This window comes from Variovorax sp. OV084, from assembly GCF_900111625.1.
In the GTDB taxonomy this organism is placed as follows: Bacteria; Pseudomonadota; Gammaproteobacteria; order Burkholderiales; family Burkholderiaceae_C; genus Variovorax.
This window is the reverse complement of the sequence record NZ_FOII01000021.1, coordinates 1-57,671: the sequence shown is the minus strand read 5'-3', so window position 1 is coordinate 57,671 and position 57,671 is coordinate 1. Positions and strand designations below refer to the sequence as shown.

The window sequence follows — 57,671 nt, the reverse complement described above, 5'->3', positions numbered from 1 at the left end:
CGGCACCACGATCACCAGCCGCACGAGCGAGTTGAACGCGAACATCAGCAGCAGCGCGCGGCGCACCAGCTCGCGGTCCAGCGGCTGGCGGTACATATGGAAGACGATGGGCGGCCCCGAACTCGAGAACAGCCCGCCCAGCACGCCCGACAACCCGCCGATGACGGCAAAGCTCGTGCGCCCCGACACCACCGGCAGCGGTTTGCCCTGCAGCACCAGCAGCACGGCGCAGCCCAGGATCGACACGCCCAGCAGCCCGCGCAGCCAGTTGACCGCCCCGCCGCTGAGCCATGTGAGCAGCATCAGGCCCACGATCACGCCTACCGTGCTGCCATTGAGCGCCGGCTTCATCAGCTGCCAGGGCACCACGCCGGGCCGGGCGCGGAAATACGTCCACGCATTGATCAGGCTCAGCACCGTGGCGGCGTTGGCGGTGTCGCTCACGCTGGCGATATGGAACACCGACACCAGCCCGAGCAGGATGAGGCTGAATGCAAAACCGGTCAGGTTCTGCGCATAGGTGGCGAGCGCCACGCAGGCCATGAAGACCAGCACGGGGCCGGCCTGGGAAAGAACTTCTTGCACCGGCTGCGTCTTCAGAGTGCGGGGGAAAGGGGAAGCAAAACGAACATTCGAAAGCAATCAGGGCAACGGGAGGCGCAGAGGCGGCGGCCACCCAAGAATAACCGCGCGCCAACTCACGAATTCACGGCTTCTCCGAGAAGAGCTCGACGATGACCTGCCTGAGCCACCGGTTCCCCGGATCGGCCTCGAAGCGCTTGCTCCAGTGCAGCGACACCGTGAAGTCGCGCAGCGGAAACGGCGGCTCGACGATGGCGTAGCCCCCCTCCTCAGCAAAGCCACGCGCAATGTTGCGCGGCATCACCACTGCCAGATCGGTAGCACGCACGATCGCCGGCAGCACCATGAAGTGCTCGGTAGTCAGCCGCAGCCGGTCTTCGAGGTTCAGCAGCTGCAGGATGCGCAGGGTGTCGGCATGCGTGCGCACTGCCACGTACTCGAGCTCTTGCAGGGCCTCGAGCAACGCCTGCCCGCTGCGCCGCCGCTTCACAAAGGGATGGTCCTTGCGCAACAGCACGATGTAGCGGTCCTTCAGCAGCTGGGTGCTCTGGGTGTCCTTCACGCGCGGCAGGAAGCCGAAGGCGAAATCGACCTTGCCGCCATCAAGGCCGGTGGCAATGTCGCCCGGCGCCAGCGGCATGGTCTCGACCCTCACCCCCGGCGACAACTCGCGCAGCCGCGCCATCAGCGCCGGCAGGAAGCGCCCTTCTCCGATGTCGCTCATGTGAATGCGGAAGGTCTTGCGCGACACCAGCGGTTCGAAGTGGTCGGACTCGTGCAGCGCCTCTTCCAGCACGCTCAGCGCCGCCTGCACGGCCACCGCCAGCCGGTCGGCGCGCGGCGTTGGCGCCACGCCGCCGGGGGCGCGGGTGAAGAGCGCATCGGCAAGCAGCAGCCGCAGGCGGCCCAGGCCATGGCTGGCCGCCGGCTGAGTGAGGCCCAGCGATTCGGCGGCGCGGCTCACGTTGCGCTCGCGGTAGACCGCGTCGAACAGCCGCAGCAGATTGAGGTCGAGCGTTTCCATATGCATGCCATTCATATTACTTAGCTCGATTATTTTATTGAACGCTGCAGCAGCGCCACGCACACTGGCGGGCGCTGTCCGGATCGCCCCCGCGACCGGACAGCCCCACGACAAGAAGGAGACAAGACATGGCCCCGATTCGTGCATTCGGCGCGTTCCGCGCGCATGCGGCGCTCGCCGCCCTTCTCTGCGCAGCCGTTACCGCATGGGCCCAGCAGCCGCCCACCGAAGAGCCGGGCTGGGCCAAGGGCAGGCCGAAGAACGAAGCCGCCACGCGCATGGCGCCGGTGCCCTCCTTCCCGATTCCGACCGCGGCCGACCAGTTGCCGACGGCCAAGTTCAAGCTGCCGCCCGGCTTCAAGGTCGAGACCTGGGCCTCGGGCGTGCTCGACGCGCGCGAGCTGCGCCAGGGCGCCAAGGGCACGGTGTTCGTGAGCACGCTCTTCGTGGGCAACAAGGTCTATGCAATTGCCGAGAAGGGCGACCACAAGCCCAAGACGATCATCGACAAGACCGAGTTCGCCACCGGCATCGAGTTCTACAAAGGAGCGCTCTACCTCGCGACCCACAAGCAGATCGTTCGCTACGACGGCATCGAGGACAAGCTGGACAACCCCGGCACGCCCGTGGTGCTCAACGACAAGCTGCCCGGCGGGCAGGACCACAGCTGGCGCTACCTGCGCATGCACGACGACAAGCTCTACTACGCGGTCGGCGCGCCCTGCAACCTGTGCGAGCCCGACGACGCGCACGCGCGCATCTTCCGCATGAACCCCGACGGCAGCGGCATCGAGACCGTGGCGCGCGGCGTGCGCAACACGGTGGGCTTCGACTTCGATCCCAAGACCGGCAACCTCTGGTTCACCGACAACGGCCGCGACTGGCTCAGCGAAGACCTGCCGAACGACGAGCTGAACGTGGTGACCAGGCCCGACCAGCACTTCGGCTACCCGTACTGCCACCAGGGCAACATCGCCGACTCCGAATTCGGCTGGGGCAAGAGCTGCAACGACTACGTGAAGCCCGCCGCGCTGCTCGGCCCGCACGCCGCCGCGCTGGGCCTCACCTTCTACAAGGGAAAGATGTTCCCGGCCAAATACCGCGGCGCCATGTTCATCGCACGCCACGGCCCGTGGAACCGCACCGTCAAGTACGCCGACATCGCGGTCGCCTGGCCCGACGGCAAGGGCGGCGCGAAGGTCGAGCCCTTCATGACCGGCTTCGTCGAGAACAACACCTACCTCGGCCGGCCGGTGGACTTCCTGGTGCTGAAGGACGGCTCGATGCTCGTGAGCGACGACCACGCCGGCGCGATCTACCGCATCAGCTACGGCGGCCGATGACACCAGCGGGCCTTCTCTTTCGACACGCGATGGCGGCAATGATCATGGCGGCGGCAGCATCGTCGGCCGGTGCACAGGGCACGCAGGCGGCAAAGGGCGGCTACGCCCAGCGCTACGCCGAGCTCTGCGCCTCATGCCACGGCGCCAATGGCCGCAGCGACATGGCAGGCACGCCGGTGCTCGCGGGGCAGCATTCGTTCTACGCGATCACGCAGCTGTATCTCTTCCGTGAAGGCCGGCGCGACAACCCCGCGATGACGGCGGTGGCGAAGACCATGAAGGACGAGGACCTGCGCGGCTTCTCCGATTTCATCGCCACCCTGCCTGCGGTGCCGCCCCCGCCGCCTGCCGCGCCGGCCGACGCGGCGCGCATGGCGCGCGGCCAGGCGCTGGCGCAGGAACATCGCTGCCTGCTCTGCCACGGCGCCGACCTGAGCGGCGGCCAGCAGGTGCCGCGCATCGCACAGCAGCACGAGGACTATCTGCAACTGTCCCTGCAAGGCTTCCGCACCGGCAAGCGCCCGGGCTACACGCAGGCCATGGGCGAAGCGGTGGGCCGCGTTCCGCCGGAAGACCTGGACACCCTCGCCTACTACGTGGCGCGCTTTCCCGGCGCGGCGCCCAAGCCGCCTCCCAAATAAACGCCCTCTTCCGGCGTGCAGCACCGGCGGATGCACGGTGCCGGCACTGCGCACCCCGAACCCTCCCCCCAACGAACATCGGAGCCGAATCTCTTGGAAGTCTCATTCAGCAAGGAAGTGGAAATGCTGCGTCTCGGCGCAGGCGACACCTTTCACGGCGAGGGCATCCTCGCGATCACCAAGGGCCTGCTGCAATCGGGCGTGGCCTACGTCGGAGGCTACCAGGGCGCGCCGGTGTCGCACCTGCTCGACGTGATGGTCCAGGGCAAGGCCTACATGGACGAGCTGGGCGTGCACGTGGAGGCCTGCTCCAACGAGGCCTCGGCCGCGGCGATGCTCGGCGCGTCCATTCACTACCCGCTGCGCGGCGCGGTCACGTGGAAGTCCATCGTCGGCACCAACGTGGCCGCCGATGCGCTGTCGAACCTGTCCTCGCCGGGCGTGACCGGCGGCGTGCTGATCGTGGTGGGCGAGGACTACGGCGAAGGCGCCAGCGTGATCCAGGAGCGCACGCATGCCTACGCGCTCAAGTCGAGCATGTGCCTGCTCGACCCGCGGCCCGATCTCGGCGTGATGGTGCGCATGGTGGAAGAAGGCTTCCGCCTCTCCGAAAGCTCGAACATGCCCTGCCTGATGGAGCTGCGCATCCGCACCTGCCACGTGCGCGGCAGCTTCGAATGCAAGGACAACATGGCGCCCGCCATTTCGACCCGCGCGCTGATGACGGAGCCGGCGGGCTTCGACTACATGCGGCTCGCACATCCACCCGTCACCTTCCGGCACGAGAAGCTCAAGGGCGACGAGCGCATTCCGGCCGCGCGGCGCTACATCGTCGAGCACGGCCTCAACGAGCTGATACCGGGCCAGCGCCACGCCGACCTTGGCATCGTTGTGCAGGGCGGGCTCTACAACGCGCTGATCCGCAGCCTGCAACAGCAGGGGCTGGCCGATGCCTTCGGCGAGACGGACATACCGATCCTCGTGCTCAACGTCACCTACCCGCTGGTACCTGAACAGGTCGCCGACTTCTGCGTAGGCAAGCGCGCGGTGCTTGTGGTGGAAGAAGGCCAGCCCGAGTACATCGAGCAGGACATCGCCACGCTGCTGCGCCGGCGCGACATCCAGACGCCGCTGCACGGCAAGGACATGCTGCCGTCGGCGGGCGAGTACGGCGTCGAGGTGCTGTCGGGCGGCATCGGAGCCTTTGCCGCGAAGTACATCGAGGCAAGCGAAGCCTCGTCTTCTGCGCAGGCCTGGCTGGCCGGCAACCGCGAGCGCCGCGAAGCCGTTGCGCGCAGCCTGAGCGCGCCGCTGCCCAACCGGCCGCCGAGCTTCTGCATCGGCTGCCCCGAGCGGCCTGTGTTCTCGGCGTTGAAGCTCGCGCAGCAGGAAACAGGGCCGGTGCACATCGCGGCCGACATCGGCTGCCACGCCTTCGGCACCTTCGAGCCCTTCTCGATGGGCCACTCCATCCTGGGCTACGGCATGAGCCTGGCGAGCCGCGCAGGCGTTGCGCCGATGATGAACCGCCGCACGCTGTCGATCATGGGCGACGGCGGCTTCTGGCACAACGGGCTGCTCACGGGCGTGCAGAGCGCGCTGTTCAACGGCGACGACGCGGTGCTGCTGATCTTCAAGAACGGCTACACCTCGGCCACCGGCACGCAGGACATCATCTCGACGCCCGACGACGAGATCAAGGAGCGCGCCGTCGACAAGCAGCAGAGCCTGGTCGACAAGAACCAGACCATCGAAGACACGCTCAAGGGCCTGGGCGTGAAGTGGATGCGCACCGTCACCACCTACGACGTGGAGCGCATGCGCAAGACGCTGACCGAGGCGCTCACCAGCGATTTCAACGGCCTGAAGGTGGTGATCGCCGAGGGCGAATGCCAGCTGGAGCGCCAGCGCCGCATCAAGCCGTGGATTGCCGGGTTGCTGAAGAAGGGCGAGCGCGTGGTGCGCGTGAAGTACGGCGTCGACGAAGACGTGTGCAACGGCGACCACGCCTGCATCCGCCTGTCGGGCTGCCCGACGCTCACGCTCAAGGACAACCCCGATCCGCTGAAGGTGGACCCAGTTGCCACCGTGATCGACGGCTGCGTGGGCTGCGGGCTGTGCGGCGCGAATGCGCATGCGGCCACGCTGTGCCCGAGCTTCTACCGGGCCGAGGTGGTGCAGAACCCGAAGTGGCATGAGCGACTGCTGCACGGGCTGCGCGGTGCGGTCGTTCGCGCGCTGCAACCGGCGTGAGGAGCGAAGGCATGGAACAGAACCGCCCTCTCACCCTGCTCGTTTGCGCCCTCGGCGGCGAAGGCGGCGGCGTGCTGACCGAATGGCTGGTCGACATCGCACGCCACGCCGGCTACGCGGCGCAGAGCACGTCGATTCCCGGCGTGGCACAGCGCACGGGCGCCACCACCTACTACCTCGAAGTGTTCCCGGCGCCGCTCGCGCAGCTCGGCGGCAAGCGCCCCGTGTTCAGCCTGAGCCCGGTGCCGGGCGCGCTCGACGCGATCGTCTCGTCGGAGCTGCTGGAAACCGCGCGGCAGATCGGCAACGGCATGAGCGCGCCGCTGCGCACGCTGGTCATCAGTTCGTCGGCGCGCATCTTCACGACGGCCGAGCGCATGGAGCCGGGCGACGGCCGCGCCGACGCGCAACGACTTCTCGACGTGGTGAAGGCCTTCAGCCGCGAGCACCATGTGTTCGACATGAACGCCATCGCGCGCGACAGCGGCACGGTGGTCAGCGCGGTGATGCTCGGCGCCATCGCGGGCAGCGGGCTGTTTCCGTTCCCACGCGAGGCCTACGAGCACGTTGTGCGCGGCGGCGACACGAGCGCGCCGGACAAGCTCGGCAAGATGGCCGCCGCCAGCCTGCGGGGCTTCGCGGCAGCCTTCGACGCGGTGAGCGCCCCGCGCGCACAAGCCGCCTTCGTCAGCAGCGTGCTGGCCGGCGACGCGAACGACGCACCACCGCCAGCCAGCGCCCTGCCCGGTGACCTCGCGCGGCGCTTTCCGCCGGCCGTGCACGATATGCTCACGCTCGGCCACGCCCGCGTGCTCGACTATCAGGACGCCGCCTACGCCGCGCTCTATGCCGAACGCCTGGGCCGCGTGCTGGACGCAGAGCGCGCCGCCGATCCGGCCGGTGCACATGGCTTTGCCATCACCCGCGAGGCCGCGCGCTGGCTCGCGCTGTGGATGGCCTTCGACGACATCGTGCGCGTGGCCGCGCTCAAGGGGCGCGCGAGCCGCGCACAGCGGGTGCGGCAGGAGGTGCGGGCCGGCGATGAAGACATCGTGAAGGTCTACGACCACTTCAAGCCAGGTGCCGCCGAGTTCGCGGCGCTGCTGCCTCCTTCGCTCTCGCGCCGCGTGACGGCATGGGACCGCGGCCGGCAGGCGCGCGGCCTCGCGCCGTGGGCGCTGCCGCTGAAGGTGGGCAGTCATTCGGTGTTCGGCATGGCCTCGCTGCGGCTGCTGGCCTCGCTGCGCTGGCTGCGCCGCCGCGGCAGCCGCTTCGCCGAAGAACAAGCGCTCATCGAACGCTGGCTCGCCGCCGTGGAAGCCGGCACGCGCGAAGCCTGGACGCTGGGCCACGAACTCGCGCTGTGCGGGCGGCTCATCAAGGGCTACGGCAGCACCAACGAACGCGGCAAGGACAACCTGCTGCACGTGACCGACCAGCTCGCCGCACAGCCCGGTGTGGCACCGGCCGAGCGCGCGCTGGCCGTGGCCGCCGCGCGCACGGCCGCACTGGCCGACGACGCGGGCAAGGCGCTCGATGCCGCACTGGTCGAACATGGCGCGCCCGCACGCCCCATCAAGGCCCAGCCCATCCGCTGGATGAAGCGCAAGCCGACCGGCGGCGCCTGAGACGGAAGGCGCCCACGATGACGCAGCTGCTCAACGTCGAGGACTACCGCCGCCGCGCACGGCGCGTGCTGCCGCGACTGGTGTTCGACTATGTCGACGGCGGCGCGGAAGACGAACGCTGCCTGCGGCGCAACCGCGATGCGCTCGAAGCATTGCCGCTGATTCCGGAGTGCCTGCGCGACACGCACGCGATGGACATCGGCATCGAACTCTTCGACCGACGCTGGCGTGCGCCTTTCGCGGTCGCGCCCATCGGGCTGGCCGGCCTCGTGCGCCCGCGCGCCGATGCCCTGCTGGCCAGCGCCGCGCAGGCCGCGCGCGTGCCCTTCATTCTCTCGACCGCATCGAACATCCGCATCGAGGACGTGCGCACTGCCGCCCCCGACGCCACGCTATGGATGCAGCTCTACGTGATGGGCGAGCGCGCCATCGCCGAGCGCATCGTTCGCCGCGCGCGCGCCGCCAACTTCGAGGCGCTGGTGCTCACGGTGGATGTGCCCGTCGGCGGCTTGCGCGAACGCGACCTGCGGCACGGCTTTCGCGTGCCGATGCGCCTCACGCCCGGCACGGTGTTCGACATGGCGCGGCACCCCGCATGGCTGCTGCGCCTGGCGCGCGGTGGCATGCCGCAGTTCGCGAATCTGCTGCCAGATGACGACGACGCACCGGTCTCAGCGCAGACGCAGGCCGCGCTGCTCTCGCGCACCATGGACCGCACGCTGACATGGGAAAGCCTCGCGTGGCTGCGCAAGCTCTGGGACGGCCCGCTGCTCGTGAAGGGCCTGCTCGGCGCGGAAGACGCGCGGCGCGCGGTGCGGCATGGCGCGGACGGCATCGTGGTCTCGAACCACGGCGGACGCCAGCTCGATGCGGCACCGGCCAGCATCGCAGCGCTGCCCGCCATCGCCGATGCGGTCGGCGGGCGCATCCCCGTGCTCATGGATGGAGGCATCCGGCGTGGAAGCGACGTTGTGAAGGCGCTGGCACTGGGCGCGCGTGCGGTCCTCGTCGGCCGCGCACCCGTCTACGGACTGGCCTGCGACGGCGAGCGAGGCGCACTGTCGGTGCTGCAACTGCTCGCGCAGGAAACCGAACGCACGATGACGCTGCTCGGCGCCGCGCATGCACGCGAGCTCGGGCCGCGCCATGTCGACCGGCCCACACCGCGTTCGCTCGACGAACAGAACGGCTCCCCACAACGACCTCCGGAAAGCACGCGCGGGAAACCCTCCATTTACCCCGCACGCGCGCCTGCCTAGGCTCACCGGACTCGACGATTTCACACGCTACCCATAACGAAGGAGACCATGCAAACCACGCACCGCCCCCGCCGCCTCGGCAAACCACGCCCGCAACGCGTCGCTCGCCGCATCCAGCCCCTTGCCCTGCTCGCAGCCTGCGCCGCGCTCGTCGCGGGCACGCCCGCCGTGCAGGCGCAGGACAAGCCCGTGCAGCTCAAGCTGTCGAGCTGGGTGCCCGCGCAGCACCCGCTCAACCCCGCGCTGCAGGCCTGGGCCGACGACATCAAGAAGGAATCGGGCGGCACCATCACCGCCATCCTGTTTCCGTCGGAACAGCTCGGCAAGGCCTTCGACCACTACGACATGGCGCGCGACGGCATCGCCGACTTCTCGTACGTGAACCCCGGCTACCAACCGGGGCGCTTCCCGGTGATGGCGGGCGCGTCGCTGCCCTTCCTGTTCGCCAACGGCAAGGAGGGCTCGGCTGCCATCGACGCCTGGTATCGCAACTACGCGGCCAAGGAAATGAAGGACGTGAAGTACTGCTTCGCGTTCGTGCATGACCCGGGCACCTTCCACTCGCGCAAGAAGATCACCGTGCCCACCGACGTCAAGGGCATGAAGGTGCGCCCGGCCACCAGCACCGTGGGCCAGCTCATCACGTCGCTGGGCGGCACCAACGTGCAGGCCTCGGCGCCCGAGTCGCGTGACATGCTGGAGCGCGGCGTGGCCGACGCCATCACCTTCCCGTGGGGATCGATCGGCCTGTTCGGCATCGACAAGGTGGTGAAGTACCACATGGACGCACCGCTCTACGTCACGCCCTTCGTGTGGGTGATGAACAAGGGCAAGTACGACGCCATGTCCACCGCGCAGAAGAAGGTGATCGACGACCACTGCACCAGCGAATGGGCGCAGAAGGTGGCCGGCCCGTGGGCCGACTTCGAGTTTGCGGGGCACGCCAAGATGGCGGCGCTGTCGGGGCATGAGATCTACAAGCTCACGCCCGAGCAGCTCGACGCATGGCGCAAGGCGGCAGCGCCTTCGGAGGCGCAGTGGGCCGAGAGCGTGAAGAAGGTGGGTGAAGACCCGAAGGCCATCATGGATGCACTGAAGGCCAGCCTCGTCAAATACAAATCGGCGCTCTGAGCGATGGCTACACGGTCCGCCAGCTATATGGACCGCGCGATCAACACGATCGAATGGCTCGCCGCCATCTTCGTGGGGATCGTCGCGCTCAACATCTTCGTGGCCGTGGTGCTGCGCAAGTTCTTCGACACCTCGATACCCGACGCATACGATTTCGGCCGCATGCTGCTGGGCATCCTGATCTTCTGGGGCATCGCGGCCACCAGCTACCGCGGCGGCCACATCACGGTCGACCTCGTGTGGACGGCGGCGGGCCCGCGCATGAAGCGCGTGATCGACGTGTTCGCCACGCTGGTGCTGTTGTTCGTGGTGGCGGTGCAGACCGCCATGCTGTTCGACAAGGTGCGCGGCACCTACGTCGACAACGTGCAGACCTACGACCTCAACATTCCGACCTGGCCCTTCTACGCGGTGGCCTGGGCCGGCGACGTGTGCGCGGTGCTGCTGATCGCCATCCGCACCTACAGGCTGATCTTCCACCCCGAGCAGCTCGAAGAAATCCACCCCGAACAGAAGGCTGATGAATGAGCCCCGATGCAGTTGCCATCCTGGGCTTCGTCGCCCTCTTCGTTTTGATGTTGTTGCGCGTGCCGGTCGGCATGGCGATGGGGCTGGTCGGCGTGGTGGGCTACAGCTACCTCGTCGGGCCCGGTCCCGCGCTGAAGCTGGTGGGCCAGACCTCCATGCGCACCGTGACCGACTACACCTTTGGCGTGATCCCCATGTTCATGCTGATGGGTGCGCTGGTATCGGTGTCGGGTGTGAGCCGTGAACTCTTCAAGGCTGCGAACTCGATGATCGGCCACCTGCGCGGCGGGCTCGGCGTGGCCACCGTGGTGGCGTGCGGCGGCTTCGCGGCGATCTGCGGCTCGTCGGTAGCCACGGCCGCCACGTTCTCAGCGGTGGCGTATCCGGAGATGCGGCGCTTCAACTATCCGCCGTCGTTTTCCACCGGCGTGATTGCCGCGGGCGGCACGCTGGGCGCGATCTTGCCGCCATCGACCGTGCTGGCGGTGTACGCCATCCTCACGCAGCAGGACATCGGCAAGCTCTTCATGGCGGGCATCGTGCCCGGCATCCTCGCGATGGCGATGTACGTGATGACCATCGCGATCATCGTGAAACTGCGGCCCGCCTGGCTGCCCGGCGGCGAGATCAAGCCGTGGTCGGAGCGCCTGAAGGATTTGAAGAACGTGTGGGCGCCGCTGGTGCTGTTCGTGTTCGTCATCGGCGGGCTCTACGGCGGCTTCTTCACGCCGACAGAGGCAGGCGGCGTGGGCGCGAGCGGCGCGTTCATCCTCGGGCTGGTGCGGCGCAAGCTCGACGGCCCGAAGATCCGCGAGGCACTGCTGTCGGCCACGCGCACGGCTGCGGCGGTGTTCACGGTGCTGATTGGCGCGCTGCTGTTCGGGTACTTCCTCACCATCACGCAAAGCCCGCAGAAGCTCACCGAATTTCTCACCGGCCTGGGCATCGGCCGCTACGGCGTGCTCGCGCTCATCATGCTGATGTACCTGGTGCTGGGCTGCCTGATGGATGCGATGGCGATGATCATCCTGACCGTGCCCATCATCTATCCGGTGATCGTGCACCTGGGCTTCGACCCCATCTGGTTCGGCGTGATCATCGTGATGACGGTGGAGCTGGGGCTCATCCATCCACCGGTGGGGATGAACGTGTTCGTCATCAAGAGCGTGGTGAAGGACGTGAGCTTCACCACCATCTTCAAGGGCGTGCTGCCGTTCATCGTGACCGACATCGTGCGGCTGGTGATCCTGATCGCCTTCCCCATCATTGCCTTGTGGCTGCCGACGAGAATGGGCTGATGAGCACCATCAACAAAGAAATCGTCTACACCGCACGCGTCGAATTCGGCGATTGCGACCCCGCCGGCATCGTCTGGTTTCCCAATTTCTTCCGCTGGATCGATGCGGCATCGCGGCACTTCTTTGCCGAGTGCGGCGTGCCGCGCTGGGAGGAAACAGCCAAGACGCTGGGCGTGATCGGCACGCCGCTGGTCGACACGCACACGCGCTTCGTGAAGGCCGCGAGCTATGGGGACACGCTGCAGATTGCGGTGCGCATCACCGAGTGGCGCGACAAGAGTTTCGTGCAGACCTACCGCGTGACGCGCGGCGAAGACCTGATCCTCGAATGCGAAGAGGTGCGGATCTTCGCCGCGAAACGCGAGGGCGGCGGCATCCGCGCGGTGCCGATTCCGCCGGACATTCGCGCACTCTGCGCGTAGCGCCGGCCAGCGCCGCCGGTTAATTCCTTGGACCTCATTCGCCGCGGCTTCGCGCTCCGTGAAGCCTTTCAGTACCCTTTCATTTCACACGCCTCGATACAAATAATCGCAGCCATTACAAGGCTGGAGGCGAGCCGTGAACCATGTCTACCGTGTCATCTTTGATCATCGGTCGGGGGAGTTCCGGGTCGCATCGGAACTGACGAAGCGCAGTGGCTCAGGAAGGACAAGAGGCAGCACCGGTGCTGTATGCCACAGCGTGCTCCCTGCCCTCGCGGTGCTGGCGGCGCTGCAGTTTCACAGCGGCGAAGCGGCGGCGGCATGCACACCCGCAGCCCCCATCGACAACGACACGGTGAGTTGCACCGGCGTGCCGATCACGCTGCCGCCGAACCCGAACAGTTTTCTCAGCAACGCGAACGGCCTCGCCGTGACGGTGCAGGCGGGCGGCATCATGAGCACGCTGCCCGGCGGCACCGCGATGGCCCTGAGCGGCAACAACATCACGCTCAACAACCTGGGCGCCATCGATGCGAATGCGGCGGGGTCCCTCGTGCTCGCGCGGGCCCTGACCATCGGCAACCTGATCGCGCCCACCAGCAGCAACGTCACGGTGAACAACTCGGGCTTGCTCGAAGGCACCTTCGACGGCACCTTCGGCCTGCTCGGCACGGCGGCAGTCATCGCCAACGCCGGAACCACGACGTTCAACAACAGCGGCTCGATCGGCGTGAGCGTGCTGGGCGCTTTCGATCCGGTCAACTCGATCGCGGTCGCCGTCTACGGCGGCGGCAACGTCAACTTCACGAACACCGGAACGATCACGGGCCGCGTAGCTTTCGAGAGCCCCACCACTGGCGGCAACACCTTCGTCAACGCGGGCACCATCAACGGCAGCGTCTCGCTGGGCACCACAGTCAGCAACGACACCTTCGTGGCGGTGACCGGGTCGTCGATCGGCAATCCACTGATACCGCTGCCTGCCGTGGCCATTCCCACGCTCACCCTCCCACCGGGCCTGCTCACATTCGCCGCCACGGGCACGGTCGATGCGGGCGTCGGCGGAAGCGACACGCTCGTGCTGCAGAACACCATCGCCGGGCCCGGCTCCGGCACGGGCGGCACCGGCAACATCTCGGGCCTGCAGTACCTCAACTTCGAGAACCTGACCGTCAACAGCGGCACGTGGACGCTCACCGGCGCGGTGGTGAGCGGCGCCACCACGCTCAACGGCGGCCTCTCGGTCTTCGACAACCCACTGGCCTTCGGCACCGGCGCGCTGACGGCCAACGGCGGCGCCATCGAGGCGTCGCTCCCGGGCCTGGCGCTGGCGCAGAACGTCAACCTGACAGGCGGCCTGATCGTGCAGGGCGCCAACGGCCTGACGCTCGGCGGCACGATCAGCGGCGCGGGCGGGCTGATCAAGAACGGGGCCGGCACCCTGACGCTGTCCGGCAGCAACAACTTCAGCGGCGGGCTGGCGCTCAATGCGGGCGGGCTCACGCTGGGCTCGGCCAGCTCGCTCGGCACCGGCCTGTTCCTGGTCGGTGGTCCGGCCACGCTGAACACCGCTTTCACGGGCACGCTCACCAACCCGGTGCAGCTCAATGGCGCCCTGTCGCTCAACGGCGCAGGCGCCCTGACTCTGGGCGGCAACATTGCCGGTGCCGGCAGCCTGACGCTCAATAGCGGCGCCCTGGCGCTGACGGGCAGCAACAACTACGGCGGCGGCACCGTGCTGCAGGCCGGCTCGATCGACCTCGGCAACAGTTCCGCGCTCGGCTCGGGCGCGCTGACCGTCAATGGCGCCGGTTCGCTGACCGGTGTGGCCGGCGTAACGATCGGCAACGCTGTCGTGCTCAACAACACACTGAACTTCGGCGCGGGTGGCGGAGGCGGTGCGCTGACGCTCAACGGCACGATCAGTGGCGCGGGCGGCATGAGCCTGGCCGGTGCGCCGGGACTCACGCTCAACGGCGCGAACAACTTCGCCGGCGGCTTCAACCTGGGCGGCGGCGCGCTCACCGTCGGCAACAACCTCGCGCTGGGCACGGGGGCGGTCACGGTCAGCGGTGCCGGCTCGCTCACGGCCGGCGCGGCCGTGAGCCTTGCCAACAACTTCAACCTCAATGCCGGCCTGACCATCGGCAGCGGCAGCGACCTGGCTCTCAACGGCGCCCTCGGCGGCCTCGGCGGCCTCATCAAGACCGGTGCCGCCAAGCTCTCGCTGGGCGGCGCGAGCACTTTCTCCGGCGGCGTGAACCTGCAGGCCGGCAGCCTGGGCATCGGCACGAACACGTCGCTGGGCCTGGGCGCGCTGACGGTCAACGGCGCCGCGACGCTCGATGCGAGTGCGAACGTGAGCGTGGGCAACGCGGTCGTTCTCAACGCGGGCCTGACAGTGGGCGGCGCCAACAACATCGCCCTCGGCGGGCTGGTGTCGGGCATCGGCGCGCTGGGCTACAACGGCACGGCGACGCTGGGCCTCAATGGCGCCAACGTCGGCCTTCTGGGCGGCGTCAACCTGGCCAGCGGCACGCTCAGCGTGGGCAACAACCTCGCGCTGGGCACAGGTGGGCTCGGTGTCAGCGGCAGCGCGAACCTGAACGCGGGCATACCCGGCATTACCCTGGGCAACAACGTCACGCTGAACGGCGGCGCCACGCTGGGCCTGGGTGGCGCGAATGCGCTCACGCTGGGCGGCGTCATCGGCGGTGCGGGCGCGCTCGCGGTCAACGGCACTGCCGCCGTCACGCTGGGGGGCGCCAACAACTTCGGCGGCGGCGTGACGCTGGCCGGCGGCCAGCTCGCGCTGGGCACCAGCACCTCGCTGGGCACCGGCACGCTCGGCGTGACGGGCAACGCCACGCTGTCGAGCACGGGCGGTGCACTCGCGCTGACCAACGCCGTCACGCTCGGAGCAGGCGCGGGGCTCACCGTGGGCGGTGCAGCAGACCTCACGCTCGACGGCACGGTGAGCGGTGCCGGCTCGCTCATCAAGAACGGCACCGGCACGCTGGCACTCAACAACGCCAACAATTTCGGCGGCGGCGTCACCCTGCAGGCGGGCACGCTCAGCGTCGGCAACAACACAGCCCTGGGTACCGGCGCGCTGACGGTGGCCAGCACCGCGATGCTCAGCGCCAGCACCGACGTGGCGCTGGCGAACGACGTCGTGCTCAACGACAACCTGGGTGTCGCGGGCGCCAGGAACATCACGCTCGGCGGCACGGTCAGCGGCGCCGGGGGAATCTCGATGGGCAGCACCGGCACGCTGGCGCTGAACAACGCCAACACCTACTCCGGGCCGACCGTGGTCGCCAGCGGCACGCTGCAGGTGGGCAACGCGACCGGCAGCGCCACCGGGAGCGGCGCGGTCACGATGCAGAACGGCTCCACGCTGTCGGGCAATGGCCGCATCGGTGGCGATGTCACGCTCAACAACACTGCCGTGCTGGCACCGGGCACCCCCGGCGCGATGGGCATGCTCACCATCGGCGGCAGCCTGTCGCTTGCCAACGGCAGCGTGTTCGACTACCAGTTCGGCACGCCCGGCGCCAACTTCGCCACGCCCGGCCAGAGCGACAGCGTGAGCGTGGGCGGCAACCTCCTCATCGCGGGCAACACCACCATCAACGTGACGGACACCGGCGGCTTCGGCCCCGGTGTGTACCGGCTCGTGGACTACGGCGGCGCGCTCACGGGCGGCGGCACGCTGACGCTGGGCGGTGTGCCCGGCGGCGCCACGGTGGTCCTGCAGAACCTCAGCGCCGACAAGCGCTTCACGCTCGTCAACAGCACGGGCATGACGCTGGACTTCTGGAATGCCAATGGCCTGGCCAGTCCGACGCAGTCGGGCGGCGGCACCGGCACTTGGTCGACCACTTCGCCGGTGTGGACCGATGCGGTAGGCAACATCTCGCTGCCGATGCAGCCGCAGCCGGGTTTCGCGATCTTCACCGGCGCGCCGGGCACCGTGACGGTGGACAACACCGGCGGCGCGGTACAGGCCACCGGCCTGCAGTTCGCGAGCAACGGCTACACGCTGACCGGCGACGCGCTGACGCTGCTGGGCGCAGGGGGCGGCGCGAAGGCAGAGATCCGCGTCGGCGACGGCGGCGCGGGCTCGGCCGGCTTCACCGCCACGCTGAACAACACGGTCGCGGGCACGGCCGGCATCGCCAAGACCGGCGACGGCACGCTGGTTCTCGGCGGCACCAACACCTACACCGGCGGCACCGCGGTGCAGGGCGGCACGCTGTCCGTTTCCGCCGATGTGAACCTCGGCGCGGCCGCCGGCAATGTGACGCTGGACGGCGGGCGCCTGCAGGTGACGGGCACCGCGTTCACCGGTACCGCGCGCAACCTGGACATCGACGCGGCGGGCGGCGGCATCGAGATCGTCGATCCGGGTCTGGACTTCACCGCCAGCGGCGCGCTCGGCGGCAGCGGCGGCCTGGTCAAGTCGGGCGCAGGCACGCTGACGCTCGCAGGCACCAGCACCCTCACGGGCGCCACCACCGTCGCGGCCGGCACGCTGCGCTTCGGCGCGCCGGACCTGCTGAATCCCACCGCGCCGATCGCACTGGCCAACACGGCGGGCGCAACGCTGGACCTGAACGGTTTCAACCAGACCATCGGCTCGCTGTCCGGCGGCGGCACGGCCGGCGGCGAACTCCAGCTCGGCAGCGCAACGCTCACGACCGGCGGCGACAACACCAGCACCACCTTCGGCGGCACGCTCAGCGGCAGCGGCGACCTGGTCAAGCAAGGCACGGGCACCTTCACGCTGACCGGCGCGAACAGCTATGCGGGCGGCACATCGCTCACACAGGGCCGCATCGACGTGGGCGCCAATGCGGCACTGGGCACGGGCGCGCTTGCGATGTCCGGCGGCACCACGCTCGGTCTTGCGGCCGATGGCCTGACGGTCGCCAACAACGTGACGCTCGCCGCCGGCGGCGGCGGCGCGGTGGTCGACACCGGTGCCTTCAACGGCACGCTCACGGGCGCCGTCAGCGGCGGCGGCGCGCTCGTCAAGGAGGGCAGCGGCACGCTGACGCTGGCCGGCACCGCTAACACCTACACCGGTGCAACGCAGGTGGACGCGGGCACGCTGCGCGCAGGCGCGGCCAATGCGTTGAGCCCTGCCTCCGCCACCAGCGTGTCCGCGGGTGCGACGCTCGACCTGGCCGGCTTCAGCCAGACGGTGGCCGCGCTGGCCAACAGCGGCACGGTCTCGCTGGCCGGCGCCGCGCCGGGCACCACGCTCACCGTCACTGGGCCCTACACGGGCAACAACGGCATCCTGCAACTGGGCGCGGTGCTCAATGCCACCGGCCCCTCGGACCGCCTGGTGCTCGACGGCGCCGGCGCGACCGCGAGCGGGCGCACCACGGTGCAGATCATCAACCTCGGCGGACTGGGCGCGCTGACGACGGGCAACGGCATCGAGGTGATCAGCGCCCTGAACGGCGCGACCACCACCGCACAGACCACCAGGGACGCCTTCTCGCTGGCCGGCGGCCACGTGGACGCTGGCGCCTACGAGTACCGGCTGTACCCGGCGGATGCCAGCGGCAGCGGCGAGAACTGGTACCTGCGCTCCACCACCGGCGGCCTTCCTGGAGCACCGGGCGGGCCGGGCGGGATCGGCGGGTTGCCTACCTACCGCATCGAAGTGCCGCTGTATGCCGCGCTGGCGCAACAGCTGCGCCAAGGCAACCTCGAGATGCTGGGCAACCTGCACCTGCGCGGCGGCGACGACACGCGGCTCGCCACCGACGGCGCCAGCGCTCGCGGTCGCCGCGCCTGGGGCCGCCTGATCAGCGCCGACATCGACGCGAGCCAGCGCGGCACTGCGAACGCGCAGAGCAAGGGTCGCCTCCACGGCTTCCAGGCCGGTACCGACCTGTGGGCCGACACCCGCTGGAACGTGGGCGTCTACGTCGGCCAGCTCGAAGGCAATATCCGCGTGAACGGCTTCGCGCGCGGCATCCAGGGGCTGGACGTGGGTTCCAACGACCTGCGCAGCCGCTACCTCGGCGCCTACGCCACCTGGCACGGCGACGAGGGCTGGTACGCCGATACCGTGCTGCAGGCCGGCCAGCACCGCTACAACGTGCAGCCGTTCGCGACCTTCGGCAGCTCGGGCAAGGGCAAGAGCCTGCTGGCCTCCATCGAGGTGGGCAAGGCCTTCGGCATCGGCAGCGGCTGGATCGTGGAACCGCAGCTGCAGCTCATTCACCAGCGCCTGCGCATGGACGACACGGGCATCTCCGGCGCCGCGGTGACACAGGACCCGCATGACGGCCTCATCGTGCGCGCAGGCGTGCGCATCAAGGGCGAGCTCGCCACCGGCGCCGGGACGCTGCAGCCATATGGGCGCATCAACGTGTTCCACGCCTCCGGCGGTGCCGACGTGACGCAGTTCCTGAACTTCGGCGGCGGCACGGCCATCCGCAGCGAAACGGGCTCGACCAGCACCGAAGTGGCCGGTGGCGTGACGCTCGCTCTCGGCGAGCGCGCCTCGCTCTACGGGGAGCTGGGCAAGCTGTGGGCCTCGGGCGGCACGGCGCGCTTGAAGAGCTCGATCAACGCGTCGCTGGGTGTGCGGGTGCGCTGGTAGCAAGCGCGGCCAGCCTCGTCAGCAGGCCATCGACGCCAAGATCGATCAGGTCGAAGACTTCGACAAAAGCCTGTTGCCCGCCATACCAGGGGTCGGGCACATCGCCTTCGACGCACTCGGCGAATTCGGTGAACAGGTGCACCTTGTGGGCCGTGCCTGCGGGCGCAAGCCGGCGCAGCGCGGCGCAGTGCTGGGCAGTCATGCCGATGATCAGGTCGAAACGTTCGAAGTCGGCCTTGCGGACCTGCCGCGCGGAATGGGCGTGCATCTCGATGCCGCGGCGTTTGGCCTCGGCCACGGAGCGTGGATCGGGCGGATTGCCGCTCTCTTCGTCGGAGACGGCTGCACTGTCGACTTCGACGTGGAAACCCACTGCGCGGGCCTTGTGCATCAACAGGACGTGGGCTGTGGGGGAGCGGCAGATGTTGCCGGTGCAAATAAACAGAATTGCCAGTTTCTTCATATGCGACAACGGCTGGATGATTTCGCGGGCTGATGGATGCGGTAGAGAGGCTACAATGCGACCTCGCTCAATGATCCTGAGCACTGCCTGGCCAGGCAAGCTGAATCTCACACCAGCGCGTCGAAGTCACTACGACGAGAAAAACAATAATGACTTCATGCAAAAGAATTTGCCGTAGCGTGGACCGCGTAAGAGTTCACGACCACATTCCCAAAGCCCGCTTCGAGCGGGCTTTTTCACGCCCGAGCGATCTGGTCTGATGGTCCTGCAGACCGTGAAAGGTGACAGCAGTCGGCATCGAGGCACTTCCCTGAGCGGTTTTATTCCTCCCTCGCCTCTACCAGCGCCGTCTGCTGTCGAAGCCAGTGTGCTCAAGCGAAGTGAATTCAGCATGAAGTCAGCGCGGGTGTTCTGTGAAGTGAGGGCGCGCAGTTTGCACGACCGTCTCAGGTGCCCGCACAAGCGGGACGTAACCGCAACAGTGAGGCGATAACTACCATGCTGGCATCGAGGGACATGGCCAAAAGGGTTGACGCTGTTCGTGCCGCAGTGCAACAATCCTGCATCTTCATTTCGGAGCCCCGTGCGTGGACAGTGCCAGTTGGATCAGTGACAAGACGCGTGCCTCGGCAGGCGTGACACACCCGGCTCTCTAGCGCAGGCTTCTCCCGCGCTGCGTGCCGGTGTGCACACAGCGTGGCCCTCTTGCCTCATCGGCAAGCGGTTCCCCTCCTCCCGATTCCCGTCGTTTCGTCGCTGACTTTTTCAGTCAGCTTGCGTGCGTCCGTGCACGAGGCCCTTCACTGCGAAGGAGCCTTGTCATGCGTCACTTTCATCTTCGTCGTCAGCCGCACGAACAGCAGCAGCGCGTTCGCCCGTCGGCGCACGCGCCTGTCCGCGACCCTGCGGCAGTTGACGCCGCGCCCGTCGTCGATGCCTCGCTCGACCAGGCCGCGGCGCTCTGGACAACGCGCCGAATCCGCAGCTTCCTGGTGCTCCAGCCCGCCTGCGCGCCTCGCCGCTGAGCCGCGCTCCGAGCCCTTCCTTCAACCTGCAAGCAACCCGGGAGCACACGATGGACCCAGCCTCTCATTTGCGCCGTAGCGCGCCCCCTTCGCTTCGATCGATTGCACCAACAACAACGCGGCCCGCCGCCGCGCTTCGCAAAGGGTTGCTCCTGGCTGATTGATGCCCGGAGGTTCTCCCTGGGCGGGCGGCGGCCGCCCCGAAGGAGAACCCCATGAAAAACGTCCTGAAGTCTTTCTTCGAAAGCTTCCTGCGCAGCCGCCACATGCTGCATCACTTCGAGCGCTGGCAGACGCTGCTGGGCTCGAAGCCCGTCGGCACCGGCTCCTCCGTCAGCATGCCGCCCGACATCGCGAAGGCACTGGGCGCCGCCTCGCGCACCGATGCCGGCGAGATGCTGCTCAAGCTCAACAGTTCGCCGCGCGGCCTCAGCGAAGGCCATGCGCAAGTGCTGCGCAAGCGCCTCGGCAGCAACGAGGTTCGCCACGAGCAGCCGCTGCCCTGGTGGCAGCACCTGTGGCAGTGCTACCGCAATCCGTTCAACCTGCTGCTGACGGTGCTGGCGCTGGTCTCCTATGTCACCGAGGACATGAAGGCCACGCTCGTGATCGGCAGCATGGTGGTGCTGTCGACGGTGCTGCGCTTCCTGCAGGAGTCGCGCTCCAACAAGGCGGCCGACCGGCTCAAGGCCATGGTGAGCAACACCTCCACCGTGCTGCGGCCCGCGCCGGGCTACAAGGCGGGTGCCGCTGGCGACGAGGGCTTCGACACCACGCACGCCGGTACGGTGCGCGTCGAAGTGCCGATGCGCGACCTGGTGCCGGGCGAGGTGATCGCGCTGTCGGCCGGCGACATGATCCCGGCCGATTGCCGACTGCTCACCGCCAAGGACCTGTTCATCAGCCAGTCCGCGCTGACGGGCGAGGCCATGCCGGTGGAAAAATTCGTCGTCGATCGCGGCGACCACGCGGCGGGCGTGCTCGAACGCGAGAACCTGCTCTTCATGGGCACCAACGTGATCAGCGGCACCGCCACCGCGCTCATCGTGCACACGGGCGATCGCACATTCTTCGGTGCGCTGGCGCAACGCGTGACAGCCACTGATCGCGGCACCAGCGCGTTCCAGGCGGGCATCAACCGCGTGAGCTGGGTGCTGATCCGTTTCATGCTGGTGATGGCGCCGCTGGTGCTGGTGATCAATGGCGTTGCCAAGGGCGACTGGTGGGAGGCGGCGCTGTTCGCGCTGTCTATCGCGGTCGGCCTCACGCCAGAGATGCTGCCGATGATCGTGACGGCCACGCTGGCGAAAGGCGCGGTCGTGATGTCGCGCCAGAAGGTGATCGTGAAGCGGCTCGAAGCCATCCACAACTTCGGCGCCATGGACGTGCTGTGCACCGACAAGACCGGCACCCTGACGCAGGATCGCATCGTGCTCGAGCGCCACACCAACGCCTGGGGCGAAGGCTCGGACCACGTGTTGCAGCTGGCCTACCTCAACAGCTTTCACCAGACGGGTCTGAAAAACCTGCTCGACAAAGCCGTGCTGAGCCATGCCGAGCTGCAACTCGAAACGCGTCTGCAGACGGCCTATCGCAAGATCGACGAAGTGCCCTTCGATTTCTCGCGCCGGCGCATGTCGGTGGTAGTGGCCAATGGCGGCAGCGAGCACCTGCTGATCTGCAAGGGTGCGCTGGAAGAGATTCTGTCGGTATGCACCTCGGTCGAGCGTGGCGCTGAAGTGCTGGCGCTCGATGCGGAGGTGTTGGCGCGCATCCATCGCGTGGCGTCGGAGCTCAATGCCCAGGGCCTGCGTGTGGTGGCCGTGGCCAGCCGTTCGCTGAAGACCGAGGCACGGAAGCCGGCCTACGGCGTGGCCGATGAGTCAGGGCTCACGCTGCTGGGCTACGTCGCCTTCCTGGACCCTCCGAAGGAATCCACCGCGCCCGCATTGCGCGCGCTGGCCGAGCACGGCGTGGCCGTGAAGGTGCTGACGGGCGACAACGAACTGGTCACGCGCAAGGTCTGCGCCGACGTGGGCCTGGAAGTCGGCCGCATCGTGCTCGGCCGAGAGATCGAGGACATGGCCGATGCCGACCTGCGCCTGGTGGTCGAAGCGCACCAGGTGTTCGCCAAGCTCACGCCTGCCCACAAGGAGCGCATCGTGCACGCGCTGCATGCCAATGGCCATGTGGTGGGCTTCATGGGCGACGGCATCAACGACGCGCCCGCGCTGCGCGCCGCGGACATCGGCATCTCGGTGGACGGCGCGGTGGACGTGGCCAAGGAGTCGGCCGACATCATCCTGCTGGAGAAGAGCCTGATGGTGCTGGAGCAAGGCGTGATCCAGGGGCGCCGCACTTTTGCGAACATGCTCAAGTACATCAAGCTCACTGCCAGTTCGAACTTCGGCAATGTGTTCTCGGTGCTGGTGGCGAGTGCGTTCCTTCCGTTCCTGCCGATGCTGCCGCTGCACCTGCTGGTGCAGAACCTGCTGTACGACGTGTCGCAGATCGCGATTCCGTTCGACAACGTGGACGAGGAGTTCCTCAAGAGCCCGCAGCGCTGGAACCCGGCGGACCTGGGGCGCTTCATGGTGTTCTTCGGCCCGCTGAGCTCGGTGTTCGACATCCTCACGTTCGCAGTGATGTGGTTCGTCTTCGCGGCCAACACGGTGGGCCACCAGACGCTGTTCCAGTCGGGATGGTTCGTCGAGGGCCTGCTGTCGCAGACGCTGATCGTGCATCTGATCCGCACGCGCAAGATTCCTTTCCTGCAAAGCCGCGCGGCATGGCCGCTGCTGATCATGGGTGCGGCGATTGCGGCGGTGGGCATCTGGCTGCCGATGGGGCCGCTGGCGCACTACTTCAAGCTGCAGGCGCTGCCGTTGATGTACTTCCCCTGGCTTGTCGCCATGCTGGTCGGCTATGCAGTGCTGACGCAGGCGGTGAAGGGGTGGTATGCGCGGCGGTATGGGTGGCAGTGAGATGAATGCTCGCCGATCAACTAGTGCCCCGAGCAACTCGCCAACAAGGTTTCATCCTGGCGACGTCAAATATGCCCTGGCTCCCGATGCGGGGCCTACCGACAAGAAAGAACCTTTCGATGCAAGCCATCCAGAACATCAACCTGCTCTCGCTGCTCGACACTTTCATCAGCGTCGCGGCCGCGTTCGTCCTCGGCTCGCTGATCGGCCTCGAGCGGCAGATACGGCAGCGCACCGCGGGCCTGCGCACCAACACGCTGGTGGCCGTGGGTGCGGCGGTGTTCGTCGATATGGCCAATCGGCTGCACGGCCAGGACGGGGCTGTGCACGTGGTGGCCTACGTGGTCTCGGGCATCGGGTTCCTGGGCGCGGGCGCGATCATGAAGGAAGGCGCCAACATCACGGGCCTGAACACGGCGGCCACGCTGTGGGGGTCGGCGGCGGTGGGCGCCTGCGCGGGTGCCGATCTGCTGGGCGAGGCGATGATCGCCGCGCTGTTCGTGCTGGCCAGCAACACGCTGCTGCGGCCGGTGGTCAATCGGATCAACCGCCGCCCGATCAGCGAAGAATCGAGCGAGGCGACCTATGCAGTGCGCGTGATCTGCTCGCGCGCGGCGCGGCCCGAGGTAATGGACCAGTTGCTGCTGCTCCTGGAAGCCGCGAACTACCCGGTGCGCGACGTCGACCAGCACGCCTTCGGGCCGGCCGACACGGAAATCGAAGCGACGCTGTACGCTACCGCAGTCGAGCCGCTGGAGCTCGACCAGGTGATTGCCGAGCTCGAAGCGCTCGACGGCGTACAGCAGGCGTTCTGGAACGCCTCCGCCGAAGACTAAGCGCCGATCAAACGCCGAGGATCGAAACGGCCTTGGTGTTCAGGTAGGCCTCGAGCGCTTCGGGGCCGCCTTCCGAACCGTAGCCCGAATCCTTCACACCGCCGAACGGCATTTCGGGCGACGGCGTGGCGGGCTGGTTGATCCACAGCATGCCCAGTTCAAGCTTCTGGCTCAGCAGGTGCGCGTTCTTGATCGACTTGGTGAAGGCATAGCCGGCCAGGCCGAAGGGCAGGCGGTTGGCTTCTGCAATCGCTTCTTCGAGCTTGTCGAAGCCGCGGATGGCGGCGATGGGGCCGAAGGGTTCGTTGTTGAACACGTCGGCGTCCAGCGGCACGTCGGTCAGCACGGTGGGGGCGAAAAAGTTGCCGGTGTCGCCCACGCGTTCGCCGCCGGCCGCCACGGTGGCGCCCTTCTTGCGCGCGTCTTCCAGCACATGGGCCATTGCGGTGAGGCGACGCGCGTTGGCCAGCGGGCCGATGGTCGTGCCTTCGGCGAGGCCATCGCCGAGCTTCAGGCCTTCGGTGTACTTGACCAGCGTGCGGGCGAATTCTTCGCGCAGGCTGTTGTGCACCAGGAAGCGGGTCGGCGAGATGCAGACCTGGCCCGCATTGCGGAACTTGGCCGCGCCCGCTGCCTTGACGGCCAGCGCCACGTCGGCGTCTTCGGCCACGATCACCGGAGCGTGACCGCCCAGTTCCATCGTCACGCGCTTCATGTGCGAACCGGCCAGCGCGGCAAGCTGCTTGCCGACCGGGGTCGAGCCGGTGAAGGTGACCTTGCGGATGATCGGGTGGGCGATCAGGTAGTTCGAGATTTCAGCGGGGTTGCCGAACACCAGGCCCACGGTGCCGGGCGGAATGCCTGCATCGACAAAAGCCTGCAGCAGCGCAGCGGGCGATGCCGGGGTTTCTTCAGGGGCCTTCACCAGGAACGAGCAGCCGGTGGCCAGTGCGGCGCCGAGCTTGCGCACGATCTGGTTGATCGGGAAGTTCCACGGCGTGAACGCGGCGACGGGGCCCAGCGGCTCCTTCAGCACGAGCTGCTGTGCGGCCAGGTTGCGCGAGGGCACGATGCGGCCGTAGACGCGGCGGCCTTCGTCGGCGAACCATTCGATGATGTCAGCGGCAGCCAGCGTTTCGCCCTTGGCTTCGGCCAGCGGCTTGCCCTGCTCTTGCGTCAGGAGCTTGGCGATTTCGGGGGCGCGTTCGCGGATGAGGCCGGCGGCGCGGCGCATGACGGCGGCGCGCTCGTTGGCAGGGGTATTGCGCCAGGTCTCGAAACCGCGTTGTGCGGCGGCCAGGGCGCGGTCGAGGTCGGCGATGCTGGCGTGAGCCACCTTGCCGATGGCCTTGCCGGTGGCGGGATTCACTACGTCCAGCGTCTTGCCGCCGGTGGCGTCGACCCATTCGTTGTCGATCAGCAGGCGGGTGTCGGTGTAGGTGGCGGTCATGGCGAACTTTCCTTCGGGGACTGGATGATGAAAAGAAGAATGGGGAATTCTGGAGGTGCTGTGCGGCTCTGCACCCGAAAGGATGCGCCGGCTTCAACGGCAGCCACAGGCCGCCGGGGGCATAGATTAACCCGAGTTCACAAACCTCGCCCGCCGGCGGTCACGGGCGAGGAACGGGGTCGTCATGCGCGCCGAACATAATCCCCGTCACACAAACACACAGAGGACGAGGGAAATCCATGCACGCAGCGCTGCGCAACAACCTGTTTTTCATCAAGGAACACGTCGGCATCTTCAAGGCCGCCAACAACTACGACATCTTCGACCCGAATTCGCAACAGAAAATTCTGGAGTGCCGTGAGCCGAACCTCGGCTTCTTCAGCAAGCTGCTGCGCTTCACCGACTACAAGCGCTTCACGCCATTCGACGTGGTGGTGTCGACGCCCGAAGGGCAGAAGGTGCTGTCGGTCAAGCGCGGCGTGTCCATCTTCCTTTCGAAGGTGCAGGTGCTCGACGGCAACGACCAGGTCGTCGGTTCGTTCAAGCAGAAGCTCTTTTCCATCGGCGGCAAGTTCGACGTGCTCGACGCACAGGAGCGGGTCGCCTGCACGCTCAAGGGCAAGTGGACCAGCTGGGATTTCCGCTTCGTACAGGGCAGCACCGAGTTCGCCGCCGTGTCCAAGAAATGGGCGGGGCTGGGCAAGGAGCTCTTCACCACCGCCGACAACTACATGCTGTCGATCGACCCGGGCGTGCCGGCCAACGATGCCCGCCGCCTGCTGATCGTGGCGGCGGTGATGTGCATCGACATGGTGCTGAAGGAGTAAAGCTCCTTACAGCACCAGCAGCGCGCGGAAGTCGTTGACGTTGGTGTGGGTCGGGCCGGTCACGAACAGATCGCCGATGGCGTCGAAGTAGCCATAGGCGTCATTGCGGTCGAGGTGGTCCGACAGCTTCTTCCCGGCAGCGGTGGCGCGCGCCAGCGTGTCGGGCGTGACGAAGGCGCCCGCGTTGTCTTCCACACCGTCGATGCCGTCGGTGTCGGCGGCCAGCGCCCACACCTGTGGCTGGCCCATGAGCGCACCGGCCAGCCCCATGCAGAACTCGCCGGCCCGCCCGCCGCGGCCTTTGGCCTGGCCCGGCTGGCGTGGGCGGATCGTCACCGTGGTCTCGCCGCCCGAAAGAATCACGCAGGGCCGCGCGAACGGCTCGCCGCGGTGCGCCACGGCGCGCGCCAGCGCAGCGTGCACCTTGCCGACTTCGCGCGATTCGCCTTCCATTTCGTCGCTGAGGATGTGCGCCTCGATGCCGGCCTCGCGCGCAGCCTTGGCCGCCGCTTCGAGCGACTGCTGCGGCGTGGCGATCATGTGCGTCTCGTGGCCCTTGAACACGGCGTCGTGCGGCTTGGGCGTTTCGAGTTCACCGCTTTCGAGTTGCGCGCGCACCGGCGCCGGCACTTCGATGCCATAGCGGTCGAGGATGGCGAGCGCATTGGCGCAGGTGGTGGCGTCGGGCACCGTCGGGCCGCTGGCGATGACGGCTGCGTCGTCGCCTGGCACGTCGCTGATCGTCAGCGTCACCACGCGGGCCGGCGCGCATGCCGCCGCCAGCCGGCCACCCTTGATGCGCGACAGGTGCTTGCGCACGCAGTTCATCTCGCCGATGCCTGCGCCGCTTTCGAGCAGTTGCTTGTTGATGCGCTGCTTGTCGGCCAACGTCAGGCCTTCAGCCGGCAACACCAGCAGCGACGAGCCACCACCCGAGATCAGGCACAGCACAAGGTCGTCGGCCGTGAGGCCCTGCGTCAGCGCGAGGATGCGCTCGGCGGCCTGCTGGCCTGCGGCGTCGGGCACGGGGTGTGCGGCCTCGACGATCTCGATGCGCTGCGGCACGCCTTCGGGCCGCGGCGGAATGTGGTCGTAACGCGTGACGACAAGCCCCGACAGCGGCGCATCGGCCGGCCACAGGGCCTCGAGCGCCTGCACCATCGAGCCGCCGGCCTTGCCTGCGCCCAGCACCAGCGTACGGCCCTTGGGCGGCGGCGGCAGATGGGCGCCCAGCGTGGACAGCGGCAGCGCGCGGTCCACCGCCACACGGTAGAGATGTTCGAGGAAGGCGCGCGGGGCTTCGCGCGGATCGGGAGCGGGGCCGAAGGCGGGGTTCGATGCGGTCATTGCTGCTTTGTCTCCAATCCGGCGATTGTGCTGCGGACCGTGACCCGCCCTCTTGCCGCCGGTCAACTTCTGTCTGTCTAGTTGGTCTTTGCGCCAGCCTGGAACCAGCGGCTGATGAGGGCCCGCTCTTCGTCGGTGATGCCCGTGGCGTTGTTCATCGGCATGATCTTCGTGACCACCACCTGCTGGTAGATCGCCTGTGAATGCGCGGCCACTTGCTCCGGCGAATCGACGCGCACGTTCTTCATCTGAACGGCCGCGCCGTGGCACATGAAGCAGCGCTGTTCGAGCACCTTCTGCACGTCCTTGAACGGCACGGCAGGCGCAGCGGCAGCCACCGCGGGCGCCGCCACGGGTTCAGGCTTCATCCAGACGATGGTCAGGCCCAGCACCACGATGCCGACCAGCGCATAGGGCAGCGGGTTGCCCGCATTGCCCAGCTTGAAGCGGTGCCGCACCACGAAGAACTGGCGAATGGCCGCACCGCCGAGCATGATCAGCAGCAGCACGATCCAGTTGTACTTGTGCGTGTACGTAAAGCTGTAGTGGTTGCTCAGCATCGCGAACAGCACCGGCAGCGTGAAGTAGGTGTTGTGCACGCTGCGCTGCTTGCCGCGCTGGCCGTGCACCGGGTCCACCGGCTTGCCTTCGCGCAGCGCCGCCACGTTCTTGCGCTGGCCGGGGATGATCCAGAAGAACACGTTGCCGCTCATGGTCGTGGCCATCATGGCGCCCACCAGCAAGAAGGCCGCGCGGCCCGCGAACCACTGGCAGGCCAGCCAGGTCGCGAAGGCGATGAAGATGGCGATCAGCACGCCGACGATGGTGTCGCCGTGCTTGCGCCGGCCGAAGATCTGGCAGATGCCGTCGTACACCATCCAGAACACCACGAAGAAGGCCAGCGCCACGGCAATGGCGGCGCCGGGCTGCCAGTCCATCTTCGACTTGTCGATGAGGTACGTGCTCGCGTTCCACAGGTACGACATGGTGAAGAGCGTGAAACCCGTGATCCAGGTCGAATAACTCTCCCAGTACGACCAGTGCAAGTGGTCCGGCAGCTTCTTGGGCGCCAGCGCGTACTTCTGCATGTTGTAGAAGCCGCCGCCGTGCACGGCCCATTGCTCGCCGCCCACGCCCTTGTCGAGCGATTCCTGGTCCTGCGGCTTCTCGAGGCTGTTGTCCAGCATCACGAAGTAGAAGGAGGCGCCGATCCAGGCGATGGCGGTGATGACGTGGACCCAGCGCAGCAGCAGGTTGGCCCAGTCGAGGTAATAACTTTCCATATGCTTCTCTCTCAACCCGATTGGCGCGTGGGGGCACCAAGGAGGGGTTTCAGCCTGCTCACCACCGCGGGCGCTGTAAGCAGAGAAAGTGCCGCGAACGCAGGCTCCATGAAAAAATGGGCCTCGCTCCGCTGCGGCTTGTTGTGGACCGAAAGTGTATACAGTTTTGGCAAGGGACGGGGCTGTTTTTTAGGGCGTGGCCGCCGGGAAAACCCTGTTCAACCCAGCGATTGCAACAACTGTGCCGCCACCGCCACGGCGATCACCTCGGGCTCCTTGCCCGTGATGCCGGGCACGCCGATCGGGCAGGTGATGCGGGCCAGTTCGTCGGCCGTGAAGCCCCGCGCCTCGAGCCGATGGCTGAAAGTGGCCCACTTGGTCTTGCTGCCGATCAGGCCGACATAGGGCAAGTCGTTGCGCTCGCGCAGGCGCTTCAGGCAGGCGATGACGATGTCCAGGTCTTCGGCATGGCTGAAGCTCATGATGAGCACGCGGCTGCCCGGCGCCAGCGCGGCCACGGCGTCCTGCACGGGTTCTGAATGTTCGGTGTCGATCTGTGCGGGCAATTCGTCGGGAAACACGCCGTCGCGGCTGTCGATCCAGCGCACCGCGAAGGGCAGCGCAGCCAGCAGCCTTGCCAGTGCGGCGCCCACGTGGCCGCCGCCGAACAGCGCCACGGGCTTGAGTTGCGCGACCAGTTCGCGCTGCAGCCTTGGCGCATCAGCGGCGGTGATGCGCTCGTACGACAGGAACATCACGCCGCCGCAGCATTGCCCCAGGCTCGGGCCCAGCGGGTATCGCTGGATGCCATCGAAGGGCTTGCGCGAGCCAGCCAGCATTTCGCGTGCTTCCTTCGTGGCCTGGAATTCGAGCTGCCCACCGCCGATGGTGGCCGTGAGCGCATCGGCCCACACCGCCATCCAGGTGCCGGCCTCGCGCGGCGCCGAGCCCTGCGTCGATTCGACGCGCACCAGCACCGCGTCTTCGTGGCGAAGACGTGCCAGCAGTTGATCGACCGCACCGCTCATCGTTGTCGATACCTTCGGTTGCCTGGCCCGTGAAGACTCACGGTATAAACCCGGCGATGAATCGCCAGCTTACGCCCCGCCGCCTTGCACTTGCTGCTTCCGTTCTTTCCGCCCTCTGGCTGGCCGGCTGCGGCAGCCCTGGTGCCGTGCCCGGCCAGTTGAGCAGCGCCTCTCCTTCCAGCGCATCCGGCCGGGTGCCTCGTGCATCGAACGCCGCCACGGCGCGCGACTACCGCCGCGATGCGGCGCGCCACATCTACGAGATCAACCGCTCGCGCATCTACGGCGGGCAATTGCCGCCGATGCTCTATGCGGTCGGTACGCTGCAGGTGAACCTGGATGCGGGTGGCAAGGTGGTGTCGATGCACTGGCTGCGCGCGCCCCAGCATGCGCCCGAAGTGATCGCCGAGATCGAGCGTGCCGTGCTGCAGGCCGCGCCCTTCCCCGCCGCCACGCGCCTCGGAGCGGTCACGTGGACCGACACCTGGCTGTGGGACAAGAGCGGGCGCTTCCAGCTCGACACCCTGACAGAAGGCCAGCAACAAGGCGACTGACCTCAGGAGCCCCGGTACGTGGAGTAGCTCCACGGACTGACGAGCAGGGGCACGTGATAGTGCTGGTCGGTGTGCGCCACGCCGAAGTCCAGCGACACCTTGTTCAGGAAGTTCGGCTCAGGCAGCTTGACGCCGCGAGCCTTGAAGTAACCCGCCACGTCGAACACCAGCCGGTAGGTGCCGGCCTTCAGCGAGTTGTTGTCGTACAGCGGGCCGTCGCTGCGGCCGTCCGAATTCAGCGTGAAGCGCTTCACCAGCGTCGCGGCGTCGCCGTCGGTGGTGAACAGCGCGACCTCCATGCCGGCTGCGGGACCGCCATGCATCGTGTCCAGTACGTGAGTGCTCAGGCCCATGGGGCGCTCCTTGAAATGGGTGCGGGAAATTCCGGTGGACAAAAGTGTATACAGTTACCGGCTTTGGGTCTATCATGAAAAACATGGAGTCCTCCACCACCCGTTCGATCGTCGATGCCCTCACGAAGGCCATCGTCGAGCACCGGCTTCAGCCCGGCACCAAGCTGGCCGAGCAGAAGCTGGCCGATCATTTCGGCGTCTCGCGCACGCTGGTGCGCCAGGCGCTGTTCCAGCTGTCGCAGAACAAGCTCATACGGCTCGAGCCCGCACGCGGCGCCTTCGTGGCCGCACCGGCCGTCGACGAGGCCAAGCAGGTGTTCGCCGTGCGCCGCATGCTCGAAGCCGAGATGACGCGCGAGTTCGTGCGCACCGTCACGCCCGCCAAGATCAAGGCGCTGAAGGAGCACGTTGCGCTCGAAAAATCAGCCGTGTCGGGCGAAGACATCTCGGGCCGCACCGAGCTGCTCGGCGACTTCCACGTGCGCATGGCCGAGCTCATGGGCAACCAGGTGCTGGCGCAGATCCTCGGCGAACTCATCTCGCGCTGCGCCCTCATCACGCTGATGTACCAGAGCGCCAGCGCGGCCGAGCACTCCAACGACGAGCACGCCGACATCGTGAAGGCGCTGGCCGCGCGCGACGAAGAGCGCGCCGTGCGCCTCATGACCGAACACCTGGAGCACGTCGAGGCCAATCTCACGTTCGACCGCAAGGTGCCCACCAACGACATCTCCCTCGCGCTGTCCTGATCCAAACCATGACCGTCTACGACACCACCCTGCCCTACCCGCGCGACCTCGTCGGCTACGGCCGCAACCCGCCCCACGCCCAATGGCCGGGCGGTGCGCGTGTCGCGGTGCAATTCGTCCTCAACTACGAAGAAGGCGGCGAGAACGCCACGCTGCACGGCGATGCGGGCTCCGAGCAGTTCCTCTCCGAGATGTTCAACCCGGCGAGCTTTCCCGACCGGCACATCAGCATGGAAGGCATCTACGAGTACGGCTCGCGTGCCGGCGTGTGGCGCATCCTGCGCGAGTTCGAAAAACGCGGCCTGCCGCTGACCGTGTTCGGCGTGGGCATGGCGCTTGAGCGCTGCCCCGAGCTGACCGCCGCCTTCAAGGAACTGGGACACGAGATCGCCTGCCACGGCTGGCGCTGGATCCACTACCAGAACCTCGACGAAGCCACCGAGCGCGAACACATGCGCCTGGGCATGGAAGCCATTGAAAAGCTCACCGGCGAACGCGCCCTGGGCTGGTACACCGGCCGCGACAGCCCGCGCACGCGCCGCCTCGTGGCCGACTACGGCGGCTTCGAATACGACAGCGACTACTACGGCGACGACCTGCCCTTCTGGATGAAGGTGCAAAAGACCGACGGCACCGTGGTGCCGCAGCTCATCGTGCCCTACACGCTCGATTGCAACGACATGCGCTTCGCGCTGCCGCAGGGCTATTCGCACGCCGACCCGTTCTTCCAGTACATGAAGGACACCTTCGACGCGCTGTATGCCGAAGGCGACCCGAACGGCGACAACAGCCCGAAGATGATGAGCATCGGCATGCACTGCCGCCTGCTCGGGCGGCCGGGCCGCATCACGGCACTGCAGCGTTTTCTCGATCACATCGCACAACACGACCGCGTGTGGGTCTGCCGGCGCATCGACATCGCGCGCCACTGGAAGCAGGCGCACCCCTTTGAAGCCGGAGCCGCATCATGAGCCTCACCATCGCCCAACTCAACGCCGCGGTGCCGGCCGCAGCCGTCGCGCTGCTCGACGGCATCTACGAGCACTCGCCCTGGATCGCTCAGCGCGCGCTGGCCGCTCGCCCGTTCCGCTCGCTCGCGCACCTCAAGCATGCGCTGGTGCAGGCGCTGGCCGCTTCGTCGGCCGACGAGCAGATCGGCCTGATCCGCGCCCACCCCGAACTCGCCGGCAAGGCCATGGTCAGCAAGACGCTGACGGCCGAATCGACCAACGAGCAGAGCAAGGCCGGCCTGACCGACTGCACGCCCGAGGAGTTCGCAAAGATCCAGCAGCTCAACGCCGACTACAACGCGAAGTTCGGCTTTCCGTTCATCCTCGCGGTGCGCGGCCCGCGCGGCACGGGGCTGGCCAAGCGCGAGATCATCGACACCTTCGCGCGCCGGCTCTACAACCACCCCGACTTCGAACTCGGCGAGGCGCTGCGCAACATCCATCGCATTGCGGAGATTCGCCTCGACGACAAGTTCGCTGCCGACGTCACGCTCGGCAACGATGTGTGGGACTGGCAGGAACAGCTCTCGGTGCACACCGACCCGGGCTATGCCGAGAAAGGCCAGCTCACCGTCACCTACCTGACCGATGCGCACCGCGCCTGCGCCGCGCAGATCAGCGCGCTGATGCGCGACGTGGGCTTCGACTCGGTGCACATCGACGCGGTCGGCAACGTGGTGGGCCGCTATGAAGGCTCGACGCCCGGCGCCAAGACCCTGCTCACAGGCTCGCACTACGACACCGTGCGCAACGGCGGCAAGTACGACGGCCGCCTGGGCATCTTCGTGCCGATGGCCTGCGTGCGCGAGCTCAAGCGTCAGAACAAGCGCCTGCCCTTCGCCTTCGAGGTGGTGGGCTTCGCCGAAGAGGAAGGCCAGCGCTACAAGGCGACCTTCCTGGGCTCGGGCGCGCTCATCGGCCACTTCGACCAGCGCTGGCTCGACCAGAAGGATGCCGACGGCATCACCATGCGCGAGGCCATGCAGCAGGCAGGCCTGAAGGAAGAAGACATCCCGAAGATCCAGCGCGACCCGGCGCGCTACCTCGGCTTCGTCGAAGTGCACATCGAGCAGGGCCCGGTGCTCACCGAGCTCGACCTGCCGCTGGGCATCGTCACCTCCATCAACGGCAGCGTGCGCTACGTGGGCGAAGTGATCGGCATGGCCAGCCACGCCGGCACCACGCCCATGGACCGCCGCCGCGACGCCGCGGCCGCCGTGGCCGAGCTGATTCTCTACACCGAGCAGCGCGCCGCCAAAGACGGTGACTCGGTCGGCACCGTCGGCATGCTCGAAGTGCCCAGCGGTTCCATCAACGTGGTGCCGGGCCGCTGCAAGTTCAGCCTCGACCTGCGCGCGCCCAACAACGCGCAGCGCGACGCGCTGGCCACCGACGTGGTCAACGCACTGAAGGACATCTGCGAGCGCCGCGGCGTGCGCTACGAGCTCGAAGAAACCATGCGCGCCTCCGCCGCGCCCAGCGCACCCGCCTGGCAGCAGCGCTGGGAAAAGGCCGTCGACGCGCTGGGCATTCCGCTCTTTCGCATGCCCAGCGGCGCCGGCCACGACGCGATGAAGCTGCACGAGGTGATGCCGCAGGCCATGCTGTTCGTGCGCGGCATCAACTCGGGCATCAGCCACAACCCGCTCGAATCGAGCACCAACGACGACATCCAGCTCGCTGTACAGGCCTTCCAGCTGCTTCTGGAAAACCTCACCGCCGAACAAGCCCACTGATTCACAGAAGAACAACCATGACCGACTACGCCAAGCTCGACGCCTGGATCGACGCCCACTTCGACGAGGAAGTGCAATTCCTGCAGCAACTCGTGCAGGTGCCCACAGACACGCCACCGGGCAACAACGCGCCGCACGCCGAGCGCACCGCCGAGCTGCTGAAAGACTTCGGCCTCGACGCCGAAAAACACGCCGTGCCCGCGCAGGAAGTGAAGGACTACGGCCTCGAATCGATCACCAACCTGATCGTGCGCCGCAAGTACGGCAACGAAGGCCGCACCGTGGCGCTGAACGCCCACGGCGACGTGGTGCCCCCCGGCGAAGGCTGGACGCACGACCCGTATGGCGGCGAGATCGCTGACGGCAGTCTCTACGGCCGTGCTGCAGCGGTCAGCAAGAGCGACTTCGCCAGCTTCACCTTCGCACTGCGCGCGCTCGAAGCAGTGGCCAAGCCGACCAAGGGCAGCGTCGAGCTGCACTTCACCTACGACGAAGAGTTCGGCGGCATCCTCGGCCCGGGCTGGCTGCTCGACAAGGGCCTGACCAAGCCCGACCTGATGATCGCGGCCGGCTTCAGCTACGAAGTGGTCACCGCGCACAACGGCTGCCTGCAGATGGAAGTGACGGTGCACGGCAAGATGGCCCACGCCGCCGTGCCGGCCACCGGCATCGACGCGCTGCAAGGCGCCGTGAAGATCCTCAACGCGCTGTATGCGCAGAACACGCTCTACCAGCAGGTCACGTCGAAGGTCGAGGGCATCACGCACCCGTATCTCAACGTCGGCCGCATCGAGGGCGGCACCAACACCAACGTGGTGCCCGGCAAGGTCGTGTTCAAGCTCGACCGCCGCATGATTCCCGAAGAGAACCCGGTCGAAGTCGAAGCCGCCATCCGCAAGGTGATTGCCGATGCCGCCGCCGAGAGCGCGGGCATCACGGTCGAGATCAAGCGCCTGCTGCTCGCCAATTCGATGAAGCCGCTGGCCGGCAACAAGCCGCTGGTCGATGCGATCCAGAAGCACGGCGGCGAACTGTTCGGCGAGCCCATCAAGGCCATGGGCACGCCGCTGTACACCGATGTGCGCCTGTACGTCGAAGCCGGCATTCCCGGCGTGATCTACGGCGCCGGCCCGCGCACGGTGCTCGAATCGCACGCCAAGCGCAGCGACGAGCGCGTGGTGCTCGAAGACCTGCGCCGCGCCACCAAGGTGATCGCGCGCACGCTCAGCGACTTGCTGGCCTGATCCTGATCCGGCTCAGATGACCTTGACGGCCGCGGGCGCCAGGCGCGCCGCGGCCCACGCCATCACATCGGGCAGCGGCGCGGGCCGCGCCAGGTGATAGCCCTGCACCAGCCGGCAACCTATCGCGTGCAGGGCATCGAGCTCGTCCTGCGTTTCCACGCCTTCGGCAACCACCTGGATGTTCAGCGAGCGGCCGAGCTGGACGATGGCGTCCACCAGCACCACGTTGCCCGGCGAGGACGACAGGTCGAGAATGAAACTGCGGTCGATCTTCACCTGGCGCACGTACTCGCTGCGCAGCGACGCCAGCGACGAATAACCCACGCCGAAGTCGTCGACCACGATTGCCACGCCCGCGGCCGACAGCGCGCTCAGCCGGCTGCGCGTGGCATGCGTGTCGAGCGCCACCTCTTCCGTGATCTCGATCTGCAGCCGGCGCGGTGCCACGCCGCGCGCCTTCAGCATGCCGAGCACGATGTCGTCGACCGCCAGCTGCGCCATCTCGCGCGGCGAGACATTGATGGCAACCGGCACGGCGGCCAGGCTGGAGCCTACGGCCTCCAGCTGGCGCATGCCCAGGCAGACCTCGTCGACCAGATGCCGCAGCAGCGGCTCGGCCACGCCGGTGCTCGCTGCCGCGTAGATCACCTCTTCAGGGGCAATGTGGCCGTGGCGCGGATGGTTCCAGCGCATCAATGCCTCGAGGCTGTGAACTTCCCGGCCGTCGCTGTTCATGATCGGCTGGTACCACACGCCGATGTCGCGCGCCTCGATGGCATGGAGCAGGTCGCGCTCCACGTCCCGGCGCGTGGCAAGCCGCTGGTTGAGCGCCTTGTCGAAGACCTGGTAGCGGTTGCGCCCGGTGCGCTTGGCCTCGTAGACGGCCTCGTCGGCAAAGCTGATCATGTCGGCAATCTCGGCCTCGCCCGAGACTGAGATGCCGATGCTCACGCCCAGGTGGCCGCCGTAGTGCGCAGTGGCGAATGAGATCGAACGGATCAGCGCCTGCGCAATCGCCGTGGGCGCCTGCCGCTCGTCCTGCAGGCTGTAGAGCACCGCGAACTCGTCGCCGCCCCAGCGGCCGAGCACGGCCTGCATGTCGGCGGTCTCCCGCTGCAGCCAGCGGGCCACGTCCTGCAGCACGCGGTCGCCGACCTTGTGGCCGAAGGCGTCGTTCACCGCCTTGAAGCCGTCGAGGTCCAGCAGCAGCAGGCCGTGCTGGCGGCCGCCGGGTGCGGCGATGTGCAGCGTCGCCGCCTCGGTGAAGCCTTCGCGGTTGAGCAGGCCCGTGAGCGAATCGTGCGAGGCCCGGAAGGCCAGCTGCTGCGTGGCGTCCAGCGACAGCGCGTGCACCAGCCGCAGCTGCGCGGCCATGGCTGTGGCTTCGTTGCGCAGGCGGCTTCCTTCGCGGAAGGTCCTGTCGCTGTGCAGCGCACCGCGCACCAGTGCCGCGAGGTACAGCAGCACCATCGCCGCCAGGCTCAGATTGTCGAAGCCGCCTGCATAAACAAGGCAACCGACCACCGACAGCAGCGCCGGCGTGATGAAGCTGATGGGCACGAGCGCATAGGCAATGCCATAGGTGACAGCCCCCGCGCAGATGCCGCACACCACCGTGAGATAGAACACCGCTTGCGGCGATGAGTAGCCGTCGCACAGAAACGGAATGAGGGCCCACACACAGCCCGACACCGCAGCCAGGACCGCAGCAATGCGCAGGTGCCATTCGACCGGGCGGCCGTCAGGCGAGGTCAGGACATCACTGCCGGGCTCGGCACCGGGCGAAGGCGCGAACGGCCAGCGGCAGATGTAGCTGCGCATCCCGTTCACCATGAGCGACAGCAGCAGCCAGCTCATTCCTTCGAACGCGCGGCCGGCATTGAGGGCGACCAGCGCCGCGGTGAAGCTCAGCACCACGCTGATCGGAATGGCCGAGAGAACGCTGCGGCGCACCGTCACGAGCTGGTCGGTGCGCACCATGCGCGACAGCACCCCATCGTCGATGGATGCGGTGGGCAGGGGGACGGGCGCGCTGGGGATCATGGAAGGGGCACAGTTTATAGAGGGCAAGCCCTCCGGCGGCCCGGTTGCTGGCGCGAAAACAACGAACTTTCGTTCTGCTTTCATCGAAGCGTCATCGCGCCATTCGAGACTCGGCGACTTCCTTCGACACGCGCACTTCAGGTGCGCGTCATTTTTTCAGACCGCCATGTTCATTCTTCCGATTGCCCTTCCGGCTCCCCTTCCGTTCCGCCGCACGCTGTTCTCCACCCTCGCCATCGGCACGCTCATGCTGGCCGGCTGCGGCGGCGGAGACTCCAGCGGCCCGGCTTTCTTCCCCGTGGCGCCCAGCACCCCGGCGGCCGTCGCGCCCGCTCCCGCTCCCGCGGCCGATCCAGGCCCGTCGGTGCCGCCAGGCCGCTGGACCGTGGGCGACCTGCACATCCACACGATCCAGTCGGACGACACGCAGCAGATTTCCACGCTCGACCAGGTGCTGGCCAAGGCCTTCGACCAGTTCGGGCTCGACTGGGCGGCGCTGTCCGACCACCTGCGCCTGTCCTCCTACGACAACAACGGCACCAAGCTGCCGGCGCAGATTCCGTTCTCGGAAGGCATGGCCAAGTACCAGGTGCCGCGCATCAAGGCGCTGCAGGCCGGCGGCAAATATGCCGACAAGACGATCTTCGCGTCCTTCGAATGGGACATGCCCTCGCACGACCACGGCAACGTCGGCATCCTGACCGACAACCCCATGTCGGATGCCGCGCTCAAGGCCGCGAGCCAGTTCGAATACCTCTTCACCAACCGGGCCGCCGCACTCTTCCCGGCCGGCGACGTCACCGCCTGGGGCCCGAAGGCCGGCGTCAACTACGACACGCACGCCGAGACGCTCGCCGCTATCGCCTGGCTCAAGAAGAACTACCCCGACACCAGCTACCTGCAGATCAACCATCCTTCGCGCAACCCCGGCAAGTACACGATCGCCCAGCTGCGCGAGATGAACGATCTCGCGCCGAACATCGTGTTCTCGCTCGAAGGCATGGTCGGCAACCAGATGGAGCCCGACCGCGGCGGCTACAACAGCGCCTACATTCCGGCCAACCTGCCCTCGCGCACCTACGGCGGCGTCGACTACCTCGTCGCCAAGCTCGGCGGCACCTGGGACGCGCTGCTGTCCGAAGGTCGCCACGTCTGGAACGTGGCCGACTCCGACTACCACTTCACCACCTCGCAAGGCCAGTACAGCAGCGGCTACGCGCCGGGCGAATACGCCAGGAACCACCTGTGGGGCGACGTCAAGGATCCGAAGTCGCTGCTCTCGGCCCTGCGCTCAGGCAAGCTCTTCGCTGTGAACGGCGGCCTGATCGACGCGCTCGACTTCAAGGTGCAAAGCGCCAAAGGTGCTGGTGAGATGGGTTCGGACGTGACGGCCAAGGCCGGTGAAGACCTGAAGATCACCATCCGCTTCAAGAGCCCCGAGCGCAACAACTTCGAATACCAGCTCGGCAGCGGCAACTTCGCCAACGTGAAGCCGGTGGTCGACCACATCGACCTGATCGGCGGCGACGTGACCGGGCCCGAGCTGGCAGGCACGCCGGGCTATGCGCGCGACACCAACCCGTCGACGCGCGTGCTCAAGCGCTTCACCCGCAACGACTGGAAGCTCGATGCCGACGGCTACTTCTCTGTGAGCTACACGGTGAAGGCCGGCAACAACCAGTACTTCCGCCTGCGAGGCACCAACCTTGGCACCGACGTGCCCAACGAAACCGCCGCCGGTGAGCCGCTGCCCGATGCGCAGACCACCGGCACCGACAACGTGGCGCGCTTCAATGCGATCAACGTGCGCAACTACAGCGACCTGTGGTTCTACTCGAACCCGGTGTTCGTGAAGGTCGCGGCGCTGTAGCGAGCGAGCCGGAGCCCGCCCGCATCGATCAGTTCTTCGCGGCGCGCGCCTCCGGCATCGCCGACGAGTGGTGATGCGCGATCAGCCACTGCCCGTTCACCCATTCGTAGACATAGGTGTAGCGGGCATGCACCGTGCCGCCATCCTTGAAGCGGAAGGTGTAGGTGCCGACGTCCTGCGCCACGTTGCAGCCGATCTTGACGATGCGCTTGTCGATCGTGCCTTGCGGCTCGCTCTTGAGGAACTTGACGAAGTAGTCGCGGATCTCCGCCGGGTTGGTGCGCGGCTGGTTCGACACGGTCGCCAGCAGCACGCCGTCGGGTGCGTAGTTGGCGACCACCTTGTCGGGGTCCAGCGTGCGCAGCGAGTTGTTCCAGCGGTCGAACAGCGCGCCGATCTGCGCTTCATTGGTCGGCGCGCAGGCAACGGCGCCCGAACCCTGGGCCAGCGCACCGGTGGCGAGAGTGAAAGAAAGAACGCCGAGGGCGGCACTGGTGACGAGACTTTTCTTCACGGAGATTCCTTGTTGTGAAAGTGTTGAAGCACCGGTGTCTGCCGGCGCTGCACCGCATTCGCGAGGCAGGAATCAAGTCTCTGGCGCAGAGATGAACACGACCCGTGCCGGGCCATGAACGCAGGTTGAAGCGCAGATGAACAACGGATGAACGCGCGCCCGGGCGTCCAGTTGTTCAGGCCTCCTGCGCGTCGAGCCGGTAGCCGAAGCCGCGCACGGTCTTGAGCAGCGCGAGCGGGTGGCCCTCGTCGATCTTGGCCCTGAGGCGGCGCACGTAGACGTCGACCACATTGGTCAGCGGATCCTCGTTGGTGCCCCACACGTTCGAGAGGATGCGCTCGCGGCTGTAGACGCGGCCGGGCGCGCTCATCAGCAGCTCCAGGAAGGCCAGCTCCTTCGCCGTCAGCGCAATCGGCTGTCCGGCCCGCGTGACCTGCATGCGTTCGCGGTCCAGCACGAGGTCGGCCACCTGCAGGCTGCTCGCTTTCACGCGCTGTTCGCGTCCGCGCCGCAGCAGCGCCTCGATGCGCGCGAGCAGCTCCTCGAAGGCAAAGGGCTTGGTCAGATAGTCGTCCGCGCCCAGCCGCAGGCCGTTGACTTTGTCCTCCAGCGAGCTCATGGCCGTGAGCATCAGCACCGGCACATGATGGCCTTCGGCGCGCATCGTCTGGCAGAGCTCCAGGCCGCTGATGCCGGGCAGCATCAGGTCGAGGATGAGCAGCGCCGGCTCACCGCCGCGCGCCAATGCCAGGCCCTCGGTGCCGGTGCGCGCCAGCTGCACGCCATAGCCTTCGGCGCGCAGGCCGCGCTGCAGAAAGTCGGCCACGCGCGGATCGTCTTCGACCACGAGGATGTTGTTCATGCGGCCTCCGGCGTTGTGGGGCTGGCTGCGCCATCAAAGCGCGGCAGCCGGATGCGAACCGTCGTGCCCACGAACGGTTCGCTGTCTATGTCGATGCGGCCTTCGTGCGCGACAACGATGGCCTGCGCGATCGACAGGCCGATGCCGGTGCCGTCGACCCGATGAGCCCGCGCGCGCTGGCCGCGCGTGAAGCGCTGGAACACCGTGGGCAGCTCGTCGGCGTCGATGCCGATGCCCTTGTCGCGCACCGCGATCTCCGCGCATCCGTCGACTTCACGCCAGCCGATGCGGACCTCGCCGCCCGAGCGCGAATAGCGCACCGCGTTGTCGAGCACGATCACCAAGGCCTGGCGCAGCCGGTCGGCATCGGCATGCACGTAGAGCAGCCCTGGCTGTGCGTCGTGCGAGGCATCGAGGCGAACCCCAACGCCGTGCAGCGCACCCAGCGCCTCGGCCTGCTCGGTGGCATCGCCGACCAGCAGGCCGAGGTCCACCTGGTCCTGCCGCATGACGAGCTGATCGGCCTCGGCGCGCGCGATCAGCATCAGGTCGTCGATCACCCGCGCGAGCTGCTCCACGCCGCCGACGATGCGCGACAGCGTTTCCTTGTATTCGGCCAGTGGCTTGTCGGTGCCGCGCAGCGCAATCTCGGCCTCGCCGCGGATGGCGGTGGCCGGCGTGCGCAGCTCGTGGCTCAGGTCGGCAAACAACTGGCGGCGGCGCTGGTCGATGTTCTGCAGCGTGACGTGCGCGGTCTGCAACTCGGCCGTGCGCGCATCCACTGCTTCTTCGAGCTTGTGCCGCGCAGCTTCGGCATCGCTTCGGCGCTGCTGCAGTTCGGCGGCCATGGCGTTGAAGTTCTCGGCCACCTGGCCGAATTCGTCACCCGAGCCGACTGCCATGCGATGGTCCATCTGGCCCGCCTGCAAGGCCTGCGTGCCGGTCAGCAGGCTGGCGATGGGTGCCTGCAGCCGCCGGTTCAGGCGAATGGCGAGCAGCACCGCCGCTGCCAGGGTCAACACAGCGAGGCCGATGGCCTGCAGGCGCAGCACCTCGATGGCGTGCTCGGTGGCCAGGCGCGCGGCCGGCACCGCCTGCTTCTGGCGCTCGATTGCGCCGTTGACGAGTTCGCGCAGGTCGCGCCCGCGCGTCACGTCGAACACCTGGTTGATCTGCTGCCACACCGATGAAAACTCCGCTCCCGGCTGCAGTGGCGTGAGCTGCAGCAGGCGATCCTGGACCGCGGCGATGTTGGCATCGAGCAGGTCGATGCTGGCCGCCAGCTGGGTCACCGCTTCGGGCACCTGTGTGCCCCGCGCCGAGGTCACGGTGGTCCACCAGGCCAGGTCGCGCTGTGTCAGGTCCCGCAGGCTGGCTGCGCTGGAGCGCATGCCGGCCAGCCAGCGGTCGCGCGACTCGATGGGTGCGTCGCCATTCATCAGCCGCTGCGAGGCCCAGACCCGCAGCCGCTGCTTGTTGGCGGACAGCTCCAGCAGGTCGGACTGGATGTCGCTCGCCAGCCGGCTGTGCTGCGCATAAAAGGTGACGCGCTCGGAGCCCAGGTAGATGAAGGCTGCCTGCACGCAGACCAGCGCAACGAGCGCTGCAAAGGCCAGCGAGAGCCGCGAGCGGAATTTGATGGAAGGCATCGATCGGTGCGAGGCGGATACCTGCTTGGAAGGGTGCGAAGAATAGCCCATGCCCGTTGGACGGCCAGACATCCATCACTTCTGTTGAAGCTCGATTGACCCGAGCATCGATGTTTGCGATGCTCCAGGCGTGATAAACGAACTCAAGACCTTCATTGCGGTGTGCAAGCTCGGCACCTTCGCGGCAGCCGGCGACCGCATCGGCCTCACACAATCGGCAGTGAGCAGCCAGATGAAACGGCTCGAAGAGGCCCTGGGCTTCGAGCTCTTCGACCGGACGGGCCGATCGGCCACCTTGAACGTCGCGGGCCAGACGACCTTGCCGCGGGCGGAAGAAATCTGCGCCCTGTTCGCCAAGCTCGGCGAACTTCCTCACGACGACGCCACCCGGGGGATCCTTCGCATCGGCTCGATTGCCTCGGCGCAGCCTACGCTGCTCGCGCGTGCGCTCGAGCAGCTGCGCAAATCATTCCCCCTTGTGCGCGTCCATGTGTCGCCCGGCGTCTCGATGCGCCTGATGGACGACCTGGACGCCGGCAAGATCGATGCGGCCGTGATCATCCGCCCGCCCTTCGGAATGCCTCCCGACCTGACGTGGCAGGCATTGGTGCAGGAGCCCTTTGTGCTGGTCGTGCCCAAGGCCGTTCCCGCAACGAAGAACTGGCGGGCGCTGATCCAGGAACAGCCGTTCCTTCGCTACGACAGGGCTTCGTTCGGAGGGCGGATGGTCGAGGCGTTTCTGCGCCGGGAAGGCCTTGCGGTCAACGACGCCATCGAGATCGACGAGATTCCCGGATTGATCCATCTGGCCTCCAGGGGGCTGGGCGTGGCGCTTGTCCCGCTGGTCGAGGCGCATCTTCCGATGCCTGCGGGGGTGCGCATCGTCTCGCTGGGCGAGTTCACTTTCCATCGCGAAATCGGCTTGCTTCATCGCAAGCCCCGGGCCAGTCCGCCCGTGGTGGCGCACTTCGCCCAATGCCTGCGCGATGCGGTCGACGCGACGGCACCGACTCGCCGACGTTCGGCGTAGTGCCGACTTGACCGGCTCGGCCCCTCAATCGCCCGGTATGTGGGGCGGATTCAGCACCACGGGCTTCGCCGACTTCTTGCGCATGCGGATGTTGAGCATTTCCACGCTCAGCGAGAAAGCCATTGCGAAGTACACATACCCCTTGGGCACGTGATGCTCGAAGCCTTCGGCGACCAGCACGACACCCACCACCACCAGGAAGGACAGCGCCAGCATCTTGATGGTGGGATGGTTGGAGACGAAGCGGCCGATCGGCCCGGCGAACAGCATCATGAGCAGCACCGAGGCGATCACCGCCGCGATCATGACGCGCACGTCGTCCACCATGCCGACCGCGGTGATGATCGAATCGAGCGAGAACACCAGGTCGATAAGCATGATCTGCAGGATCACCGAGGCGAAGGTCGCCTTGGCCGTGCTCTGCTTGTGCTCGTGTTCGCCTTCCAGCGACTGGTGAACCTCGCTCGTGCTCTTCCAGATCAGGAACAGCCCACCCAGTATCAGGATCAGGTCGCGGCCCGAGATCTCCTGGCCGAACACCACGAAGAGCGGCTTCACCAGCCCGACGATCCATGCCAGCACCAGCAGCAGGCCGATGCGCATGAACATGGCCATGAAAAGGCCGATGCGCCGTGCGAATTCGCGCTGGGCCAGCGGCAGCTTGTCGACCAGGATCGAGATGAAGATGATGTTGTCGATCCCGAGGACCAGCTCAAGCGCGGTCAGGGTGGCGAAGGCGATCCAGACCTGGGGATCGGAGAGAAGTTGGAGCATGGGCGAGACTCTGTTGCGTCAACGCGCGGTCGGCGACCGCGGCGGGCGAGCGCATCTTAAAGGCGCGCACGCACAGGGCGCCAGCGCCCCCGCGACCCATGGGCCATTGCCCGTTCAGCGGGCGAAAAGCGAGCTCAGGTCCGCGAACGACTTCATCTCGATGGCGTTCCCGGAGGGGTCCAGGAAGAACATCGTCGCCTGCTCGCCGGGCTCGCCCTTGAACCGGATATAGGGCTCGATGACGAACTTGGTCTGGCGGGCGATGAGTTTGTCGGCCATGGCCTGCCATTGGTCCATGGGAACGATCGCGCCGAAGTGACGCACCGGCACGTCGTGACCGTCGACCGAACTGCTCTGGTGGTGGCCGCATTCGTCTGGCGCCAGGTGCGCCACGATCTGATGGCCGTAGAAATCGAAGTCGACCCATTCGGGCGCGCTGCGGCCTTCGGGGCATCCCAGCAGGTCGCCGTAGAAGGCGCGCGCTTCGGCGATGTCGCGCACCGGAAACGCGAGATGAAAGGGGATGCGGGTGGTTGTGTTGCTCATGGTTCTTGCCATCGAAAGTGGGGGATGGACGGGACTCTAAGCAGCGCGTCTCACAACTGAAAGCGATATATTTTTTCTCTGAGCCACACGGATTTCGATCAGTCAATGAGATCGAGAGCGACAGAAACGGCCGGCTCCCCCGATGCAATCCGCGCGACCGTCGGGATGTGAAAACCTCATGGCGACGGGCTGAGCGAGGGCGCCTGGTCCGACCTGCAGTTTGTCGGCCAACCTGCGCCGGTCCAGTTCACCGTGCAATTCGCGCCACGGTCAACCACCTGGCATAGGCCTTCTGTCCTTTCGGCGCCCGTTACCGAATAGGCTCCATCTCGCTCGCTGATAACCGCTTCAGCCTGCTCCTTCGTGAAGCCAAATGCACCGGGAGCTCCATTCGCGACGCGAGCCGTCAAGTTGCACGCGAGCAAAGTAATGGAGTGCAGGGCCACGCCAGCGCTCAGACGCCCCGACACCTTGGAGATTTTCAGCACGTCGCGGCTCGAAGGGAAATCCAGCGCCACGTCGGTGCGGCCTGTACGGCGCACTGTCGAGTTCGCCGCGTTGGAGAACACCCGGATGAACCCCAGAGCCTCATCGTCCTGCATGACCCTGATGATCGGGGGATCCTTTCTCGGCATCACGACTTCTCCCGGGTTTTCGCTCTGCTGCTTGCGCAACCACGTCCAGCCGCTCACCGGCGACGTGTTGAAGGCGTAGGCGATCTTCACGTCCTCACTCATGTATGCGGCCAGTTGCGCCATGCTGCCCCCCAAGGAATGCCCGGCTGTGTAGATCTCGACATTCGGGGCGTCTTTCTTCAATTTTCTGACGATCTCTTTCAATCCGATCCGGACCTGCACGAACTGCTGTGGTTCGAGATTCAGCGCCATCGCCAGATTCGCTTCCCAATCGGGCAACAACTGGCCGCTGTAGTTCTCCGTACCGCGAAAGACAATGAACGCTTGTGCGATCGGCCCGTGGGGCAGGCGATAAACGAAGGTCTCGTAGTACAGGCCTCCCACGGCTTTGCAGCCGACCCCCGAGTGCTCCCATGACTCCCATTTGCCGGCACCGGCGGACGGGACCCTCTTCAGCCGCTCCAGCGGATGCAGATCCGGCCTGTAGGCGCAGTCGCCCCGGCTTGCCTCAGGCGCATACCGTCGGTAGACCACTTTGCTCAGCACTGCAGGCCACGCCATCTGGCCGAGCACTTCGGCCGCGGAGGTTGCCTGGGCCACTTCCTGGGGCGTCCACGGCTTGCGTATTGCAACGGCGGACGGCGAACTGCCTATCGTCGGTTTCTGAATCCTATCGACCCTCGCTCCCTCGAGCGAGCGGCTGGCAGCGGAGATCACCGCGCTGTAGCAGTCGGACGCGTCGGTATCCCGGTAGCGATGGTCCAGAACGTGCCGCTTTTCCGGTGAGGAGCCATTGCGGCACTCTTCCACCTCACGCCTCATCTCCTCGGCCATCTCGGCGCGGTACAGCTTCGCCTCGCGGTTGACGGAATAGAGACCACAGCCTCCCAACGCGGCACAGCAAAGCAGCACCGCCATGCACCGGGCGGCACGCCCCCAGTTTTCTCTTTGCATCTCCACCTCCAAATGTTTGCCGCAGCATAGCGGCGCGCTACGCACGCCTCGGGGTTCACCCCGCAACGTCTACAGCGCATCAGGGAATCTACGGATATATGATTCCCCGAATGGTCTTGATTGAGTGCATTTTTTGTATACAAATAACGCATCCGAAAAGCAGGCACTCAATCCACCCCACTCGCACGAGGAAAGACCATGAGCACAGTCGTCAGCCAGGCCCCCGCGGGGGCAAGCGAAGCCGGCCTTGCGCCGCACGCGGAATCGAACGCCCTCATCAAGCCCGGCTACCACCCGCGCCTGACCAACGAAGACCTCGCTCCGCTGAAGAAGCAGACCTGGGGCCAATACAACATCTTTGCCTTCTGGATGTCCGACGTGCACAGCGTGGGCGGCTACATCACGGCCGGCAGCCTGTTCGCGCTGGGCCTGTCGAGTTGGCAGGTGCTGGTGTCGCTGCTGGTGGGCATCGTGATCGTGCAGTTCTTCTGCAACCTGGTGGCCAAGCCCAGCCAGGTGACGGGTGTGCCCTACCCCGTGGTGTGCCGCGCGCCCTTCGGCGTGCTGGGCGCGAACATTCCGGCCATCATCCGCGGGCTGATCGCGGTGGCCTGGTACGGCGTGCAGACGTATCTCGCGTCGGCGGCGTTCATGGTGCTGGCGCTGCACATGGCCCCGGGCCTCGCGCCGTATGCCGATGTCGCGCAGTACGGCTTCGTCGGTCTCTCGGCGCTTGGCTGGGTCGCGTTCATGGTCATGTGGGTGCTGCAGGCCTTCGTGTTCTGGCGCGGCATGGACGCCATCCGCAAGTTCATCGACTGGGCCGGCCCGGCGGTGTACGTGGTGATGGCCGTGCTCTGCGGCTGGCTGGTGTGGAAGGCCGGTTGGAGCAACATCGACCTGAACCTGGGCGGCATCAAGTTCCAGGGCTGGGACGCGCTGCCGGTGATGCTCTCGGCCATTGCGCTGGTGGTGAGCTACTTCAGCGGCCCGATGCTCAACTTCGGCGATTTCTCGCGCTACGGCAAGAGCTTCGACGCGGTGAAGAAGGGCAACTTCTGGGGCCTGCCGGTGAACTTCGTGTTCTTCTCGCTGCTGACCGTCATCACCACCGCCGCCACGCTGCCCGTGTTTGGTGAACTCATCACCGATCCGGTGCACACCGTGGGCAAGATCGACAGCACCACCGCCGTGGTGCTGGGCGCGCTGACCTTCATGATCGCCACCATCGGCATCAACATCGTGGCCAACTTCGTCTCGCCAGCCTTCGACTTCTCGAACGTGGCGCCGCAGCACATCAGCTGGCGCACGGGCGGCATGATCGCCGCGGTGGGCTCGGTGTTTCTTACGCCGTGGAACCTCTACAACAGCCCCGAGGTCATTCACTACACACTGGACGTACTGGGTTCGTTCATCGGCCCGCTGTTCGGCATCCTGATTGCCGACTACTACATCGTGCGCAAGCAGCGCATCGACGTGGACGCGCTCTACACGATGAGCCCCAAGGGCGAATACTGGTACAGCGGCGGCTACAACCCGAAGGCGATCCAGGCGCTGGTGCCGTCGGCCCTCGTACCGATCCTGTGCGTGATGGTGCCTGCGCTGCGCGGTGGCGCCAACTATGCTTGGTTCATCGGCATGGGCCTGGGCTTCGTCCTCTATGCCCTGCTGAACCGCAACAGCAAGACTTGAACTGAAAGAGAAAGAAAGGGACCGCGCCGTGCGCATCAAGATCATCAATCCCAACACCACCTGGAGCATGACCGAGAAGATCGGCGCCTGCGCCCGCGCGGTGGCGCATGCCGGCACCGAGATCGTGGCCGTGAGCCCGGCCATGGGGCCGGTCTCCATCGAAAGCCACTACGACGAGGCGCTGGCCGTGCCGGGCTTGCTGCAGGAGATCGCTTCGGGCGAGCGCGACGGCATCGACGGCTACGTGATCGCCTGCTTCGGCGACCCGGGCCTGAAGGCCGCGCGCGAGCTGGCACGCGGCCCGGTGGTGGGCATCGCCGAGGCGGCGATGCACCTGGCCAGCATGATCGGCAGCCGTTTCAGCGTGGTGACCACGCTGGGCCGCACCATGGGCCAGGCCTGGCACCTGGCCGAGATCTACGGCATGGAGCGCTTCTGCGCCAACGTGCGCGCCTGCGAACTGCCCGTGCTCGAACTGGAAGAGCCGGGCTCGGGCGCGCGGGAACGCATCGTCGACGAATGCCGGCGCGCGCTCGAAGAAGACGGCTCCGACTGCATCGTGCTCGGTTGCGCCGGCATGACCGACCTGTGCGCGCACATCGAGCAGGTGCTCGGCGTGCCCGTGATCGACGGCGTGGCCGCGGGCACCAAGCTGATCGAATCGCTCGTTGCCCTGAAGCTGCGCACCAGCAAGCGCGGCGAATTGGCAAAGCCCCTGCCCAAGCCCATCATTGGTGCGCTCGAGGGCTTCACTCTCCCGCGCTAGGCCACAATCCGCGCATGCCCCGCGCCAGTTCCAAACCCTCCGCTTCCCCTGCCACCGCCGTTCCGGACGAGAACGGCGTGGCTGCAGCCGACAAGAACAGCTCCATCGAAAGCATCGCCAACGACATCGCCACCGCGATCGTCGAGAAGCGCCTGCCGCCCGGCACCTGGCTGCGCGAAGAAGCGCTGGGTCGGGTGTATTCGGTAAGCCGCACCAAGGTGCGCGCCGCATTGCTGATGCTGTCGAAGGACAAGCTCATCGAGATGATTCCCGACAAGGGCGCCTTCGTCTGCCAGCCCTCGGTGGAAGAGGCCCGCGAGGTGTTCGCGGTGCGCCGCATCCTCGAAAGCGAAGTGGTGCGCCTGTTCATCGCCGCCGCGCGGCCGCGCGACTACCAGGTGCTGGAGCAGCACATCAAGTTCGAGCGCACCGCACTGCGCCAGACCACCACCACGGGCACTGTGCGCGAGAAGCTGCTGGGCGACTTCCACGTGGCGCTGGCCGAGGCCACCGGCAACCGCACGCTCGCCGAGCTGGTGCGTGAACTGGTCGCACGCAGCTCGCTGATTGCGATGCTCTACCACTCGTCGAACGACCCGCATTGCTCGTCGGACGAGCACGCCGATTTCTTGCGCCTGTGCCGCAAGGGCGATGTGGAGGCCGCGGTGACGAGCATGATCGACCACCTGGAGCGCATCGAGTCCAGCCTCGAACTCGGCACCGACAAGCCCGACCGCCAGCTCGACCTGGTCAAGGCGCTGCTCGCCTGACCCCACGGCCGGCAGGGCCGGTGCGGCTGTCACACAACCGCGTCATGCTGTAGCCCGAATGGCTTACGCGTTTTTCCCGTGCGCAAGCGCCGCCGACGAACAACTTCCACAGCATGCCCCGGCAAACCCGGCCCAACGCCACCCCTGCCTCGCCTCCTGCGATCTCGCCCTTCTTCCAGCCCATCGTGGATCTGCGCAAGGGCACGGTCTTCGGCCATGAAGCCCTCATTCGCGGACCGACCGGCACCCCGCTCCACAGCCCGCAGGCGCTGCTTGCACTTGCCGCGGCCGAGTCGCGGCTGACCGAGTTCGAGCTGCTGTGCGTGGAAGTCATCCTCGCCCAGTGGGGCCGCCTGCCCGATGCGGGCCGGCTGTTCGTGAACATGAGCGCCGACGCGCTGGTCGCGGCCATGGGCGGCGCGGGCACGGCGTGCTGGCTCGAACGCATGCTCGCGCACCACAACGTCAGTGCCCGCGACGTGACAGTGGAGCTCACCGAGCAGCGGGCCACCGGCAGCCCCGAGGCGCTTGGGCGTGCGGTCGAGGCGCTGCATGCGCTGGGCGCACGTGTTGCGCTCGACGACTTCGGCGAAGGCCATTCCAACCTGCGGCGCTGGAAAGACCTGCAGCCAGACTTCGTGAAGATCGACAAGCTGCTGACCCAGGGCATCGCCAGCAGCCCGCAGAGCGTGGCGCTGGTGCGCGCCATCGTCGGCTTCGGCAACGCGCTGGGCACCGAGCTCATTGCCGAGGGCGTGGAAGACGCGAAGGACCTGCATGTGCTGCGCGACCTCGGCATTGCCCATGGCCAGGGCTACCTGTTCGGCCGGCCGGCGCCGGCGTTGCAGCCGGCGCTGCCCGAGCCCATGGCGGCCACCATCCGCGACACCCGCATCGCCGTGATGCCGCACGCGTCGCAACCGTCGCAGCCCAACGTGCTGCGCAGCCTGTCGGTCATCCAGGCGCCTGCGCTCAGCCCGCAGACGCCGATCGACGAGGTCTCCGCAATCTTCCAGAAGCACCCCGAGCTGCATGCGCTCGCCGTGGTCGACAAGGGCACCCCCGTCTCGCTGATCAACCGGCAGTCGTTCATGAACGACTACGCGCGGATGTACTTCCGCGAGGTCCATGGCCGCCGCCCCTGCCTGGCCTACGGCAGCAGCACCCCGCGCATCGTGGAGCGTGAGGAGAACGTCGAGAGCCTGCTCGGCATCCTGATGTCTGAAGACCAGCGCTACCTGAGCGAAGGTTTCATCGTCACGGAGAAGAAGCGCTACGTTGGCCTGGGCACGGGCGACCAGCTCGTGCGCGCCGTGACCGAGGCGCGCATCGAGGCCGCGCGGCACGCCAATCCGCTGACCTCGTTGCCGGGCAACATACCCATCAACATCCACATTGCGCGCCTGCTGGACAGCGGCGCCGACTTTGCTGCCTGCTATGCCGACCTGAACAACTTCAAGGTGTTCAACGACCACTACGGCTACTGGCGCGGCGACGAAATGATTTTGCTGCTCGCGCGACTGGCAACGCAGCACGCAGACGCCCATCGCGACTTCGTCGGTCACATCGGCGGCGACGACTTCCTGGTGCTGTTCCAGAGCCCCGATTGGCACCGGCGCTGCACCGCGCTGATCGACGACTTCAACCGGCAGGCGCCCGGCCTCTACGACGAAGCGGAAAGACAGTCCGGTGGCATCGAAGGCGAGGACCGGCATGGCGTGGTCCGGTTCACGCCCTTCTCCACGCTGTCCATCGGCGCGGTGCGCATTCCGCCGGGAATGTTCAGCCATGCCGAGGATGTGGCGAGCGAAGCGGCCATTGCGAAGCACGATGCCAAGCAGGCGGCCTCGGGCCTCACTGTGCGCGAGGCCCGGCCGCGCGCATAGCGCAGGGATTCATGCGTCGATGGTCCCGGCGGCCGGCGACAGTCTTGCGGCCTTGACCACCCGGCGAGGCCCCTGCGCGGATGCGGGTTTTCCAGAGTCTGGATTGTTGCATAAGTTGTATACAGTTTGGCGTACACAACGGGGTGTGCGCATGCCAAGCCGTGTCGCCCACCTTCCTTCTCGCCGCAGCAGGAGCCCAACGATGACGGCCGACAGTTCTCTCTCAACAGTCCATCCCGTGGACCAGCGCCTGCCTTCGGGCAAGCTCGCGGCCCTCGGCCTGCAGCACGTGCTGGTGATGTATGCGGGCGCCGTCGCGGTGCCGCTGATCGTCGGGCGCGCGCTCAAGCTCACGCCCGACGAGGTCGCGCTGCTGATCTCGGCCGACCTCTTCTGCTGCGGCATCGCCACGCTGATCCAGGCGCTGGGCGCCACGCAGTTCTTCGGCATCAAGCTGCCGGTGATGATGGGCGTGACTTTCGCGTCGGTCGCGCCGATGGTCGCCATCGCCAATGCCAACCCCGGCCAGAACGGCGCGCAGCTGCTGTTCGGCGCCATCATCGGCGCGGGTGTGGTGTCGATACTGATCGCGCCGCTGGTGAGCCGAATGCTGCGCTTCTTTCCGCCAGTGGTCACCGGCACCATCATCGCGGTCATCGGCATCAGCCTGATGCGCGTAGGCATCAACTGGATCTTCGGCAACCCCGTGGGCCCGACGGCGCCCGCGCTGGTCGACCCGGTCTACGCGAAGTGGCTGGCCGAAGTGACCTCGCCCGGCAGCTCCATTCCCGCCGTGCCCAAGGGCTTCGCGATCATGCCCACCGTTCCCAACCCCAAGTACGCAGACCTGTCGGGCTTCGGCGTGGCCGCGCTGGTGCTGGTGTCGATCCTGCTGATCGTCAAGTACGCCAAGGGCTTCATCGCCAACATCTCGGTGCTGCTCGGCATCGTGATCGGCGCCGTGGTGGCCTCGATCACCGGGCTCATGACCTACGAGAAGGTGGGCAAGGCCGCGTGGGTCGACATCGTGCTGCCCTTTCACTTCGGCATGCCGCAGTTCGACCCGATCCTGATCTTGACGATGACCCTCATCATGATCGTGGTGATGATCGAATCGACCGGCATGTTCCTCGCGCTCGGTGAAATGACCGACCGCAAGATCAGCCAGAAGGACCTGGCCCGCGGCCTGCGCACCGACGGCCTGGGCACGCTGATCGGCGGCATCTTCAACACCTTTCCGTACACCAGCTTCTCGCAGAACGTGGGCCTCGTGGCCGTCACCGGCATCAAGAGCCGCTATGTGTGCGTGGCCGGCGGCGCGATCCTGATCGTGCTGGGCCTGCTGCCGAAGATGGCCGCGCTGGTCGAGTCGCTGCCCACGGTGGTGCTCGGCGGTGCGGGCCTCGTGATGTTCGGCATGGTCGCGGCCACCGGCATCCGCATTTTGTCGGGCGTGGACTTCAAGACCAATCGCCACAACGCGATGATCGTCGCGGTGTCGATCGGCGTCGGCATGATTCCGCTGATCGCGCCCAACTTCAAGCAGTGGATGCCGCATGCCATTCACTCGCTGATCGAGTCGGGCATCTTGCTAGCGTCGATTGCGGCTGTGCTGCTGAACCTGTTCCTCAATGGTGCAAAGCACGACGAGCAGGCCGTGATTGCTGCGGCCAAGCAGGCCGAAGCCCACTGAGCCTTTGCTAGATCATCGCCAGCGGCCCCTTGCGCCGCGGCGGTGGATGCAGCTGGTCGAGTTCTTCGAGAGTTGCCGCATCGAGCTTCGACTCCGCTGCCGCCAGGTTCTCCTTCAGGTGCGCGCTGCGCACCGCCTTCGGAATCGCCGCCACGCCGGGCCGCGCGATCACCGCAGCCAGCGCCAGTTGCGCGGCCGTCACGCCGAGCCGCTCGGCCAGTTCAGCCAGCCCATCGTCTTCGGCCAGCGCGCCCTGGTCGATCGGGCTGTAGGCCATCAGCGGCATGCCATGTTCGCGCAGCCAGGGCAGCAGGCTGAACTCCGGGCCGCGCTCGCCGAGCGACAAGTAAACCTGATTGGCCGCGCACTCCGGGCCATCGCCCACGGCCTGCGCCAGCTCTTCCATATCGTCGGTGTCGAAGTTGCTCACGCCCCAGTGGGCTATGCGCCCGTCTGCCACCAGCGAATGCATTGCCGCGACCGTCTCGCTCAGCGGATGGCTGCCGCGCCAGTGCAGCAGGTAGAGATCGACGGCGTCGAGCCCCAGCCGCTTCAGGCTGCGCTCGCAGGCATCGCGCGTGCCGCGCCTGCTGGCGTTGTGCGGGTAGACCTTGCTGACGACGAAGAGCTCTTCACGCCGCACGTCGCCCGCACGCAAGGCCTCGCCGATGGCCTGGCCCAGGACGGTTTCGGCGCCGCCTTCGCCGTACATCTCGGCGGTGTCGATGAGGCGGTAGCCGAGCGCGATGGCCTCGCGCACCGCCTTCACTTCGGCCGCGCGATGCCCCGCGTTTTCGCCCATGCGCCAGGTGCCGAGACCGAGGACCGGCATCTCGCCGCCGGTGGGGAGTTGGAGTGTTCGCATCGGGCCATGGTACGGGGGACGCAAGGCCCTGTCAGCCCGTCGACAACGGAAGCCACACGGTCGCGAGCAGGCCGCTCCCGTCTTCACCGGCTGCCAGTTCGATCCGGCCGCCATGCTTGTTCAGCACCGAACGAACGATCGCCAACCCCAGTCCGCTGCCCGACTGCGTCTGGTCCGGGTTGCGAAAGAAGCGGTCGAACACGCGCTCGCGCAGCTCCGGCGGAATGCCCGGCCCCTGGTCCGTCACGCGCAGCACGGCCTTCGACGATTCCGGTTCGCACGCAACGCGCACGGTGACAATGCCGCCATCCGGGCTGTACTTGATGGCGTTCTCCACGAGATTGCTCACCATCGAGATCAGGCTCTCGCGCTCTCCGAACACCGGCACCGCGCCTTCGGACACGAAGTCCAGCCCGATGCCGCGCACGCGTGCAAGGTCTTCCACGAACGGGATGCGCTCCTGCACCAGCGCATCGAACGCGAGCCGCATGGGCACCGCGTCCTGCGGCATCTCGTCGCTGCGCATCAACTGCTGCAACTGGCCCACCAGCCGCGCGGCGCGGTCGTTGCTGCGCAGCAGGTTGATCATGAGTTCGCGCTGGCCCGCGTCGGCGGTCTGTTCCTTCAGCGCTTCGACATTCACGCGCATCGCATCGAGCGGCGTGCGAAGTTCATTCGCTGCATCGGCGATCAGCACGCGCTCGCGCGATGCCCGGTCGCGCACGCTGCGCAGCAGGCCATTGATGCTGCGCACCAGCGGCTGCAGCTCCTTGTGCCGCGGTTCGAAGCTCAGCGGCGTCAGGTCGGCCGGGCCACGCTCGGCAGTCTCTTGCGTTACCTGCCGCCAGGGCCGCAGCGCGAACAGCACCGACAGCCACGCCGGAAAGACGAGAAACGGCAGGCTGATGGCCAGCGGCAGCAGGTAGTAGCTGCGGTGGTCGACGGTGAAGCTGAAACGCAGGACTTTCGGCTCGGCCAGCAGCACGCGGGTGTCGAGCCCCGGCGAAGTCATCATGCGCGCGCGCCACATGCGCTCGCCGACGCGCACGTTCTCCACCCGGCCCGGCACTGCCGTGTGCATGACCGGCGCGGCAGCTGTGGAGTTGAAGATGAGCCGCCCCCGCTGCCACACCTGCATGACGGGCGCCTTGTCCGTCTCCGAACTGAAGTCACCCGAGGTTTCGAGCAGCGCCATGTCGAAGGCCTTCAGGGCCTCCTGCTGACGGGCAGGGTCGGCCGCGAGGTTCTGCGCAATCGTGATGACGCTATCGAAGATCTTGTCGTAGCGCACCAGATCCGTCACGCGGTTGGAGTCGTACAGGAACAGCGCCAGGATGGCGCCCCACAGCAGCACGACCACTGCGATCTGCGCCAGCAGCAGGCGCCGCAGCAGCGAGGGCTGCAACCACCGCTTCCAGCGCCGGGCAAGCGCCGTCATGGCGACAGGCAAAAGATTCATGGTCCTCCAGGCGGCGGTCTCTGCGGAGCGCATCGCAAGCGCGTGGAGTATCCGGCACGCCCGCGCCGAGGGCTTCAGAAAACCTTCATGAACCGGTTGTCGGAGCCGGCAAGCGGTCGGTCGCGGATGCTTGTCGCCTTCTAATTTTCTGAAGTCAAAGTCAATTCAATGACAAGAAATTCTCGTAATCCCCTGTGAAGGCATTCCGCTTTGCCTTCTGATTTTGTCAATGCCATTTGAGTGCCAACCCCCTCTTCAGGCCCGGTTCTCGCTTCTAGAATTTTTTGGCAAGCCCTGCGTCACGAGCGCTGGTGCACCGAACGAAACGAACTTGGAACAGGTTGAGTCAATGCAGAAAAAGCACAGGATTGCCGTCATTCCCGGAGACGGCATCGGCGTCGAGGTCATGCCCGAAGGGTTGCGCGTACTCGATGCGGTCGGTCGCCGCTTCGGCATCGATTTCTCGTACGACCACTTCGACTGGGGCTCCGACCACTATGTGCGCACCGGCCTGATGATGCCGGCCGACTGGGCCGACAAGATCCAGGGCCACGACGCGATCTATTTCGGTGCGGTGGGTGCGCCCGACAAGGTGCCCGATCACATCGCCGTGTGGGGCCTGCTCATCAAGATCCGCCGTGACTTTGACCAGTACGTCAACCTGCGCCCCGTGCGCCTGATGCCCGGCGTGCCTGGCCCGCTGGCGCACCGCAAGCCCGGTGACATCGACTTTCTGGTGGTGCGCGAGAACACCGAGGGCGAGTACACCTCGGTGGGTGGGCGCCTGTTCGAAGGCACGCCGCGCGAGATGGCGATCCAGGAGGCAGTGTTCACCCGCACCGGCGTGGACCGCATCATCGACTACGCGTTCCAGCTCGCCAATCGCCGCAAGCGCAAGAATCTGGTGGCCGCCACCAAGTCGAACGGCATCTCGATCACCATGCCCTACTGGGACGAGCGCCTGGCCGAGATCGCCACGCGCTACCCCGACGTGGCGACGAGCAAGTACCACATCGACATCCTGTGCGCGCATTTCGTGCAGCACCCCGACTGGTTCGACGTGGTGGTGGCTTCCAACCTGTTCGGAGACATCCTCTCCGACCTGGGCCCGGCCTGCACCGGCACCATCGGCATCGCGCCCTCGGCCAACCTGAACCCCGAACGCAAATTCCCCTCACTGTTCGAACCGGTGCACGGTTCGGCGCCCGACATCGCGGGCAAGGGCATCGCCAATCCGATCGGCCAGATCTGGTCGGCCGCGCTGATGCTCGACCATCTGGGCAACAACGACCCCGTGTACGCAGAGGCTTCGGCTGCGGTGATCTCGGCCATCGAGACTGTGCTGAGCGAAGGTCCGCGCACTCGCGACATGGGCGGCACTGCTTCGACTGTGGACGTCGGCCGCGCGATTGCTAGCTGCATCTCGGCATGAAATCTCGCTCTTGTTCAAGGCGCGCTCATGTGCGAATGGCACCGGGTGCTCCCCGCAGCGAAATAAAGGAGGAGCCGAAGGCGGGGGACATTCGCGGAGGGGAGTATCCGGTGTCATTCGCACACACCCTGGACAAGAACACCCAACGACACAACGCAGAGCGGAGTCACTGAAATGGGCCTGTTCCTGCTGAAACGCACACTGACGCTCATCGGCACCCTGGTGGGCGCATCCATCATCGTGTTCCTGGTACTGGAGATCCTTCCGGGCAATGCAGCGCAGATGCTGATGGGACCGGATGCCTCTCCTGAAGCCGTCGCAGCGCTGGCCACCAAGCTGGGCCTCGACTTGCCGGCGTGGACACGCTACTGGCACTGGATCGGCGGCCTGCTCACCGGCAACCTCGGCGACAGCTACGCCTACAGCTCGCCGGTGCTCGACCTGATCCTGGAACGCCTCGCGCTCACCGTGCCGCTCGCCATGCTGGCGATGGCCCTCACCGTCGTGATCGCGCTGCTCGTCGGCGTTACGGCCGCTGCGCGCCACAACAAGCTCGGCGACGTCGGCCTGATGGGCATGGCCCAGGTCGGCATCGCGATCCCGAA

45 protein-coding genes (1 of these 45 running past the window's edge) are annotated in these 57,671 nt (G+C 66.8%); 28 read left to right on the top strand and 17 right to left on the bottom strand.

What is annotated here, in order from left to right:
• Both BMW87_RS30220 and BMW87_RS30215 read right to left on the bottom strand, forming a co-directional pair.
• Window positions 1–585 carry the 5' portion of a sulfite exporter TauE/SafE family protein gene (locus BMW87_RS30220; protein ID WP_093058845.1) on the bottom strand. The gene continues 195 nt to the left of window position 1, outside the view, so only the first 585 of its 780 coding nucleotides appear in the window; it begins with the start codon at window positions 583–585; its stop codon lies beyond the left edge, outside the window.
• 121 nt (window positions 586–706) lie between these two features.
• Window positions 707–1,612: a LysR family transcriptional regulator gene (locus BMW87_RS30215; protein ID WP_371127415.1), complete on the bottom strand. Its 906-nt coding sequence runs from the start codon at window positions 1,610–1,612 to the stop codon at window positions 707–709.
• Between the two features lie 122 nt (window positions 1,613–1,734).
• Here BMW87_RS30215 and BMW87_RS30210 point away from each other — a divergent pair, with 122 nt between their 5' ends.
• The 10 genes from BMW87_RS30210 to BMW87_RS30165 all read left to right on the top strand — a co-directional run bounded on the left by BMW87_RS30210 (window position 1,735) and on the right by BMW87_RS30165 (window position 18,737).
• Window positions 1,735–2,949 (top strand): PQQ-dependent sugar dehydrogenase, encoded by a 1,215-nt coding sequence (locus BMW87_RS30210; protein WP_218149789.1) that lies wholly within the window; start codon window positions 1,735–1,737, stop codon window positions 2,947–2,949.
• A gap of 29 nt (window positions 2,950–2,978) precedes the next feature.
• Window positions 2,979–3,590 (top strand): c-type cytochrome, encoded by a 612-nt coding sequence (locus BMW87_RS30205; protein WP_177192877.1) that lies wholly within the window; start codon window positions 2,979–2,981, stop codon window positions 3,588–3,590.
• 93 nt (window positions 3,591–3,683) lie between these two features.
• Entirely contained in the window at window positions 3,684–5,843 is a 2,160-nt protein-coding gene (locus BMW87_RS30200; protein WP_093081391.1) for a thiamine pyrophosphate-dependent enzyme, read from the top strand.
• An 11-nt stretch (window positions 5,844–5,854) separates the two neighbouring features.
• Window positions 5,855–7,471 (top strand): indolepyruvate oxidoreductase subunit beta family protein, encoded by a 1,617-nt coding sequence (locus BMW87_RS30195; RefSeq protein ID WP_093081388.1) that lies wholly within the window; start codon window positions 5,855–5,857, stop codon window positions 7,469–7,471.
• Window positions 7,472–7,488: 17 nt separating this feature from the next.
• The gene (locus tag BMW87_RS30190) at window positions 7,489–8,730 is read left to right on the top strand and encodes an alpha-hydroxy acid oxidase (RefSeq protein ID WP_093081385.1); all 1,242 of its coding nucleotides are present in this window, start codon (window positions 7,489–7,491) and stop codon (window positions 8,728–8,730) included.
• Between the two features lie 48 nt (window positions 8,731–8,778).
• Complete coding sequence (locus tag BMW87_RS30185) at window positions 8,779–9,861, top strand: TRAP transporter substrate-binding protein (RefSeq protein ID WP_256216980.1); 1,083 nt, start codon at window positions 8,779–8,781, stop codon at window positions 9,859–9,861.
• 3 nt (window positions 9,862–9,864) lie between these two features.
• On the top strand, window positions 9,865–10,389 hold the full coding sequence (locus BMW87_RS30180; RefSeq protein WP_256216979.1) for a TRAP transporter small permease: 525 nt from the start codon (window positions 9,865–9,867) through the stop codon (window positions 10,387–10,389).
• Complete coding sequence (locus BMW87_RS30175) at window positions 10,386–11,687, top strand: TRAP transporter large permease (RefSeq protein ID WP_093081383.1); 1,302 nt, start codon at window positions 10,386–10,388, stop codon at window positions 11,685–11,687. Before BMW87_RS30180 ends, BMW87_RS30175 begins: the two co-directional genes overlap by 4 nt.
• On the top strand, window positions 11,687–12,109 hold the full coding sequence (locus tag BMW87_RS30170; RefSeq protein WP_093081380.1) for an acyl-CoA thioesterase: 423 nt from the start codon (window positions 11,687–11,689) through the stop codon (window positions 12,107–12,109). Before BMW87_RS30175 ends, BMW87_RS30170 begins: the two co-directional genes overlap by 1 nt.
• Before the next feature lie 136 nt (window positions 12,110–12,245).
• Window positions 12,246–18,737, top strand: coding sequence for an autotransporter outer membrane beta-barrel domain-containing protein (locus BMW87_RS30165; protein WP_256216978.1), 6,492 nt, complete (start codon window positions 12,246–12,248; stop codon window positions 18,735–18,737).
• On the opposite strand, the gene BMW87_RS30160 is transcribed toward BMW87_RS30165, so the two are convergent.
• Complete coding sequence (locus BMW87_RS30160) at window positions 18,703–19,200, bottom strand: low molecular weight protein-tyrosine-phosphatase (RefSeq protein WP_093081377.1); 498 nt, start codon at window positions 19,198–19,200, stop codon at window positions 18,703–18,705. The genes BMW87_RS30165 and BMW87_RS30160 overlap by 35 nt on opposite strands.
• 821 nt (window positions 19,201–20,021) lie before the next feature.
• On the opposite strand from BMW87_RS30160, the gene BMW87_RS30155 reads away from it, so the two are divergent.
• The 3 genes from BMW87_RS30155 (at window position 20,022) to BMW87_RS30145 (ending at window position 24,045) form a co-directional block, all read left to right on the top strand.
• Window positions 20,022–20,225: a hypothetical protein gene (locus tag BMW87_RS30155; RefSeq protein WP_093081375.1), complete on the top strand. Its 204-nt coding sequence runs from the start codon at window positions 20,022–20,024 to the stop codon at window positions 20,223–20,225.
• A gap of 215 nt (window positions 20,226–20,440) precedes the next feature.
• Window positions 20,441–23,209 carry a magnesium-translocating P-type ATPase gene (gene mgtA / locus BMW87_RS30150; protein WP_093081372.1) on the top strand — a complete coding sequence of 923 codons (2,769 nt, stop codon included), beginning with the start codon at window positions 20,441–20,443 and terminating at the stop codon, window positions 23,207–23,209.
• A gap of 119 nt (window positions 23,210–23,328) precedes the next feature.
• Window positions 23,329–24,045, top strand: a complete 717-nt coding sequence (locus BMW87_RS30145) for an MgtC/SapB family protein (protein WP_093081370.1) — start codon at window positions 23,329–23,331, stop codon at window positions 24,043–24,045.
• A 7-nt stretch (window positions 24,046–24,052) separates the two neighbouring features.
• On the opposite strand, the gene BMW87_RS30140 is transcribed toward BMW87_RS30145, so the two are convergent.
• Window positions 24,053–25,495 (bottom strand): NAD-dependent succinate-semialdehyde dehydrogenase, encoded by a 1,443-nt coding sequence (locus tag BMW87_RS30140; protein WP_093058857.1) that lies wholly within the window; start codon window positions 25,493–25,495, stop codon window positions 24,053–24,055.
• Window positions 25,496–25,734: 239 nt separating this feature from the next.
• Between BMW87_RS30140 and BMW87_RS30135 the strand changes: the two genes are divergently transcribed.
• The gene (locus BMW87_RS30135; protein ID WP_093058858.1) at window positions 25,735–26,322 is read left to right on the top strand and encodes an LURP-one-related family protein; all 588 of its coding nucleotides are present in this window, start codon (window positions 25,735–25,737) and stop codon (window positions 26,320–26,322) included.
• Between the two features lie 6 nt (window positions 26,323–26,328).
• Here BMW87_RS30135 and BMW87_RS30130 read toward each other — a convergent pair whose 3' ends face one another.
• The 3 genes from BMW87_RS30130 to xdhC form a co-directional block, all read right to left on the bottom strand.
• Complete coding sequence (locus BMW87_RS30130; RefSeq protein ID WP_093081367.1) at window positions 26,329–27,669, bottom strand: glycerate kinase type-2 family protein; 1,341 nt, start codon at window positions 27,667–27,669, stop codon at window positions 26,329–26,331.
• Window positions 27,670–27,746: 77 nt separating this feature from the next.
• The gene (locus tag BMW87_RS30125) at window positions 27,747–28,952 is read right to left on the bottom strand and encodes a urate hydroxylase PuuD (RefSeq protein WP_093058860.1); all 1,206 of its coding nucleotides are present in this window, start codon (window positions 28,950–28,952) and stop codon (window positions 27,747–27,749) included.
• A gap of 218 nt (window positions 28,953–29,170) precedes the next feature.
• Window positions 29,171–29,980 (bottom strand): xanthine dehydrogenase accessory protein XdhC, encoded by an 810-nt coding sequence (xdhC, locus tag BMW87_RS30120; RefSeq protein WP_093081365.1) that lies wholly within the window; start codon window positions 29,978–29,980, stop codon window positions 29,171–29,173.
• A gap of 56 nt (window positions 29,981–30,036) precedes the next feature.
• On the opposite strand from xdhC, the gene BMW87_RS30115 reads away from it, so the two are divergent.
• Window positions 30,037–30,534: a hypothetical protein gene (locus tag BMW87_RS30115; protein WP_093081362.1), complete on the top strand. Its 498-nt coding sequence runs from the start codon at window positions 30,037–30,039 to the stop codon at window positions 30,532–30,534.
• Window positions 30,535–30,536: 2 nt separating this feature from the next.
• On the opposite strand, the gene uraH is transcribed toward BMW87_RS30115, so the two are convergent.
• On the bottom strand, window positions 30,537–30,887 hold the full coding sequence (uraH, locus tag BMW87_RS30110; RefSeq protein ID WP_056519771.1) for a hydroxyisourate hydrolase: 351 nt from the start codon (window positions 30,885–30,887) through the stop codon (window positions 30,537–30,539).
• A gap of 74 nt (window positions 30,888–30,961) precedes the next feature.
• On the opposite strand from uraH, the gene BMW87_RS30105 reads away from it, so the two are divergent.
• The 4 genes from BMW87_RS30105 to BMW87_RS30090 are packed head-to-tail and all read left to right on the top strand — an operon-like array spanning window position 30,962 to window position 35,626.
• A complete protein-coding gene (locus BMW87_RS30105; protein WP_093058863.1) occupies window positions 30,962–31,636 on the top strand; it encodes a GntR family transcriptional regulator in 675 nt (224 codons plus the stop codon).
• Window positions 31,637–31,644: 8 nt separating this feature from the next.
• Entirely contained in the window at window positions 31,645–32,607 is a 963-nt protein-coding gene (gene puuE / locus BMW87_RS30100; protein WP_093081360.1) for an allantoinase PuuE, read from the top strand.
• Window positions 32,604–34,382 carry a 2-oxo-4-hydroxy-4-carboxy-5-ureidoimidazoline decarboxylase gene (gene uraD, locus BMW87_RS30095; protein WP_093081357.1) on the top strand — a complete coding sequence of 593 codons (1,779 nt, stop codon included), beginning with the start codon at window positions 32,604–32,606 and terminating at the stop codon, window positions 34,380–34,382. Before puuE ends, uraD begins: the two co-directional genes overlap by 4 nt.
• A 17-nt stretch (window positions 34,383–34,399) precedes the next feature.
• Entirely contained in the window at window positions 34,400–35,626 is a 1,227-nt protein-coding gene (locus tag BMW87_RS30090) for a M20 family metallopeptidase (RefSeq protein ID WP_093058866.1), read from the top strand.
• A gap of 12 nt (window positions 35,627–35,638) precedes the next feature.
• Here BMW87_RS30090 and BMW87_RS30085 read toward each other — a convergent pair whose 3' ends face one another.
• Complete coding sequence (locus tag BMW87_RS30085) at window positions 35,639–37,669, bottom strand: putative bifunctional diguanylate cyclase/phosphodiesterase (RefSeq protein ID WP_093081355.1); 2,031 nt, start codon at window positions 37,667–37,669, stop codon at window positions 35,639–35,641.
• A 166-nt stretch (window positions 37,670–37,835) separates the two neighbouring features.
• Here BMW87_RS30085 and BMW87_RS30080 point away from each other — a divergent pair, with 166 nt between their 5' ends.
• Window positions 37,836–39,539: a CehA/McbA family metallohydrolase domain-containing protein gene (locus BMW87_RS30080; protein ID WP_093081352.1), complete on the top strand. Its 1,704-nt coding sequence runs from the start codon at window positions 37,836–37,838 to the stop codon at window positions 39,537–39,539.
• Between the two features lie 28 nt (window positions 39,540–39,567).
• Here the strand turns inward: BMW87_RS30080 and BMW87_RS30075 are convergent, their stop codons facing one another.
• The 3 genes from BMW87_RS30075 to BMW87_RS30065 all read right to left on the bottom strand — a co-directional run bounded on the left by BMW87_RS30075 (window position 39,568) and on the right by BMW87_RS30065 (window position 42,564).
• Window positions 39,568–40,053, bottom strand: coding sequence for an SgcJ/EcaC family oxidoreductase (locus BMW87_RS30075; protein ID WP_093081350.1), 486 nt, complete (start codon window positions 40,051–40,053; stop codon window positions 39,568–39,570).
• Between the two features lie 175 nt (window positions 40,054–40,228).
• The gene (locus tag BMW87_RS30070; protein ID WP_093058870.1) at window positions 40,229–40,915 is read right to left on the bottom strand and encodes a response regulator transcription factor; all 687 of its coding nucleotides are present in this window, start codon (window positions 40,913–40,915) and stop codon (window positions 40,229–40,231) included.
• Window positions 40,912–42,564 (bottom strand): sensor histidine kinase, encoded by a 1,653-nt coding sequence (locus tag BMW87_RS30065; RefSeq protein WP_093058871.1) that lies wholly within the window; start codon window positions 42,562–42,564, stop codon window positions 40,912–40,914. The genes BMW87_RS30070 and BMW87_RS30065 overlap by 4 nt, the downstream gene beginning before the upstream one ends.
• A gap of 130 nt (window positions 42,565–42,694) precedes the next feature.
• On the opposite strand from BMW87_RS30065, the gene BMW87_RS30060 reads away from it, so the two are divergent.
• Window positions 42,695–43,594 (top strand): LysR family transcriptional regulator, encoded by a 900-nt coding sequence (locus tag BMW87_RS30060; RefSeq protein WP_093081347.1) that lies wholly within the window; start codon window positions 42,695–42,697, stop codon window positions 43,592–43,594.
• A 24-nt stretch (window positions 43,595–43,618) separates the two neighbouring features.
• Here the strand turns inward: BMW87_RS30060 and BMW87_RS30055 are convergent, their stop codons facing one another.
• The 3 genes from BMW87_RS30055 to BMW87_RS30045 form a co-directional block, all read right to left on the bottom strand.
• Window positions 43,619–44,368 carry a TerC family protein gene (locus tag BMW87_RS30055; RefSeq protein WP_093081345.1) on the bottom strand — a complete coding sequence of 250 codons (750 nt, stop codon included), beginning with the start codon at window positions 44,366–44,368 and terminating at the stop codon, window positions 43,619–43,621.
• A gap of 114 nt (window positions 44,369–44,482) precedes the next feature.
• Window positions 44,483–44,869, bottom strand: coding sequence for a VOC family protein (locus BMW87_RS30050; protein WP_371127416.1), 387 nt, complete (start codon window positions 44,867–44,869; stop codon window positions 44,483–44,485).
• A 221-nt stretch (window positions 44,870–45,090) separates the two neighbouring features.
• Entirely contained in the window at window positions 45,091–46,503 is a 1,413-nt protein-coding gene (locus BMW87_RS30045; protein ID WP_143062628.1) for a Tle-like phospholipase domain-containing protein, read from the bottom strand.
• Between the two features lie 198 nt (window positions 46,504–46,701).
• Between BMW87_RS30045 and BMW87_RS30040 the strand changes: the two genes are divergently transcribed.
• The 5 genes from BMW87_RS30040 (at window position 46,702) to BMW87_RS30020 (ending at window position 53,310) form a co-directional block, all read left to right on the top strand.
• Window positions 46,702–48,195 carry an NCS1 family nucleobase:cation symporter-1 gene (locus tag BMW87_RS30040; RefSeq protein ID WP_093081337.1) on the top strand — a complete coding sequence of 498 codons (1,494 nt, stop codon included), beginning with the start codon at window positions 46,702–46,704 and terminating at the stop codon, window positions 48,193–48,195.
• Window positions 48,196–48,223: 28 nt separating this feature from the next.
• Window positions 48,224–48,961: an aspartate/glutamate racemase family protein gene (locus tag BMW87_RS30035; protein WP_093058877.1), complete on the top strand. Its 738-nt coding sequence runs from the start codon at window positions 48,224–48,226 to the stop codon at window positions 48,959–48,961.
• 14 nt (window positions 48,962–48,975) lie between these two features.
• Entirely contained in the window at window positions 48,976–49,731 is a 756-nt protein-coding gene (locus BMW87_RS30030) for a GntR family transcriptional regulator (RefSeq protein WP_093081335.1), read from the top strand.
• A gap of 113 nt (window positions 49,732–49,844) precedes the next feature.
• Window positions 49,845–51,617: an EAL domain-containing protein gene (locus BMW87_RS30025; RefSeq protein ID WP_093081332.1), complete on the top strand. Its 1,773-nt coding sequence runs from the start codon at window positions 49,845–49,847 to the stop codon at window positions 51,615–51,617.
• 202 nt (window positions 51,618–51,819) lie between these two features.
• Window positions 51,820–53,310, top strand: coding sequence for a nucleobase:cation symporter-2 family protein (locus BMW87_RS30020; protein ID WP_093058880.1), 1,491 nt, complete (start codon window positions 51,820–51,822; stop codon window positions 53,308–53,310).
• Between the two features lie 7 nt (window positions 53,311–53,317).
• Here BMW87_RS30020 and BMW87_RS30015 read toward each other — a convergent pair whose 3' ends face one another.
• Both BMW87_RS30015 and BMW87_RS30010 read right to left on the bottom strand, forming a co-directional pair.
• Window positions 53,318–54,175 (bottom strand): aldo/keto reductase, encoded by an 858-nt coding sequence (locus BMW87_RS30015; RefSeq protein ID WP_093081330.1) that lies wholly within the window; start codon window positions 54,173–54,175, stop codon window positions 53,318–53,320.
• A gap of 31 nt (window positions 54,176–54,206) precedes the next feature.
• Window positions 54,207–55,634, bottom strand: a complete 1,428-nt coding sequence (locus tag BMW87_RS30010) for a sensor histidine kinase (RefSeq protein WP_093081327.1) — start codon at window positions 55,632–55,634, stop codon at window positions 54,207–54,209.
• Window positions 55,635–55,983: 349 nt separating this feature from the next.
• On the opposite strand from BMW87_RS30010, the gene BMW87_RS30005 reads away from it, so the two are divergent.
• Together BMW87_RS30005 and BMW87_RS30000 are read left to right on the top strand one after the other, a co-directional pair.
• Complete coding sequence (locus tag BMW87_RS30005; protein ID WP_093058883.1) at window positions 55,984–57,066, top strand: tartrate dehydrogenase; 1,083 nt, start codon at window positions 55,984–55,986, stop codon at window positions 57,064–57,066.
• A gap of 174 nt (window positions 57,067–57,240) precedes the next feature.
• The coding region (locus tag BMW87_RS30000; RefSeq protein WP_143062627.1) for an ABC transporter permease at window positions 57,241–57,671 on the top strand (431 nt) is incomplete at its 3' end.

Coding starts and splice junctions, on each gene's coding strand:
- BMW87_RS30020 (WP_093058880.1), top strand. CDS start 51,820: ATGACGGCCGACAGTTCTCTCTCAACAGTCCATCCCGTGGACCAGCGC.
- mgtA (WP_093081372.1), top strand. CDS start 20,441: ATGAAAAACGTCCTGAAGTCTTTCTTCGAAAGCTTCCTGCGCAGCCGC.
- BMW87_RS30030 (WP_093081335.1), top strand. CDS start 48,976: ATGCCCCGCGCCAGTTCCAAACCCTCCGCTTCCCCTGCCACCGCCGTT.
- BMW87_RS30025 (WP_093081332.1), top strand. CDS start 49,845: ATGCCCCGGCAAACCCGGCCCAACGCCACCCCTGCCTCGCCTCCTGCG.
- BMW87_RS30070 (WP_093058870.1), bottom strand. CDS start 40,915: ATGAACAACATCCTCGTGGTCGAAGACGATCCGCGCGTGGCCGACTTT.
- BMW87_RS30010 (WP_093081327.1), bottom strand. CDS start 55,634: ATGAATCTTTTGCCTGTCGCCATGACGGCGCTTGCCCGGCGCTGGAAG.
- BMW87_RS30205 (WP_177192877.1), top strand. CDS start 2,979: ATGGCGGCAATGATCATGGCGGCGGCAGCATCGTCGGCCGGTGCACAG.
- BMW87_RS30135 (WP_093058858.1), top strand. CDS start 25,735: ATGCACGCAGCGCTGCGCAACAACCTGTTTTTCATCAAGGAACACGTC.
- BMW87_RS30040 (WP_093081337.1), top strand. CDS start 46,702: ATGAGCACAGTCGTCAGCCAGGCCCCCGCGGGGGCAAGCGAAGCCGGC.
- BMW87_RS30170 (WP_093081380.1), top strand. CDS start 11,687: ATGAGCACCATCAACAAAGAAATCGTCTACACCGCACGCGTCGAATTC.
- uraD (WP_093081357.1), top strand. CDS start 32,604: ATGAGCCTCACCATCGCCCAACTCAACGCCGCGGTGCCGGCCGCAGCC.
- BMW87_RS30180 (WP_256216979.1), top strand. CDS start 9,865: ATGGCTACACGGTCCGCCAGCTATATGGACCGCGCGATCAACACGATC.
- BMW87_RS30105 (WP_093058863.1), top strand. CDS start 30,962: ATGAAAAACATGGAGTCCTCCACCACCCGTTCGATCGTCGATGCCCTC.
- BMW87_RS30125 (WP_093058860.1), bottom strand. CDS start 28,952: ATGGAAAGTTATTACCTCGACTGGGCCAACCTGCTGCTGCGCTGGGTC.
- BMW87_RS30115 (WP_093081362.1), top strand. CDS start 30,037: ATGAATCGCCAGCTTACGCCCCGCCGCCTTGCACTTGCTGCTTCCGTT.
- BMW87_RS30130 (WP_093081367.1), bottom strand. CDS start 27,669: ATGACCGCATCGAACCCCGCCTTCGGCCCCGCTCCCGATCCGCGCGAA.
- BMW87_RS30005 (WP_093058883.1), top strand. CDS start 55,984: ATGCAGAAAAAGCACAGGATTGCCGTCATTCCCGGAGACGGCATCGGC.
- BMW87_RS30045 (WP_143062628.1), bottom strand. CDS start 46,503: ATGCAAAGAGAAAACTGGGGGCGTGCCGCCCGGTGCATGGCGGTGCTG.
- BMW87_RS30185 (WP_256216980.1), top strand. CDS start 8,779: ATGCAAACCACGCACCGCCCCCGCCGCCTCGGCAAACCACGCCCGCAA.
- BMW87_RS30155 (WP_093081375.1), top strand. CDS start 20,022: ATGCGTCACTTTCATCTTCGTCGTCAGCCGCACGAACAGCAGCAGCGC.
- BMW87_RS30175 (WP_093081383.1), top strand. CDS start 10,386: ATGAGCCCCGATGCAGTTGCCATCCTGGGCTTCGTCGCCCTCTTCGTT.
- BMW87_RS30085 (WP_093081355.1), bottom strand. CDS start 37,669: ATGATCCCCAGCGCGCCCGTCCCCCTGCCCACCGCATCCATCGACGAT.
- BMW87_RS30065 (WP_093058871.1), bottom strand. CDS start 42,564: ATGCCTTCCATCAAATTCCGCTCGCGGCTCTCGCTGGCCTTTGCAGCG.
- BMW87_RS30055 (WP_093081345.1), bottom strand. CDS start 44,368: ATGCTCCAACTTCTCTCCGATCCCCAGGTCTGGATCGCCTTCGCCACC.
- BMW87_RS30160 (WP_093081377.1), bottom strand. CDS start 19,200: ATGAAGAAACTGGCAATTCTGTTTATTTGCACCGGCAACATCTGCCGC.
- BMW87_RS30215 (WP_371127415.1), bottom strand. CDS start 1,612: ATGCATATGGAAACGCTCGACCTCAATCTGCTGCGGCTGTTCGACGCG.
- BMW87_RS30090 (WP_093058866.1), top strand. CDS start 34,400: ATGACCGACTACGCCAAGCTCGACGCCTGGATCGACGCCCACTTCGAC.
- puuE (WP_093081360.1), top strand. CDS start 31,645: ATGACCGTCTACGACACCACCCTGCCCTACCCGCGCGACCTCGTCGGC.
- BMW87_RS30190 (WP_093081385.1), top strand. CDS start 7,489: ATGACGCAGCTGCTCAACGTCGAGGACTACCGCCGCCGCGCACGGCGC.
- BMW87_RS30140 (WP_093058857.1), bottom strand. CDS start 25,495: ATGACCGCCACCTACACCGACACCCGCCTGCTGATCGACAACGAATGG.
- uraH (WP_056519771.1), bottom strand. CDS start 30,887: ATGGGCCTGAGCACTCACGTACTGGACACGATGCATGGCGGTCCCGCA.
- BMW87_RS30145 (WP_093081370.1), top strand. CDS start 23,329: ATGCAAGCCATCCAGAACATCAACCTGCTCTCGCTGCTCGACACTTTC.
- BMW87_RS30195 (WP_093081388.1), top strand. CDS start 5,855: ATGGAACAGAACCGCCCTCTCACCCTGCTCGTTTGCGCCCTCGGCGGC.
- xdhC (WP_093081365.1), bottom strand. CDS start 29,980: ATGAGCGGTGCGGTCGATCAACTGCTGGCACGTCTTCGCCACGAAGAC.
- BMW87_RS30210 (WP_218149789.1), top strand. CDS start 1,735: ATGGCCCCGATTCGTGCATTCGGCGCGTTCCGCGCGCATGCGGCGCTC.
- BMW87_RS30015 (WP_093081330.1), bottom strand. CDS start 54,175: ATGCGAACACTCCAACTCCCCACCGGCGGCGAGATGCCGGTCCTCGGT.
- BMW87_RS30080 (WP_093081352.1), top strand. CDS start 37,836: ATGTTCATTCTTCCGATTGCCCTTCCGGCTCCCCTTCCGTTCCGCCGC.